Raw genomic sequence first — 57671 nt, 5'->3', positions numbered from 1 at the left:
TTTCCATTTCCTCTTGGATTTTGCGTTCCCTATAATCCTCACTAAACTTATCAACAAATACATATGCCATTAAAAAGTCTTTAAATACTCCTATTCCCCAGAAAAATAACGGGAATGCCACCCACCAAAATTCCGGTGTGAATAGCCAGTTAATGACTGCCAAAAATGCATTGACAACTATGTATGCCTGTAGATTTTTATAAAACTTTATTTTCCTTTCAACTCTTTCTTCTGCTCTTAAACGTAAACTGTCTGTCATTCTATTCACCCATCCTTGAAAGTTCTTTTTCTATCATATCCTCTCTGTAATCTCTGATTGAATAGGCTTTGAAAAACTTATCCAGAACATCAAGCCCCCAGAAAAACATCACAAGGAATAACAACCAAAAACTATTAAGGAATAATAGGCAAATGACTGCTATTATTACATTTACAATCAGATATTTATATAAATTTTCTTGAAATTCGATTTTCGCGTCAACTCTTTGTTCTGCCTTTTGTCTTAAATCCATTTTATCACCTATTCACCATTCGATAATATAACTTGGGTAAAATCTATATAAATGGCTATTTGGCGATGTTTCCAAGATGCAGAATATGCCTACTGAAGTGCAAAAAAAAGAAGTTAAAATTAGTAGCTATAATACAGCTACTAAATAATATAAAATTGCGGTTATTGCCGGAACTGTAAGGTTGTCAATTCCACCATAACTGAATGCTTCACATAATGTTGCAACGGCTGAAATCATTATGATATAGACAATATTGAATTCAGGCATTGTACATCCGATTGATGCGAAAACCATCCATACAAATACACTCATTACTGTTGTCACCACGAACATTGTAAGGGATCCTTCGAGAGATTTGGTTCCTCCGAATACTGTGTATTTGACTTTTCCGAACTTTTGACCGATGAGTGCTGCGAATCCGTCACCGTATACCATTGGAACAATCGCTAGCGCAACAATCCAGATGTAATATTTAGGGTCGTTGGCAGGCGCGATTGTTGCAAATATCGCAATCAATATTGTCCAAATCAATGCATAGAAGAACAATCCCAATGCATGTCCGGATTCTGTTACGCTGTTTTCTATCTTGATTGGTGAATATTCAGTTAAGAAGAATAGTCCTATTGTGATTGGTAGTGTTAAAAACCAGACCATGGTCCACGGATCTGCAAAAAATGGCATGGCAAATATCATGTTACCTACCATAATGTGTAAAAACTTACGTGAAACTTCAGGCCGTGTCTTTAAAACCATTTCTGCTATAACGAAAATGACTGCAACGTAAACATATACTATGATTAATGCAAGGATATCAGAGAATATCATTCGTCATCATACTCCCCATATTCGCATCCGGCATTTTCGATTTTCACATGGTCAATCAATGTTCCGTCTTTCTTGAACAGCTTGATTTCACCGTATCCGCTTCCACCGTTCCACAAGCGGTTGTGTCTCTTTTTACCGTCAGGAGCCTCATAGTTGAACAGCATCATCTCATCACGTTTGCAGTAAAGCACAAGCTCCATTCTGGAGTTCCTGTTGCTTGCATTTACATGCCATGTGTGAACGTCTTCACCCTCCTGGAAATCAAAGTCAATGTTAACCATGTTCCAGAATCTGGCGAAGTTGTATTCATACATTTTTCCTTCGTAGTAAAAACCTATTAACAGCTTACGTGGCAATTCGATACCGAATGCCTTTGGTCTTCCACCACCTGCTTCGAATGCGGAGTTGTTTAGCTTTTTACCAGAAATGAGGCTTGTAATATTACATGAGGAGATCCAAAGCCATGGTGAGGTGAAGTCTCCACCCCAGTTCTTGTCTGCATATCCGAATGATTTTTCAGGAATAACTTCATATTCTTCCCCATCCAGCCAGACGGTTCCGCTGTATTGGGTCTTGATTCCTTCGGCATGCCAGAACATTTCAAATGAATTCAATTTTCTGAATAGTGAGTTTGCACCGTAACCTACGTTAAATGTGATTTGCTTATCAATATCCAAATCCCACATCATGTCTCCAGCATCAGACATGTATTCCGGGTGATTTTTGGCATCCTCTTCAGACACTCTTGAAAATCCACTCATATGTGTTTCTGTTAGACTGCAATCCCCCACCTGAATATTCAATTCATCATCAGGACAATTGAAATATTTCATTGAGTAAAAATTGTGGATTTGTTTTGGGTCTTTACCATATGCTCCTGCCTTAATCATACAGTATGATGGTCTTTTTCCGGTCTTTTGGTTTTCAGGGTCCTGACCAAGAACAGGTTCGTCTTCAGCCAATGCCGGATTACATGTAAAGTATTCTATGAAAAATGGTCTCGCTTCACCAGTCTTTTTATTATAACCGGTGAAAGAATGCCACCACCAGTCATAACCTTTTTTAGCAAGAGGACCTTTAAGCATAAAATAATCTCTTTTCAAATCACTTTTATTCATATTTATCCTCCAAAAGTAAGATAATATGATATTTATTTAAAATCTTTTAAATAATTTATTATGAAAACAAGGAAAAATAAGAAAAATAAGATGAATTATCTTTTGGAATTCATTTCTTTTATATCTTCACGATAATAAAAACCGACAGATAATAATATCAACAGCAAAATGAATGAAATACCAGTTACTTTAAAGAATTCATCTTCATCAATTAAAATTTGTTTAACAACAGATTGTGAACCTGGATTTCCACTATCTCCGGAACTTGGTTGTGATGCTCCTGCCTGTGATACTGCATCTGAAACATCATAACTTTGTGAAACATCATTTACAGGATCATTTGCACTGTTTGAGGGATTTGCTTTCTGACTGTGAGTAGAGTTTCCATCAGAATCGCTACCTTGAGACAATTTTCCATTTCCGCCATTAGCATATCCACCTAATCCATCACCACCCTCAATATCTTCATATATTTGATAGTCTGGAATTGGAGGATAATCATATGTTGGAGCTTTTCCATTAATTGATTGTGAAGAAGACGTGATGTCAGCATTATACTCATTGTCTCTCCTGGAAGAATCCACAATAGCTTTGATAATATCCCCATTGTTTGCATCCACAGTGAATGTGGCTATTCCTCCACTAATGGTTAATGTTATACTTTTACCATTATTTGTCTTGTAGGATAAAGTTCTATCCGGAAGTAAACTAGCCAAATTACCGTTTGAGTCAAAGAATGCTGCTTGGAATTGATTTGGACCTGTTTGGGTCACGGTGAATTTTATTTTACTTGTTTTGATTTTAGGACATATTAATCCTGCATCACCATACCAATTATCGCCAACTTCTAATCTTTCACCATTTTCGTTATAATAAGTCTCTTTTGCTTCAATTTCACGATGCCCATTTCCCACAATAGCATTATAAGTAATATCCTGATTTTTTGGTTTAACATATTCATCATTGAATTTTATGCCCACATAACCATTAGATGATATTACATTTGATTGGATTTTATTGCTGCCAATAGAAGATATTGAAATACCACTTTCTGTATTGGATTCAATCGAATTGCCTTTAATGTTTATGTTATTTCCCGCTTTCGAAACATAAATACCATTTTCACCATTTTTTTCAATGGTGTTTTTGGTAATGTGGACTCCTGAAGGGCCTTCAGCATAATTTATGCCGTTTATCTTTTTAGCCAGATAAACTCCATTTTCCCTATTGTTTGAAATAGTGTTCCCATGAACATAAACATTGCTTGATTTGGCCATTTCAATACCATTTACACCATTATTGGATATTTTATTGCTAAAAATGTAGGCATATGTAGAATCCGCCAGGGATATTCCGCTTTTAGAGTTTCTGACAATGTCATTTTTAGTGACATTCAGATATTTGGTCCCTGTTGCAACAATACCGTTGCCCTTGCCTGATATGTCATTATTGTAGATTTTTACATAATCAGCATCCTGAACGGCAATTCCGTCACCACCACTTTGAATATTGAATCCTTTTATGGTAGTGAGTGAAGCTGTTTTACCCTTGATTGTAATTACAGGTCCGGAACTTGATTTCAAGACTGTATTCACATTACTTTGCAATGTCAATGACTTAGTAATTACCAAGTTGATACCGGAATAGCTTGATCCCTTAAACAATATAACATTGTTTGGCTTGGCATTGTCTATGATGCTTTGAATCTCTGAACTGCTTAATCCACCATCAACAACACGGATGTTGTTCATTTTAACAGTTGTGGTCAGGCTTGAAGCCTTATAGTTTGAGTTTCCAGCATATTTGGAAACTATCTTATAAGTTCCATCATTCAATCTGAGCTGGAGTGAGGCTATACCTGATGAGTCAGTGTTGTGAGTGTAAGTTTTCCCGTTTACTTTGAAAGTTACTTTAGCGTTTTTAAGGACATTATTATTCTCATCTGCTAATTTTACCTTGAAATAATCCCCAATGACATCAAATTCGGTGGCGCTCTCAACATCAAAATGAGTGCTAACACCAGAAGCCTGCAGTATGTCAGTATCATTAGCCGCTTCAAGGCTTTGAACTGAATCACTATCGATTTCAAGGACATCACTTGTAGAATTATCCAATTCCTGAGCGACACACACATTCATCGTTAGTAAAGTAAATGCAATCAATAACATTAATAGTATTTTTTTATCCATGTTTCACCTCCTTTATGCTCAATTTGTAAGAGATAATTATTGAAAATAATCCTCATAATATAATATATAATATTTAATAGTATATATATTGACATATTCTAATTAAAAAATTGAATATGTTAAATTAAGAAAAGAAACATTAGACTATAATTAAAATAATGAATTTAATAAAATTTAATTTTAAATGATGTATAAACTTATCATATCGATAAATTATAAAAAAATAATGGAAAAATAACAGATTAATAATCATCTTCATCGTCAGATCCATCATACCCGCAGTTAGGACAGCATGGCTCTCCAGCATCAATAAATGAACCACATCTAGGACAAATCATTGCTATTACCTCCTACAAATTAATCAAGATTAATCCAAACATACAGACAAATATTCCTAAAATCTGTTGCATTGAAACGTTTTCCCTGTATAGGAAATATCCGACAACCAAAAGCACACATGCAAGACCTATATTGGCCACGACGCTTGCAGTGCTTACGGCCCAGCCGGCACGATAGACAAACACGTATCCAACTTCAAGGCCTACAATAGCCAATGCCAAAACAACGGAAGTCCAATTGATTTTGGACAATCCCACACTTATGTTTGACGGTCCCAGTGAAAATACGAAGATTACAGCTGAGATAATTGCTGCAACCAGATAAGTGACCATCAAGGCCCCAAAGGGATTGACGTCTGCAGGCATTGATTTCATGCATATGTTATAGAAAGTATTTGAAAGAAGTACTATTAATATTGGCCAGATTAAATTCCACATAATATCAAAAAAAAGAAGGTTAGTGAAGTTGAACTTCACTATTTTGTACCGTATACCCTGTCTCCTGCATCTCCAAGGCCCGGTAGGATGTATGCGTTTTCGTTCAGTTCCCTGTCTACAGTCGCACAGAAGATTTGAACATCCGGATGGTCATCTTCAATGCGTTTAATACCTTGAGGAGCGGCTACAATACATAACAACTTAACTCTTGTTACTCCGTCTTGCTTAAGTCTTGAAATGGTTGCAGATGCACTTCCACCTGTTGCAAGCATAGGGTCAATCACTAAAACTTCCCTATCAGCGATTCCTTCAGGCATTTTATAGTAGTATTCGACAGGCTGGAATGTTTCCTCATCCCTATAAAGACCAATATGGCCTATTTTTGCATTTGGAATGACATTTAAGATCCCATCAACCATACCCATACCTGCCCTGAGGATTGGTACAACCGCATAATGGTCTTCGTTCAACATTCCAGTTTCCATTTTTTCTAAAGGTGTTTCAATTGTTGTTTCTTCAAGTTTAGCATCCCTCATAGCTTCATACATTACAAATATTGATATTTCAGTAACCAATTCTCTAAATACCTTAGTTCCAGTACCAACATCTCTTAACAGAGCAAGCTTATGAGTTATCAATGGATGATTTAGTACTTTCTCATTCATGTTTTTCCTCCGGTACAATAAGGTTCAATACCACACCTGTAATTGCTGCAAGAGACATACCTGAAATGGATATGGACAAGTCTCCGTATGCAAGGGATAATGCTGCACCACCCAAACCTAAAACAAGCATTGTTGCTGCAACAACAACGTTTTTGGTGTTGTTAAAGTCAACTTGGTTATGGATTAATATTTTAAGACCATTGACACAAATAAATCCGTATAACAATATGGAGATACCACCAAGAACCGGTTGAGGAATTGCAGTTAAAAGGGCGGTCAAATGTCCTGAAAATGCAAATACTATTGCAATTAATGCAGCAAGACCAATAACATAAGTGGATGCCACACGAGTCATTCCAACAACAGAAGTGTTTTCACCATAGGTTGTGTTCGCAGGACCTCCAAGGAATGCTGCTAAAAATGTTGCAAGACCGTCACCGAGAAGGGTTCTTTGAAGACCAGGATCTTCAATCAAATCACGGCCAATAATCTCACTCAATACCTTATGGTCCCCTACATGCTCTACCATTGTTACAAGGGCAATAGGGACAATTGTAAGGACCGCTGCAAAGTTTAAATCATAATGCATTATCGGCAAGTAGAATTTAGGAATTTCAATTACATGAGCGCTCCATACTGGAGCAAAGTCCACCATACCAAGCAATGCTGCGGCAATATAACCAAAGATAATGCCTATTAAAAATGGAATTACCTGCTGGATTCCTCTTCCACGAACCGCAACAAGGGCAGTCATTATGAATGCAACCATAGCAACGACCAGGTTTGTAAATGGAACCACAGTCAAGTCCAATCCGATTTCCTGAATAGCTGTTGGAGCAAGTGACAAACCGATTACCATAATCATCGGCCCGACAACAACCGGAGGCAATAGCTTATTAATCCATCCAGGACCAGACATGCGAATAATCAATGAGATAATCACATAAACAATACCTACAATCATCAATGCAGTAAATACACTTCCAGTACCTCCAATCGCATAACCTGCAACCATAGGAGCAATGAAAGCAAACGAACTTCCCAGATATACTGGGCTTCTATTACGGGTACAAACAAGATAAATCAGAGTACCTAAACCAGATGAAACCAATGCTACAGGGATTGATAAAATATCTGCACCTGCTGTGGTGTTTACAACGATAGGGACCAGAATTGTTGCCCCAAACATTGCACATACATGCTGAACAGCAAGCAAAAGCCACCTAAGAGGAGAAGGCTTGTCACCAGTGCCAAGTAGCATATTAGTATTTATTTCTACCATACATATCACAAAATTTCCTTCATTTTATCATAAATTGATTAATTACTTTAAAAATATTATTGAATATTTTATAATAAATTTAAAAATATCTAAAAATTATTAAATAATATTTTAAATAATCTATAACAATTTCTGATTAATATTATATTTCTGAATAAAAGTATAAAATATTTACTTTTTTCAAAATTTATTAGAAAAAATCAATATATGAATAAAAATTATAAAAAATTAAAGTATTTTCAAAATTATTAGAAAAAGATTAAAATATATATAAAAAATTATAGAAAATTCAAGTTTTTTTAAAAAATTTGTAGAAAAAAATTAAAAAAAGTGGGAAATGATTTCCCATTAAAATTTTTAAGCTTCTGCAGGTTTTCCTTTTTCAGCCCATTTTACAGTCATAGTTGTAAATGGTTGAGCGATTACAGTCCAAATCAAACTTAAAACCCAATGTGAGAAGATCATTATCAAGATTTCGATAGGTGAGTATACACCGACGAAAGCTAAACCAATGAATACGAAGTTATCGATTAATTGGCTTATACCAATGACTCCAAAGTTTAAAACGGAAGAGTAATCTCTTCCTCTGTTAACAATAGTGGTCATTCTTGCGTTTGCGAAGTTACCGATTAAGTAACTGATGTAAGATGCCACAAGGATTCTTGGGGTTTGGGTAAATACAAATGCTAAGCTTGAGTCTCCAGTAAAGAAGTCTGGGGAAGGCAAGAATAATATTAAGGTTGTCATGAACACAAACAATACGTCAACAGCAATACCCAATATAATGGTTCTTTGTGCTGTTCTCTCACCGTAAACATCTGCAATTACGTTAGTAAGGATATATACTAAAGGATATATTAACACTCCAGCAGGAGTTTCCATACCTAAAAATCCTATATTAATGATTTTAACAGTTATTAAGTTTGCTATGGTGAATGCCATACAGAAAAATGCAGTAATTATTACTCTTTTTTCAGTAAAGTCGAAATTCAAATCCATACAAGATTATATTAAGTTTTAAAGTATTTAAAGCTATTTATCCACGTTATTTGACTTTACTCAAGTAAGAATGAAAAAAAGATAAATGACAGTTTAATCATCAGATTCTGCCGATTTTTTGACTGGTGCTGTGCTTGTGCCAATTGGTGCCGAAACTGTGATAATAGCTGTTGACACTATTCTTGGTTGAATCTGACAAATCATAATTAAGCTTGACAATGAGGCTTTCATCCCATTTTGGAGAGAATTTTTTCTTCATGAAGCTAACAGAAACCCATTTGGTTGGAATGCCATCGTAAGTGCCGTAGGAATTGCTCACCAGGACCTTCTTGCCGTCACTGCTGATATCCAATATACTGACATAATGATAGTTTGCATGGAAAATCAGGGCTGCCCCTCCATTTTTAAGCTCATCCAATGCGTTCTTGAATGTGGACTTATAAAAATACTTGCAAATGAAGTTGTTCTTCTGCAAGGCGTTGATCATGTCGCCGCAGCTTGTGCCCTCCCCTCTCTTGGAGTCTGCAAGATGGGAAATGTGGCTTTCGCACATGTAATTTTTCAGGACCTGGGTGCACATGCTTGCAGAAGCGGGTCCGCAGGTATAACTTGTGGCCTGAACGTCACGAACCTCCGGATAGATATAAGATTTTCCCTTAAGTGAAACGGTGACCTTTCCCGGCCAGTAATCCTTCTTGTTCTTTTTAACAAGCTTTGTAATGATTTCCCTTTCAATCACGTTCCATTTCTCACGCTTGATGATGTGATTCAATTTCGGATGATTTTTGGTTTTGAAAAATGTGTATTTGGTCAATTTGCTGTTCAAAAACAGACAATGACTGTCCCTTTTTAAAACCTCTTTATACTGTGATTTTGTAAGGGTGTACTTTCCGTTTTCATCTCCCATGACATAGTTTCCAGGCATCAAGTCAACATCAGGAACTCCACCTTTCAGAGGAATGCTTTCCTTCAACGGATCCCTAACGTTTCCTTCAAAACATTTGAGGCCCCTTTTGGAATAATACTTGCCCACATTTGCCTTCACAACATAATGTCCTGCCTTAACTGCAGGTTTGATGACAACTATCCCTTCCGAATTGGCCTTTTTGGCTATTTTTTTGCCGCCGATTGTCAATGTGACCTTTTTGCTGACCGCCTTGCCTGCAACCTTCAAGTAAACCCTAATGTATCCGTTTGAAAGCAGTTTGGTGTTGGCAATATTGATTGACCTTGAGGAGGTCACATAAAACTTGAGATACTTGGATGACCCGACATATTGACTATCTGTCTTGAATTTGGCCTTTATTGGATATCTGGACTTCTGGGCATTTATCTTTATTTTGACAGTGCCGTACCTGTTTGTCTTTTTGTTATAGGTCTTTCCATTGTATTTGATGGTAATTTTTTTGCCTGAAACCCTATCCCCATGGATATCTGTCAGATGGAAATACAAATATTTTCCCCTGACAACGAAGTTTGCGGACTCGGTGATTCTTGTTTTCAGCTTGATGACCTTGATGTTGAATTTTTTAGAAATAGAATTATAATCCTCATCCCCATCAAAGGAGATTGTCAACTTATATTTTTTTGCATCCAGATTGATCTTTAATTTGGCAACACCCTGCGAATCGGTTGTGAGATAATAGCTCTTGCCGCCAATCTGTGCTGTCAGCTTTTTATGTTTTAAAACGCCGCCTGTAGCATTTTTCAGATGAACGAACAAGGTGTCCTTACTGTAAACTGTTTTTGATTCGACAGTTATCTTAGGTGTTGTCTTTTCGACGCTTGCGCTATCGTTTCCCGTTGCATTGCCTTCAGCCAAATCATCAGCGCTGCTGTCCACTTCACCAATGCTTGAAGTGTCGTTGCAATCCATTTCGATGCTTTCTGTTGAATTTAAGTCATTGGCTGAGACCGCTGCAATACTGATGAAAAAGAAAACAATTAAAACAATTAAAAATCTCTTATCAAAATGCATATATTCACCTAATCAATATAATTTTTGTTTAGGTTGATATAAATAATTAATGAAAAAGTAGTGAATTGTCTAAAATCCAAGGGATTTTAGTAGTAATGGGGTTAAATGAGTTTAAAGACAAAACATCCATTTTGTAGCTTTTAACTCATTTAATCGAAATTGTGAATAATTCTTAATGAATTTTTAGTCGTGTTTATGAATTGATTTATGTTGAATATTCACAAGGTTATCTTTTTGCTTTTCCTACTCTACGTGCAATTACCAGTTCTCCAACAGAAATTAAACCTGCGAAGAATTTTTCAAGACCACCAGTAGCCCATATCGCTTCTCCGAATGTTGAATTCATGATATTTGCTTCGTATTCCTCTGGTGAAATCTTTTTACCTGTGGTTTTCTTGGATACCAAAGCGGATGCTGCCATTAGCTCTTCCCAGGTTACTCCCTTGAGCTGATTTTGCATTGCCTTATACAGTTTTACGACCTTAATGTCATAAAGTTCAGACAATAGCTCCACGATATCGCATGCGCGAACCATACCTATTACCTGATTGTCGTCATTGACGACAGGCACGGTTACGAACTTGTTGTTTGCAGTTAAGATTACCGCTTTTCTTGCAGGATCATTTTCATGAACTGTTGAAACCTCTTCTGCACTGCTCATTACCTCAGAGATTTTATCGTTTCCATCTCTTAATCCTTTTGTTATATCGAAGGAAGTAATCCATCCTACTAATTGTTTATTTTCATTCACAACCGGACAAGTGAAACGTCTAACTTCTTCCATTGCTTTTGAAGCATCGACAACACTGTCATCACAGTTTAAATATACAAAACTTTTATCCATTAATTCTTTTGCTTTCATAAACAGACCCCATTTTTATTTCATATCTATTCTTTTTAGTGCTCCCACAGGACAATGATTAGTGCATTGAACGCATCTTATACATTTGTCATTGTCTAGAACAACTTTGCCATCAACTAATTCTATTGCACCAGTTGGGCAGTTTTCCTCACATAAAAAACAATTTACGCATGAATCGTAGTTTACATCAATGAACCTGGAATGATGAATAGGTCCGATGTATCTATCCAATTCAATCGCAAAGTTATTTAGTGAGATCTCTTTGCAAGCTCCACATCCAATACACATATTCTCGTTAATGTATGGATATAGCTCGTCATCGATCAATTCGATTCCGACATCCATATCCCGATTCTCAAAGAATTCCTTGAACTCAAGAGTGAATGCGTTTGTCGGACATAGAGTTGCACAATCATCCCAATTATTATCAACTGAATAGTCAATTGAAATACTATTCATACGAACTACTCTGTGAGGATAACGGATATTTGCCAGGTCATACTCGATGACGTCACGTTCATCCTCATCATTATAAATAACTGAATTACTGATTAATTTGATTGCTGAAACCGGACATGACTGTACACAGATTTCACATTTTACGCATTTGTCAGTAATCTTAGCTATTCTAAAAATATTAGCTGGTTCGATTGCATTAACTGGACATTCACCAACACAAGTATTACATCTTACACATCTAGGTGCCACAGCAATGATTTCCTCCTCTGCACTGAAATTGTCCAGTTCAAATTGGAAATCGTCACCGTCATCATCTAATTCAACAGATTTCAATAAAACTTCGCGTTCCAAGTTTTTCATCTGTTTTATAAAAGATACATTCATTTTAATACCAACTAAATAATTTTTTCATAAACTTAATTTCAGAAAAAATCCTCCAAATCCTTTAGAGACGGGAATTTTTCCATTCCGAATCCTTCAATAGCCTTACTGGCCACCCAATTACCGATTTGGCATGATTTTCCCAAATCGTAACCTTTCAAATAGGAATATAAGAATCCGCTGTTGAAGCTGTCTCCCGCTCCGGTGGTGTCCACAACATCACATTTGTAGGACTCGACCTCGCAAGTCTCATTGTTGTTCATTGCAAACACTCCTTTTGAGCCTTGCTTTATAACAACAGTTTCAATTCCCATGTCTAAAAATCCAATAGCCAGTTCCTTTAGGGAGGATTCATTATTATTACATAATAATCTTAATTCTGATTCATTGATTAACAGGATATCGGTTCTATCAAGTATAGGCTTTAACTCATCAAAACCCTTTTGGACATACAGCATTCCTGGATCGAAGCTTAATATGCATTCCTTGTTAAGCAAATCCAACAATTCAATTTGGGTGTTGAATGAATCACCAACAAATGATGTGTAATGCATTATCTTACACCTCATGATGTTTAACGGGTTTATTTCATCCAGTCTGATTTCATCGTTGACACCCGGGTCGATGTACAGGCACCTTTCGCCATTGGAATCCACAAATCCCAGGCATTTTCCGGTAGCGCCCGTTTCTGAGTAAATCAAATTATTAGTGTAAATTCCATTGATTGCCAAATTGTATTCAATCAAATCTCCATCATCATCCTCGGCAATCTTTCCAATTATTGAAGTGGAACATCCTAATCTTGACAAACCCACCATAGTATTTGCTGCAGAACCTCCTGGAGTATCGGTTTCACCCTTAATGAAGCTTTCCTCATCTTTTGAGGCTATGTTTTCCACAGAGTATAGCTTATCAACATTCAATGCTCCGAATCCTATGACCTCTGCATTTAAATCGTTGTCAAATATTTCCATTTTAAAACCTTACTTTAAGATATCTAATAAATTAATGTTTTTATCTCCAAGTTTACCTTCGAAATTACCTGCAGATATTTTTATAACACCATCAAACTCCAAAGCTGCATCAATTCCTGCTTTGACAGCATTGTTCATTGATTCCTCATCAATGGCATTTATCACAACTTCAGGAATGTAGTTAACTCCTTCCGGAACCTTGGATTCATCACCTAAGCGTTCCTTTAAAGAAGGACAGTAAACGTGATTTGTTGTCGGACCGATTTCAGGAAAATTTGTTTCAGGTTTTGAAGCTGCTGAACAGATATCGAATGGTGCTGTTGCACCTTCCACATTCATAATAGCTTCAATTATTGCTTCTCCCGCTTCAAGCACTGCTTCGGGAGTTTCACATAGGTACCAGAAGTTTCCTCCCATGGTTCCGTCATTTATCTTGAACTTTTCCTCAATGTGGAAATCAGGCACTGCAATCGGCACATTGATCATTTTTCTTCCATATTCCTCTACAATCCATTCGTACCCATCGCCGCAGTGACCTACAATGTCCATCATTTCAATATACTCGTCACTGTCTTTGTCTGACCAATCGAAGATACGTGTGAATGGCTTGACCAACACATCCTGCCTTAACCTGTAGGACAGTTCAAATGCGAATTTTTCAACATCGTCGCCACCTAGCCAGTATTGCACAATGGCTCCAAATCTTCCATCAGGTGTTTGTGATTCATCAAGGAATCCTTCCACACCCCCTTCAACCCTTCCGATGACTGCGCTTGGGGTTGAGGTTGAATCATATGCTGCCCTTTTTACAATCTTTTCTGTAGGGCCGGTGATTAATGCTCTTACATATTTTCCTTGAAATGCTTCAAAGAATGTGTCTTCTACTTTATCATAATCCATTTTTACACTATCCTAGTTCACCTATATCTTGACCACGAATATTGTTTCTCATTTCCTTGCTGACCTTTAATATTTCCTCATAGTTTTCATCTGTGATTATTTTAATCAATGGATATTCATCCTTGAAAATTGAGAAAAACTTGTTTTTGATATTTTCATCAATATTGTAGTCACCTAAAAGTTTTTCATAATCTTTTGAAATGTTGTAATCATCAATAAATTCCAATACTTTATCTTTATCGTTTTTGGCATAAACATCAGCTATTACCGCTGTTGTCACTGCACTTGGAGACACAATTGCGATTTCAGCCACTTTTAAAGGATATTCATTTCCATTGAATGATATGCTTACTCCATTGTTTTTTCGTGCGAAATCCAAAGGCTCCACATCAGTTATGCTGTCTCCTATGTAGAGTATCTCGTTGATGTCAATGCCGTCCCTTTCAATTATATCGTCAATGGCTAACTTTTTGCCTTGACCTCCGACCACTTCTATTTCCTTGATGTTTTCATATATTCCCATTTTGGTAATCTGGGCGAAGAATATATCATCGAAGAGTTCGTAGTCTGTAGGGTTTTCAAGTATTGTCCTTTTAAATTCAATTATTTTTTCAATCTCTTCACTTGAAAGAGTGAGCGCATCCATATCTACATTTGTATAAAATGTATTTTCAAATGGAACTTCCATATAATTGGATACAGCTTCAATATATTGGCCATAACTGGTACTTACAATATAAGTATTCATAGTTCCCTTCAAGTATTCCAACAGGAATTTTGAGTCGCTGACTGAGCAGATATGCTTTTGGGAAAACTCAACCAGATCACTGTTCCTAAGGTTTTCAACCACAAAGAAAGGCAAGATCAATTTCAACGTATTGCCTGCCTTATAGTTCTCCTTATGAACAACATCCGCCAGATAATCATCATACAAACTGAGAATCTTGAATAATTCGCCACCATCCTCAATGAAATTGGCTACTAACTCAAATGCATTGTCATTTAAGGTCAATGGACCTTCACAGTCTGTAATAAATGATTTTTCAAACATTTAACTCACCTGAAATTAACTATTCTTATTGCATCAAGCGGACAAATGGCCTCACATGTTCTGCAGTAGATACATTTTTCACTGTCAAACTCGATTCTGTCATCATCTGTCAATGTCAATGCGCCAACAGGACAGTTTTTGGTACAGATTGCACATGCCTGGCATTTCTCTGAAGAAAGTGAAAAGTCACCAAGCCTTTGCTGATGCAGGTATGACCTTGCATAGTACAGGTCACTATCCTTACTGTAGAAGTAATCGTCATAAGCTCCAATCGCATCAAACTGACAAGCTTCGACACATTTTCCGCAGAATACACAGTCATCATTAATTGTAATCGGATTTGGACCGTTTGTCTCAATTGCATTTACAGGACAGACGTTATAACATTCACCGCATGCTATACATTTCTTATCATAAACCTCAATGTTCCTGTCCATAAGATATGATCCGAAGAGTTTTGTGAACTTGTCTATTTCAATGCTGGAATCGAGACTTATCTTAAGCTCCCTTTCCATCATGTCGTTCACTTTGCACTCAATGAAGTTTTCGAAGCTTTGGTCATTGAATTCCAATGCAATTGACCTTCCTACCTTTTCAAGAACCTTATTCAAACTGATTAAATCAAGAGATAATCTTTTAACGTCGTGGTCTATGATGCTGGACACGATGTCGAATGACTTGATTTCACTGTACATCTTATAGGCCTTCTTACGTGAAGAGTACCTGATTGCGCCTGACGGACAGGAATGCATACATTCCTCACATCTTGCACAGTATCCCGGATTAATGTATGGCAGCTTATTTGTCCTTCCGACATTAATTGCTCCCATTGACGGACATACTCTTGTACAGGTCATACAGCCGATACAGTTTTTCTGATTAACGACGATTGCTTTTCCTCCCTTAACGGTCTTAGGAAGCAGCTCCCCGTATTTAATCGCATCGGTTGGACATACCCTGAAACAGTATCCGCATCTGACACAGGAATCCTTGTCGATTTGGCTGTGAGGCATCTCATTACCGTCAGCCACAATGTGAATGGAACCGTTTTTACATGCTTGAACACATGCTCCACAGGCCTTACATAATTTTGTGTTGATGTTTGGAACGTTTTCCTTTAAAGGAGGATCCATATTAACATCAAGGGATATTGCATCAAATGGACAAGCGTTACGACATAATACGCAACCGAAACATGTGGTTTTTAATTTTATGAGACCATCAGTTTCATCGATGTATATTGCGTCAATAGGACAGGATTCCAAACATGGTTTGTCCTTACATTCCGCACATTTGGTCTGATCAACTACGTAATCAACATCAACGTGTCTCAATGGTCTTGGTGTTTTAGTATAACTGTCAATCATAACACTCACTCCATAAACAAGTCATCATTCAGATTAGATGCCTTTACTGTAACATGAATGTTCTCACCGTCATCAAGTGAGAACTTGGAAATGAAGTATTTGATTACTGAAAACGGACATGTTTGGTAACAAATACTGCATCTTAAACATCTATCCTTATCTCTTACAATTGTATCCTCAGCTTCGTCAAATGAAATACATCCTGTTGGACAATCAGGAATACATAACTGGCATTTCTTACATTTATCCTTATCCCAGTCGATTATTCTGACTTTAAGCCTATTAACCGCATTGGTTATAATCTCCAATGCAATCTCCTCATCAGGAATGATTTTCAAGGCCTTATCCCATATATTTGACAACGGCACATCATATTGCAGCAAACCGTTTTTCTCCAAGGACCTCAAATCGTCCTCTTTGGAATTAATGTATTCCTCAAGATAATCCACACACAAAAGAATCAAATCCTTTTGGTCTTGCAAGTTATCGACAAACACTGCTTTCATTGCACCGTTGACTGGACATACATCAAGACAGTCCCCACATGAAATGCATGTGAGAGGGTCCACAACAACTTTCCCGTCCACTTCGCTTATCGCATCGACAGGACATTGTTTTAAACACTTTTTACATTTAATACATAAATAATCGTCAACAATATATTGTCTTTTTGACGGAATGATATTGAATTCCGGTAAAATCAAATGATTCAAACCACATTCCAATGTTTTCGGATCGGTTGGGCAAACCTCAGCACAGAAACCGCAACGGATACATGCTCCCAATTTAATTACAGGATATGTCATACCCGCACCTTCCTCTGTGTCCTCATCACGAACCAGCTTGATTGCATTCGGTGAAGGACAGGATACGGTACATGCGCCACATCCAATACAATACTCTTTATTGACTTTTGGGAAGTCCCTGAAACGTTCCGGTTTTTCGGAGATTTCAGGCTCTGATTTTGCATTTGCAAATGCATCAGCCCATGCCTTACGGGCAAAATCAAAAATATACCACATTAGAGATGACATCTTATATCACCTCATCCAATCTTTTATAAATGGTTTTTCCGGCTTCATTTGTGATAGCCACTCTTTCAGCACATGCCACACATGGATCGCATGACGCATAAGTGGAAACCGCATCTGCAACGGTTGGAACGTCACGAATCATATATCTTGCACATGAATCCATATTAGTGATACTTGGGGTTCTAATTGAAATGTTTTTGATTAAATTGCCGTTGGTTTCAATCATGTATGTGACTTCACCACGGGGAGCCTCGTTTTTACGCATTGCATATCCTGATTTGATGTCAGCAGGAGTACGAACTTCACCATCAGGTATATTCTCAATAGCTTGCCTGACTAAGCTGATGGATTCCGGAATCTCATCGAACCTTGTCATTGTTCTTGCGTAATTGTCTCCCTCTTTTCTTCTAATCACATTAAAATCGAAATAATCATCATAGGTGTAGTGGCCAACACGGTAATCTTCCTTAATATCAGAGGCCCTTCCGATAGGCCCTACGGCACGTCCTTTGATGGCTTCTTTCTTGGACATGTATCCTATACCCTTACATCTTAAGGCCAATGCAGGACCTTCCGCAAACAGTGCCCTTACTATTTCAAACCTGTCCTCAATCTTCTTGAGGTTTTCAAGAATAGGTTCGAAATGGCGCTCATCGGCGTCCATCCTCACACCGCCGACAACATTCCAACCCATATTGACTCTATTTCCAGTCAACAGTTCAATGGAGTCCATTGCATATTCCCTTAACTCCAAAACATGCATGAATAATGTTTCATGGTCCATTGACTTGAAGAAGGTGGAATTTGCAAGCAGGTGACTTTGAATCCTGTCCAATTCATTGGCAATTACCCTCAAGAATTGGGCTCTTGGAGGCACATCCACATCTGAAATCTTTTCAATGGTTTCGGCGAAGGTTTGTGTGTGTTCATATGAACATATACCACATACCCTTTCAGACAGATAGATTGCTTTCTGCCAGGTTTTTCCTTCCATTATCTTTTCAATTCCCCTATGAACATAACCATATTCAATTTCTGCCTTAACTACTCTTTCACCTTCAGTTTGAAGCTTCAATCTGATAGGTTCCTTTAAGGCCGGGTGAATTGGGCCAATAGGTACGATCATTTTTGCTCCCTCCCACGGTCAGCAATAGCTTGCGGTCCGACAGCCAAGATGGCTTCCAATATTTCATTGGGTCTTGGCGGACAGCCAGGAATCTCTGCTGCAACCGGGACGAAATTTGACGCAGGGGCATTGACATGACCTCCCTCTTGGGCAAACACGTCTCCGGATATCGGGCAGTTTCCAACCGCTACTGCTATTTTTGGTTCAGGAGCCTTATCATATATTCTTTTTAAGTTATCTTTCCATTGTTCGGTTACTGCACCGGTTAACAACAGAACATCAGCTTCACGAGGATTATTGTGAACATATATGCCGTATTGCTCTAGGTCGTATCTTGGAGATAACAGCGCAACGCATTCTACGTCACATCCGTTACATCCGCCACAATTTACGATACAGACGTGGATAGAGCTTTTCCTCACAACATCCTTAATAGCATCTAACATTGTACTCCCTCTTTAATTTAATATATAGCTTCTTTTTTCAATAATTCAAATAATTTTAATTGCCCTTCTTTCAAGGCTTCCTCATAGGATTTTCCATTCTTAATCTCTTCAATCAATTCCATTTTAAGATTTTTGGCATCCTCATCTGATATGACTTCAAAAGTGCCGTTGAACCAGCACAGCCTCAAATCCGCATTCAATTTCTGATATAGGCAGATGTCCTGAGCAGATTCAAATGTCGCATGCAATGTCTGAAGGGAGGACATATCGAACAGATGGAAGAACACATCCTCCAATTCCTCAACAGTACAATCGAATTCCTTGGAAAGTGGAATTATAACATCCCTCTGCACAGCAAAACTCTTTACTATTCTTCTTTGCATCAATTCTAATTTAGCATCATCATCCATTTCCATCACATCATACTGTCCATTTTAATAATACATAAGCGACAATAGCAACAATCAAACCTATTGCTGTCTCCTTTCTTCCATATCCTGGCCTTTCGCCCATTACAAACCCTGCAAGGAGAAAACCAATTGCAGAGAGAATGACATTACCTGAATTGAATCCCAAAAACCATCCCACTATTGAAACAATCATGAATGGAATATTGAGTTTTGTTACTGCAACAAAAGGCTCGCCATGCTTGGAATAGCTGTAAAGCAAACCAAGGATTGAACCCACAGTGAATGTAATTATGTAAATCATATAATCTAACATAATATCTCCTACATCGGTTTATAAAGCAATATGAATGAACAGATTATTGCTAAAAATGTTATTATGAAACATATTTTCTCTAAACTTTCTATCTTGTGTGAAAAATTGCCCCTTGAAAGCCATACGAAGATTGCCAGGACAATTCCAATAATCACGATTGGCGCAATGATAGTTGAGTGCAATGCTGTTGTGAGAATGCCCACAACAATGACTCCAATTGCAACTAATGCGGTCATATAGACAATCATATCTTCACTATTCATGCTACCACTCCTGTAAATATCATCAATACTGTTCCGAAGAAGCAGATTGCTCCTAAGGTAATTTGGGTCATGACTGAATGATTTGGACTTAAAAGCGGAGTTGTTGCGTTAATGAATCCTGTGACGAATGAAATCACAATCATTCCAATCAGATATCCTACGGCATTCAATGGGCCGAAGAATATTGTCAGGAACACCCAAAGCAGCACATACCATGCTATCGCTTCGGAAAACAACATGAAACCTCTCAGGAATCCAAAGTGCTCAGTTTCAAATCCGGAAATCAAAACCTTGTCCTTTGTAATCGCAAATGGAGAGTATGGGGATTTTGTAATGATTAACATAAAGAACATTAAGGCTGCTAACGGAATTGAATATATCAAAGGACCATGAACTGATTGATAAGTGATAATTTCTCCAATGTTCATTGTGCCGGTCACCAGATAAACGAATACTATAGCTGCAAACAACGGCAATTCAGTGGCCGCTGACAATACTGCCCTTACACAACTCAATTTACCGTACGGAGAACCGGAACTTGATCCGGAGTTGTGCTCAACAATCTTGTAGACTGCATAAACACCAAATAATATTAATAAGGAATCGTGAGCTACAGGACCTACAATAACACCAACAATCCAAATCAATGCCAGGATAAATACAATGCCTATATAAAATACCTTTGACACTGTTTTTGGAAATGCAGTTTCCTTGAAGAAGAATTTCAAAGAGTGTATTAACTGCTGTACAATCGGCGGTCCCGGACGTTTCTGTACACGTGCCATTACCTTCCTATGCAATCCCAGAAGAAGGCTTCCCCCTAGAAATGCAATAATAACCTGAATTAAGATTTCTGCCATTAAATTCATAATACCACTTTAATACCCGGTGAATGGCTCCTTCACTCTTTCTTCTACATCTTCAGGCTTTGCCTTGGCCATTGTCAACAGACCCAAGGATAAAACCCATGTTGGAATACCAAATATAGCTACAGCATAGACTATCCATGCCTCAAAGTTTATGACCAAACATGCAAGAATAGCTAATGTTGATAAAACCAATAAGATAATACATGTGATTTTTTGATTTACCATACTCTCACTACCACAATACCAATAATAATATTTCAACAGCTCTTACAATAATAAACAATGAACTTAAGTGAATAATAACAATATAAGGGGAACCTGCTGTCCTGAACATCTCCGCCTTACTTGCGAAGAATGGCGCTACACCACTTTCACCCAAAATTCCTAGCAACATCAATACTGCACCAAACACTACCATAGGGCTTGCAGGCATCTGGGACAATACCGCAAGTGACAATGTACCTGTGGATGCTAAAATAATGGCTGCCCCACCAAATAAAGGCAAACTACACATCATTGCAATCAAACCGTAATTGAAAGCTGAGTTTAAAACACTGGTTTGCCTTACCGCTGATACGATACCTATGTTTAAAATACCGACCAATGCCATGAACAATGTGAAGTTGAACAAATCTCCAGTGATCATAGCTCCGGCAGAGGCTATACCACAAATAACTGCCAGGAATCTCCTTTGTTTAAGTTCCTTTTCACCTACTTTAACTTCAGTATTATGTAAATAATGCATAGTAGCTTCCACCTGTGTTTCAGGTTTACTTAATCCAATCAATAATGTGAAACCAAGTAAAACCGCAAACAGGAACAGGTTAAACGGAGTTAAGTATAATACAATATCCCCAAGGGGAATTGTTCCAAGCAAATTTCCACCAAGTGTAACGAAATCCATATTATCTACTCCTTATCGATGTCCTCTCTCATAAGCAGGCCTATTAAACCTACTTTTGAAGCTACTTTTAATAATAATCCACATGCTGCCAAGAATAAACTCAATAACCAATATTGCGGTGTGACAAAGAACAATAGGAATCCGATAATCCATAAACACCATGCAATACCGGAAACTCCAGCAATACCGTCCAACATCAATACTGGAAGTCCTCTTGCTTTTTTAGATAATGCATACAATACGATTCCTCCACCAGCTACTGCTCCTCCAGTAAAACCAGTCAGGAAAATTCCATATCCCACCAGGACCAATGCAATGAAATTAGGTGCAGTGGTCATGATTTCCATGTCCAGAGAGAATGCCTGTGGGAAAATTGAAGAGGACACTGACAAGTTTCTTCTTGGGTCCTGTTCGATCTTACGCATTTCTCTTGTAATCAGTATCTCGGAAATAGCCAAGGTCTCGGCTAATTCCACTACCAAACCAGGTAAAATTAACGCTTCTGCAAGGTCGGTTCCAACTGCAGAAACCACAAATATCATTGCAAGACCTACAATGTCGGTTAATATTAGAATATGCAATTCTCGTCTATTAATTGCAATTGCCATTGTGCCTATGAAACCGACAATCAATCCCGCATAGATTGCAGGCAGATACATGCTAATAAACTCTTGAGGAACGTAAAGCATCAGTTATCCCTCCTCAATTGTTTTGATCTTGCTTTTGCATCATTTGCTTTGACTTCATTAGCTACCTGTGTAGATTCTGTAATGGCCTTTTTGAAGTCCTTTTTAATTTCTTTTTCATCATTTTTTCTATTCATTGTATAATTAATGGATAACCATGAAGCAATAATGAATGACATCATCAAAATACTGGATTCAAGTATTGTATCGAATCCCCTTGTATAATACAGTATTTCATCAATTAATCCACCAGGAGATGAATAAATGGATGTACCGAAGTACGGCGAAATTGATGATATCCATTGGGCCAATGGTGACATGTATGCAGTAATCATTCCTAAACTAGCTGCATTGTCAGGATATTGAGGGTTTATTTCCCCAGGTTCGACCAGGACTTCTCCGCCCCTGTCATAAGGTGCGATTGCAAGTCCTGCATCAACTTGCTCCTGCGGTGCAGGTCTAGGATATAACTGGTCAGGATTTAATGCCATCGGCACAATTAAACCAATTATCAATATGATTCCAAGGCTAAATGCAAATAAGCGTGGAATGTTTTTAGGCTCTGCTAGCTTATTCCATAAAACTCCAATCCTCATACATCAGCCCCCATTTCTTCTAAACGAATAATTGCTCTGAATAAGATTAAGCTAATAATAACGGTTGTTGCAAGCAATGTCAACAATGCCAAAACATGATTGTAGCACAATAACACAAGACAGACTCCGATTGAAGCAATCTCTGTATTGAATGTCCTTACAATAGGGTCATTGACTCCAGGACCCCAGGCGGTAGCCAAACTTCCAACAATGGCCAAGAAGATTCCAAAGTAGAAAAACAATGCAACATCAATCATTCCGCATCACCACTTGCGATTTTCTTTAATCTGATTTCCTTAATCTTGACAATAGATAAAATAAATACTAATGTTGACAGAGGACCCGCAAGAGCCGCAAACATTGCAACATCCAAATATTTGAATAATACAATAACTAAAACAAATCCTGCATCGAGTATTGAAAACATGATAACCTTATCCAAAGGTTTTTTCATGAATATTATTCCGAATGCTCCAATAATCATTAAAGCTATTGCAATAATTGATACGAAAAACTCCACTTCAAATCACTCCAAAAGTATTTCCTCATCTAGTCTTTTTAATGTATAGGCAATAGCATTTGCACTAATTGTTGAACAAATAAAGAATGCTGCTGCAACTATAAGAGCAAATGGAGTATTAATTACTAAAGCAATAATAGCAGAAACTCCAAAACCAATAACATTTAAATATAATAATCTTTCAGCTCTGTTTCGAGTTATTAAAGCTCTTAATGCTACAAATATGACTATGACTCCAATAATTTCAACATACATATAATCACTCTCTAGCATGCCTATTGAACTTTTTGGCAATTTTTCCTAAAACTATTGAAGCTTTGGCCTGATCTATTCCCATAATGGTCAATATGGCTATGACCATGCCGACAATGAACATTTCAGGTGTCAGGCCTATGAAAGATGTCACGAATATGATTGCTGTAGCAGTCAGGCTTCCAACAGTTCCGGCATATCCCGGATCAGCACATAACCTATTTCCGATGAATACGAAAAATGCTGCAATTATCCCTCCAGGAATTCCTAAAAGCAAGTATCCAATAGAAGCTAATAATGTACCAGCAGATGCGTCCGGAGAACATAAAACGTTTCCTTGGAAGAATCCACCAGCAATATCTCCCCCTCTTTTCTCAATGTCTTTACCTACAATACTGGCCCCTCTAACGCCAGGCTGCTCGGGAAGTCCGAAATATGTATCTACTATTACAAAATTCAACCAACAAAGAATTGCGGCAATTACTATTCCAATTACCTCATTCATCAATATCCTCTCCTGTATTTTCATCAAGAGGCTTTGGAAATACAAAATCAAATAAATATTTCACAAATAATGCAGATAAAACACCGACAACAACAGCTAAAACCAAACCGTTATACATGAATGTATAATCCAAAACTAAAAATAAAGACAGAATACCAATAGCTATTATTGGAGTAGGATATAGTGCACTTACATCAAAAGAATACCTATATGGTTTGCTAGGCAATAATGGGAGTTTTAAAACTAAAGCGACCGCAATGGCGCAAACAATAGCCACAATATAAGCTAACACAATGTCAAATGCGCCTATACTTATATTGCTATGTCCCAAATAGCTGCCGTAAGAAGCAAATAATAGGGTACTATCCATCAAATTAAACATATTATTAGACTCCTCTTATAATATAATTATTATATATAAAAATATATAAATATTGTTACTTAAAAATAATATATAATTGCTTTAATGTAAGCTTAATAATTAAATGGTGGCTTAATGAACAATAAAAACCTTTTGATAACTGGTGGAGCAGGATTTATAGGTTCTCACACTGTTAATGAACTAATAAACAAAAACAATATTGTAATAGTTGATAATTTCTCCACAGGAAATATTGACAATATTGACAATCCCGACCATGAAAACCTGAAAGTAATAAATGAGGATATCCGAAAGGTCAACTTCGATGAGGTCACCGAAAATATTGATTACATATTTCATTTTGCCGCAATGGCAAATGTGCAGTTAAGCATTGAAAAGCCTCTGGAATGCTATGAGATAAATCTTGACGCAACCGTCAGGCTTTTGAACGCAGCAATTAAGAACGATGTTAAAAAGGTCATCTTTGCATCTTCCTCTTCAGTATACGGAGACAATAAAAACCTGCCTCTGAAGGAAAGCGAAACTTTGATGCCCGCTTCCCCCTATGCAGCATCAAAGGCAGGCTGCGAACTTTACCTGAAGACATTCCATGAAGACTACGGGCTTGACTATGTCGCATTGAGATACTTTAACATATTCGGACCTAAGCAGGACAAGAATTCCCAATATGCCGCAGTTATACCAAACTTCATCTCAGCAATTCTTGAAGGGGAAACACCACTCATTTACGGAGATGGGGAACAGAGCAGGGATTTTGTCTACATTGGCGATGTTGTAAATGCAAACATCAGGGCCTGCGAATCAGATTTTAATGGAGTCATCAATGTCGCTTCAGGCGAGAAGCTGACAATAAACCAGCTATATGAGATTATCAGAAATTCCCTCGGAAGCGATGTTGAAGCGAAATACTGTCCTGGACGTTTAGGGGACATCAGGCATTCCCTGGCGAACGTTAGCAATATGGAAAAAATAGGATTGACAATCAATTCAGACAAGTTTGAAGAGAACTTAATGGAAACCGTTGATTGGTTTAAAAGCATTCTTTAATGGAGGATATTATGGATAAAAGCGTCATTGACTTCAATGTTCGATTGAGAACAATAAGAATAAGGGAATTGATTGTTGGAATAATATTGACATTCATCATCACTGGGGTCCTAACAGCAATATTCCCGGTTTTTGATGATGGCGAGCTATTCATGATTCTATTTATGCTAATTGTATTATTGCTCTTCATTTGGGCATTGCGAGGCACACGAGGTCTTGAAAAGAATTTTGATAATCTGTTTAAGGATGATGTTAAAAAGGAAATATTGTATGTTTTCCTTCTCAACATATTGTTTGCAGGCCTATTCGTGCTCCTGATTTCCGCATTAGACATCTTTATTGGATTCGGGGATCCTAATTGGGTTCCAATGTGGGATATAGATACCGCCAATATTGATTCAAGTGTCTGGATTCTTGATTCAATCACCGCAATTATTTTTGCACCCATTGTTGAAGAATTGGCATTCAGAGGCGTGCTGTTTAACAGATTAAAAATCCGAACAGGAATTGTTCCTGCAATGATTATCTCATCATTCATTTTTGCAATCGGCCATGAACCGGGCGGAATTACCAGCGCATTTCTATTTGGAGTCTGCATGTGCATCCTATATTTGAAAACTGACAATATCCTGATTCCAATGAGTGTCCATTTCATCAATAACGTGGTTGCGACAATTATGGAAATAACTAGTTTTGACATTTATATGACCCAATTGCCTTGGATTGTTCCTTCATTAATCATTACAATAATTGCAACTGTCCTGTTGGCCAAATATATAATTAAAGAAACACAAGCCATTAAAAAAATTTATAGTTAAAAAAAAAGTTAATGTTAGTGGAATCCACATCCACTACAGGTTTCGCATTTTTCCTCTTCTAAAGGATCATAATGTTTATCCTCTTGCAGAGTGGCTGAGATGAAGTATTGGTCAAATTCATCCTTGTTTTTAAGCACCGGTGAAACGCCTTTAAAATCACATTTGATGTCTCCGGTTCCACCAATGTCCACTAGAATTGGTTCACCTAATTTAAATCTTTTAAAGTAAGCTTCAACCTCGTCTTTTAAAGCTCCAGGAACTCTGAAATTAAAAGATAAAATGTTATTTTCCTTCATTTTTAGACCAACGTATTTTTGGTCGATTTCATAATTAAGGCCTAACTGTTTTTTGAAAACCACATTAGTACCAATCTCACTAGATGACATCTTATAATCTCCTCTTTATTAATAAATTAGAATTATTGTTTGAAGTATTTAAAACTTTCCTATATTGTCACAAAAATGTACAATCTAAAAAAATTTCGTTCAGCAAATTTATAACGAATTATAACGATTTTTAATAAGATTTAAATAACTTCAAAATCAAAATTTATAATATGTTATAATATTTAATTATAATATCAAAATCAATTAGAAAAATTAGGTGTAATAAATGAATGAATACAATAAAGATATTGGAGACAGAATTAGAGAACTGAGAGAACTATCAGATATTACTATTAAAGAGATTGCAGACGATTTGAACATTAATGAAGAAACATACATCCAATATGAGAACGCTGAAGTAGACATTCCAGCAAGTTTCTTATACGAACTTGCACACATTTTCAAAGTTGATTTAGGATTATTATTAACCGGTGAAGAAAGCAGAATGAGCATCTTTGACGTCACCCGTGCAAACAAGGGAGTTTCAGTGGACAGAAGAAAGGAATATACTCACGAAAACCTATGTTCTAATTTCATTCACAAAAAAGCCGAAACCTTCCTTGTAGTGGTTGACCCTGAGAAGAACCCTGTGCCTTCACTAAACTCACACCCTGGACAGGAATTCAACTATGTCCTGGAGGGTTCCTTAAAAATTTATATACACAACAACGAAATCGTGCTTAACGAAGGAGACTGCATCTTCTTTGATTCAGCACACAGACACGCAATGGTAGCGCTTAACGATAAACCCGCTAAATTCTTAGCAGTAATCATATAATATTTATCAGGAGTAATTTTAATGACATCAGTAATAGGAGATTTTGTAGAGAGAGTTGACTTTGACTCTTATGAAGACTTTTTTGAAAACTTTAAACTCACATACAATGACGATTACAACTTCGGGTTCGATGTTGTGGACAAGTACGCTGAAATCGACCCTGAAAAAATAGCATTAATCTGGACCAATGACCATGATGAAAACCATACCTTCACATTCAAGGAGATGAAAGAGTATTCAAACAAAGCTGCAAACTTATTTAAAAGCTTAGGAATTAAAAAAGGCGATTGTGTAATGCTCACACTCAAAAACAGATACGAATTCTGGTTCTGTATGGTTGCATTGCATAAGATCGGTGCAATACCAATTCCTGGAACACACATGTTAAAGCTTCATGATATTGATTTCAGGATAAAGGAAGCGAATGTGAAAATGGTCGTGTCAGTGGAAGAAGATACCTTGTTGCCTGACTATGAGGCGGCTGAAGAATCATTAGGAATCAGTTTGAAAAAATTGGCTATTGAAACCGACAGGGACGGTTGGATCAACTTCAATGAGGCAATCGAAAAGGAAAGCCCTGTTTTTGAAAGGCCAACCGGAGAAGACAAAACCTACGCTGAAGAGATATTCCTAATCTATTTCACATCCGGAACCAGCGGACTTCCGAAAATGGTATCACACAAGCATACCTACTCCTTAGGTCACATTCCAACCGCAAAATATTGGCATAATGTTGTGGAGGATGGAATTCACCACACCGCAGCGGATACAGGATGGGGTAAAGCGGTATGGGGAAACCTATACGGCCAATGGATTGCTGGAACCAGCGTATTCATCTATGATTATGACCGGTTCAACGGAATCAAACTGCTTGAGAAAATCATTGAAAATAAAGTGGATACATTCTGTGCCCCTCCAACAATTTACAGATTCATCATTAAAGAAAACATTGATGGATATGACCTTTCAAACTTAAAATACGTTACAACTGCAGGGGAACCGTTACCTCCTGAAGTTTCAGAAAGATTCTACGACATTTCAGGACTCAGAATTAAAGAGGGATTCGGACAAACTGAAACCACCTTATCCATCGGAACATTCATTTGGCTTGATGCAAAGGTTGGTTCAATCGGAAAGCCTTCCCCATTATTCGATTTGCATTTACTTGATGAAAACCACAACAAAGTTGAAATCGGAGATGAAGGAGAACTTTGTTTTAAAATGAATGATGGTCCTAATCCTGGATTATTTAAAGACTACGTGAATGATGAAGAAAAATACAAAAAACAAATCCATCATGGTTATTATCACTGCGGAGATACCGCATGGGTGGATGAAGACGGATATGTGCACTTTGTCGGAAGAAACGACGACATCATCAAATCTTCAGGTTACCGTATTGGACCGTACGAAGTGGAAAGTGCCGTACTGTCTCACGAAGCAGTTTCAAACTGTGCAATTACCGCTTATCCTGATGAAGTGAGAGGCCAAATCGTAAAGGCAACTATCATATTGCAACCTGGCTTCGAACCATCAGAACAACTTACTAAAGATATACAAAATCATGTTAAAAGAGTTACAGCTCCTTATAAATACCCTAGAATGATTGAATATACCGATGAAATACCGGAAACAATCAGTGGTAAGATAAGAAGAGTTGAAATCAGAGAAAACGATAATAAAAATTAGATGATATAAATGACAGAAGAGATATCTTATCCAGTTATAAATAAAGAGCTATGCAAAGGCTGTATGAGATGTATAGTCGGATGTCCTCAAAATGCAATATTACTATCAGATGACATGAACGATGCAGGATATCAATTTGCATATTATAGTGGAAACGGATGCACCGGATGCAAAGACTGTTACTTTACATGTCCGGAACCGTTAGCGTTAGAAGTACATCAATATAAAAAGATTGTAAACGATTCAGTTGCAAAAATGATTAAAGCAAAAGCAGCTGGTAAAGGGGGAAAATAAATGAGTAATCAAATGGTAAAAGGAAACACCGCAGTTGTCATCGGTGCAATGTATGCAGGTTGTGACTGTTTCTTCGGATACCCAATTACTCCTGCAAGTGAAATTCTACACGAAGCATCAAAATACTTCCCAATGGTTGGAAGAAACTTTGTTCAAGCTGAAAGTGAAGAGGCATCAATCAATATGGTTTATGGTGCATCAGGTACCGGCCACAGAGTAATGACCTCCTCATCAGGACCTGGTATTAGCTTAATGCAGGAAGGATTCACATTCCTTGCTGGTGCGGAATTGCCTGCCGTTATTGTTGATATCATGAGGGCAGGACCTGGACTTGGAAATATCGGACCTGAACAGGGGGACTACAATCAGATCGTCAAAGGTGGAGGCCACGGAAACTATAAGAACATAGTTTTAGCCCCAAACAGCGTTCAGGAAATGTGTGACCTGACCATGAAAGCCTTTGAACTTGCAGACAAATGGAGAAACCCTGTAGTTGTATTGGCTGACGGTACCCTCGGTCAGATGGCAGAACCTTTAGTGTTCCCTGAAGAGGCAATTGAACCGAAAAATGACAAGCCATGGGCAGTGAAAGGCTCAAAGGAAACCATGGACAATCTCATTACTTCAATCTTTAATGACTTTAACGATTTGGAAGACTTCAACTACAAACTTCAGGAAAAATATGCTAAAATCGATGCTGAGGAGGTCATAGTTGACGAATACCAAGTTGACGATGCCGACATTGTTTTAGTCTCATTCGGTATCAGTAGCCGTATTGCAAGATCAGCGGTTGACAAAAGCCGTGAAAAAGGCTTGAAAGTTGGACTTTTAAGACCAATCACATTAAATCCTTTCCCAGTTGACAGAATTAAGGAGCTATCCGATAAGGGAGTAAGTTTCATTTCAGTCGAAATGAGTAACGGACAGCTATTGGCTGACGTGCAGTTTGCAGCCCTTAGAAAAGAGGACACTCACCTTGTCAACAGGATGGGTGGTAATCTAATTGAACTGAAACAGATTCTTGCCAAGATTTATGAAATAGCCGGCGTTGAAGATGAAGACATAGACTTATCCAAAAGAAGTGAGGAGAAAGCCAGTCCAAATATAATTGACTAAAGGATGTGGAAAAATGAGTGAAAAAGAATTAAATGATAAAGATTATGAATTACAAATACGTAGAAATCCACAATCCCTTTTAGAAGAGTATCCTAGAAAAGGAACAAATATCCAATCTACTCACTACTGTGCAGGTTGTGGACATGGAATATTACATAAATTGATAGCTGAATGTATGGACGAGCTTGGAATACAGGAACGCTGCGTAATGATCTCCCCAGTTGGATGTTCAGTATACGCATATTTCTACTTCAACTGTGGAAACTTCCAGACCGCTCACGGAAGGGCACCTGCAGTGGCCACAGGTATTTCAAGAGCTGAAGACAATGCAATTGTAATGAGTTACCAAGGAGACGGGGACCTAGCTTCAATCGGTTTGAATGAAACATTACAGGCTGCCAACCGTGGAGAGAAGATGGCAGTGTTCTTCGTGAACAACACAGTTTACGGAATGACTGGTGGGCAAATGGCTCCAACCACTCTAATCGGTGAAAAAACCGTAACTTGCCAAACCGGAAGGGATCCTGACTATGCAGGACACCCAACCCACATGTGTGAATTGATCAACACATTGAAGGCACCTGTATTCATCGAAAGGGTATCCCTTGCAAACCCATTGAAAATCAGACTTGCAAAATACGCAATCAAACAGGCATTAACCATTCAAAAAGAGGGAAAAGGCTATTCATTTGTTGAAGTCCTATCACCTTGTCCTACAAACTTAAAACAGGACGTTGCAAGTGCACAGAAATTCATTGAAGAGCAGATGGAAAAGGAATTCCCTGTCAAAAACTTCAGAAATAACATGTACACCAAAGAGCCTGTTCAAAGACCTGCAAGTGACTTTTCAACCGAATCCCTGGATAAAATATTTAATGTTACAAGAAGCGAGGATTCAGGTTATGTCGATGACGAAATGGAACCTGTAAGCATCAAGGTTTCAGGATTTGGAGGTCAGGGAGTATTGAGTGCAGGACTTACAATCGCTCAAGCGGCCTGTGCTGAAGGAAAACACGTTTCATGGTATCCGAGCTACGGACCTGAACAAAGGGGAGGAAAATCCAACTGTTCCGTAGTAATATCCAATGAGACAATAGGTACTCCTGTCGTTGACGATATTGACATTCTTATTGCTTTAAACAAGCCTTCCCTAGAACAGTTCTCACAGGATGTGAAAGAAGGCGGAGTAATACTTTACGATTCTAAAATAGGTGAATTTGAAACCGATAGGGACGTGAAGGTCATTGCAATGCCATGTGTGGATATTGCTGAAGAACATGGAAACGCAAGAACCGCTAACACTGCCCTTTTAGGAGCATTAACAGAATTAGGCGATGTTTTAAAACGTGAATCCTACGAAAATGCGATTCGTGAAATGTTTGCATCAAAACCAAAAGTCATTGACGTGAACATTGAAGTTTTAAAAGCTGGAGCCGAATGGATTAAAAACAACTCATAGCGTGATTTGATGACTTATAAAGAAAATGCTAAAAATTATATGGAGAATTATGGTTTAGGTATAGGGGACAAGATCAAGGTCAACAAGGAGGACATCTCTTATACCGGTATTTTGCTTGATAGGCCAGAGGATGCAGATGACGGATATCTTGTAATCAAATTGTCAAGCGGTTACAACATCGGTGTAGCCATTGAGAACACAACCGCAGAACTCATTGAGAAAGGGGAAAAGCCAAAAATCGGATTTGGCGAAACCGAGATTCCTCATGATGATTCAAAGCAGAACATTTCAATAGTTTCAACCGGAGGTACAGTGTCATCCGTTATTGATTACAGAACAGGAGCCGTACACCCTGCATTTACCGCATCAGATTTGGTAAAGGCCAATCCTGAACTGTTGGATTATGCCAACTACAACGTTAAGGCACTATACAATATCCTAAGTGAAGACATGAAACCTGAATACTGGGTCAAGGCTGCCGAAGAGATAGCCAATGACATATCAGACGGCGCTGACGGCGTTGTTATAGCTCACGGTACCGATACCATGCACTACACATCCGCAGCATTGAGTTTCATGTTGAAAACACCTGTTCCGATTATCATTACCGGAGCTCAAAGAAGTTCAGACAGGCCTTCAAGTGACGCCAACATCAACCTTATCGATTCAGTGATTGCAGCAAAATCAGACTTGGCTGAAGTCTGCGTGTGCATGCATGGAAGTTTAAATGACGAGTACACCTACTTACATAAGGGTACAAAGGTCAGGAAAATGCACACATCAAGAAGGGACACCTTCAGAAGCATCAATGCACAGCCTATTGCTAAAATCCAAAACAGGAAGGTCAGCATAAACCCTGAATATAACTATACCAAACGCGGAGCCAATGAACTTGAATTGAATACCTCAATTGAGGAAAAGGTAGGATTCATTAAAAGTTTCCCTGGCATTTCCAAAGACTACATCGAATATCACATTGATAAAGGATATAAGGGCCTTGTCATTGAAGGAACCGGTCTCGGACATGTTCCAAATGACCTGATTGACTCATTCAAAAGGGCACAGGACGAAAATATCCCAGTTATAATGACCTCACAATGCCTTTACGGAAGAGTAAACATGAATGTCTACTCCACAGGACGTAACATACTGGATGTCGGAGTGATTTCCGGAATTGACATGACTCCTGAGACCACATATGTCAAGTTATGCTGGGCATTGGGTCAAAGTGACGATTACGCAGAAGTAAAAGAGATTATGCAAACAAACGTTGCAGGTGAATTTGGAGAAAAATCCACAATTAAGGATTTCTTGAATTAGGGTGATAGCATGGATTATGAGAAATTAGGATTAAAAATGGGAATTGAAATTCACCAACAATTGAACAGTGAGCATAAGTTATTCTGTCCATGTAAAACAGAGCTTGTTGACGATGAGTTTGATGAACTCATTCAAAGAAAACTGAGGCCAACCCAATCAGAGCTTGGTGAAATCGACCGTGCGGCATTGCAGGAATCCTTGAGGGGACTTAACTTCAAGTATGAAAACTTTGCAAAGCACACCTGCCTTGTTGAAAACGATGATGAACCACCTCACAGCCTAAACGAGGAAGCTCTAGACATTTGTATCACTATTGCATGCTTGATGAACATGCACATTGTTGATGAATTCCATACAATGCGTAAACAAGTTATTGATGGAAGTAACACCGGTGGTTTCCAAAGGACAGGTATGGTTGCAACCGACGGCTATCTTGACACACCATACGGAAGGGTTGTCATTGAAAGTTTAGGCCTTGAAGAGGACGCCGCAAGAAGAGTTGAAACCAAGGACGGATTTACCGAATTCAGATTGGACAGATTAGGTATACCATTAGCCGAAATCACAACAGACCCTTCAATGCACCATCCGGACCAGGTAAGGGAAGTTGCCTACATGCTTGGTCAAATCCTAAGAAGCACCAACGTTAAAAGAGGCCTTGGTACAATCAGACAGGACTTGAACATTTCCATTGCCGAAGGTGCACGTGTGGAAATCAAGGGTGTTCAGGACTTGGATTTAATGGCCGAAATCGTTAACCGTGAAGTCACAAGACAATTGGCACTGATTGACATTAAAAAAGAGCTCGAAGCTAGAAACGCTGAAGTGCTTGAAGAGATTCATGACCTGGATGAATTGCTTGAGGATACCGAGTCAAAAATCTTGAAATCTGCCGAAACCATCAAGGCGGTCGTGTTGAAAGGTTACGACGGATTGATCGGTCGTGAAGTTCAGCCGGGAAGAAGATTCGGTACTGAAATTGCAAGCTATGCCAAAAAACGTGGCGTTGCAGGCATTTTCCACTCAGATGAATTGCCTGCTTATGGAATCACACAGGATGAGGTTGATAAGGTCACCGAATTCCTAAACATTGGTGATGATGACGCATTCATTATTGTGGCTCATGACGAGGATATTGCAATATCCGCGCTTGAAGAGGTTAAAAGAAGAGCCAATTTAGGTCTTGAGGGCGTTGTTGAAGAAACCCGTAAGGCATTGGATGACGGCAACACTGAATACATGAGACCTCTTCCGACTGCAAACAGAATGTATCTTGAAACCGACATTCCATTATTCAAGATCACTTCAGACAGAATCGAACCGATAGCTAACAACTTGCCTGAATTGCCTGACGTCAAACAGGCCAGAATCATTGAAGAGTACAAGTTAAGTGAAGATTTGGCAACACAATTGGTTAAAAGGCAAGAGGCGGACATGTTTGAGGCCGTTTTAGCTGACGTTGATGTGGATGCAACCCCTGTAGCTTCACTTCTTGCATATGACCTTAGAGAAATCAAAAGGGAAGGGCATGATGTTAATGTCTTAACTTTAGATCATTTCAAAGGAATATTCACATTATTGGCTGACGGCAAAATAGCTAAGGACAGCGTTCGTAAACTGGCTGTTGAAACCATCAAGACACCTGATGTAGACATAGCTGAAATCGCTGAGAAAAACAATTTGACCATGATGAGCGAGGAAGATGTCCACAATATAATTTCTGAAATTGTTGCAAACAATGAGGGAATGGTTAAGGAACGTCAAATGGGCGCTATGGGTCCATTGATGGGAATGTGCATGAAGCAGCTCAAAGGAAAAGCGGACGGCGGACTTGTAAACAAAATCGTCCGTGAAGAAATTCAAAAATTAATCTAAGGATACTCTAAGGAGTATCTTATCTTACTCTTTTTTCTACAAATTTGAAGTTTACAGAAGATCAATAATAATTTAGGCATACCTAAAAAATAGAAAGCTTTATATACTATGCAGACAAAGTAATTAATAGAGTTGAAATTTAGGCATGCCTAAAATACTCCATATTATTAGTTAAATAATAATACTCTCTCCAAAATTAGTTTGTGTTAAATTAGATTTCTCACAATTTGCTAATTTGATACAAGTCGTTCGGAAAATTAAAAAAATCTGCCAATATATAATTTTCCTTAGAAAAAACACATGGTGTTTAAACTAGTCACTTAAACACCAATACTCTCTCTTTTTACATAACTTTCAATTTATATTTAAGTCCATCTACATGACATTATGAAATTAATTCCGTCGGCAACCAGTGCTGGAGCAGATTGAAATCATAAGCCGTATAACCAAGGTTTTGAAGAAGAAAATAGTGAATAAATGAAGTGCTCTTTGAGCATTTGTATGGCTATAGTTATGGTGAAAAAATAAAAAAGTTGTAGTGCAGAAGCACTACATTCAATTAAATTATTCCAAGTTTTTTGGCTGTTATTTCATCAACTTTACCAGTCACTTTCAAGTGTTTATCGTGTTGGAATTCCTTGACTGATCTTTCTGTGCAGCCGTGATAGATTCCATCGATTTTTAAATAATGCCCGTCATATGTGAGGTAATATCCATTGTTTTTCAATGCTTGTTGGATTTCCCTGACTGTTGCTTTGTCCTTGCTTCCCTTAGAAACAGTTTTGAAAGTAACTATGACTTTTATTTTAGCCTTTTTGGTTGCCTTGTTGTAGTATTTGTTTCCTTTGAATTTTATGACCGCAGTGTATTTGCCTTTTTTCTTTAGGTTTTTAATCTTGAAGACTGCTTTGCCTTTGCTGTTTGTAGTGGCTTTATATGTTTTGCCTTTGACTTTCAGGGTGACTTTGGCCTTCTTGATTGCCTTGCCAGTATTGTCCTTTAAGACAACAGTGTACTTTTTGGTTTTGACACTGGATTTGAATGTTTTCTTTTTGGCAGTCAGTTTAGGAGTTGCCTTCTTGACAGTAACCTTAATGTCTTTAGTTGACTTGTCATAGTTGGTATCGCCGTTAAATGTTACCTTAGCAGTGTAAGTTTTAGGAGCAAGTCCCTTGGTTGATACCTTGACCTGGCCGTTCTTGTCGGTGGTGTATGTTTTAGCACCGTTCAAGCTGACTGTTATCTTTTCACCCGCCAAAGGATTGCCATTGCTGTCAGTCAATGTGATAATCAAATCCTTGTTGATGTTGTAGGTTGTAGTTATTGCATTACCTGACAGTTCTGTTTTAATCTTGTTTACAGTTATTGTAGCATTGTTAACAGTTACATTATCCAATCCAACATAGGTTGCATTGACTTGATATTCACCGTAAGCGTCAAATGTATGTACTGCCCACCAGATACCGTTAGCACCATAAGTTGCATTAATCTGAGTTCCGTTTGGTAAGATAAATAGTAATTTACCTGGCATAGTCTCATTGAAGATATTAGATTTTGCAGTTATGTTTACGGTTTTATTTGTGGTTTCTGTTTCGGTTACGTTAACGTGGAATTTCATGTTTGTCAATATTGTTTCGGCTTGTGTGTAGTATGAATCCTCATCATGGCGGGCACTGATATAATAATTTCCACCAACACTTATATCCAAAACAATTGCACCGTTCTCATCTGTGACTTTAACCTCATTTAAAACAATGACATCATTAACAACTATTCCGATTGTTATGTTTTGACCGGCTTCCCTATTGGATCCGGATTTGGCGGAACTGATAGTTGTAATGCCGTTTGCACCCCAATAAGTCACATTGTTAAAGGTGACTTCAACATTATTTTCTGAATAGATTGCATTTAAAAGGTTATCCTGACCCATAAATGTAATGGTAATATTATTTTCGTTTTTAACTACATCTAAAGTTTCAACATTTGCTTTATTGTTTAAGAAACAAGAATTGGAAACATATGATGATCCAAACTTGCTGGAGTAAATTGCAGAACCTGTATTTGCTTTATTGCCGGTGAAATTACAATTTGTTACATTACCTCTACCTTCAAATTTAATAGCCCCACCAGATATAGCAGAGTTATTAATAAAATTACAATTTGCTACATTACTTCTACCTTCAAATTTAGTAGCCCCACCAGATATAGCAGAGTTATTAATAAAATTACAATTTGTTACATTAGCTGAATGAACCCAGAAAGCACCACCATTAGTATCAGCAGTGTTATTAATAAAATTACAATTTGTTACATTACCTGAAACCATGTTGAGAGCACCACCACCCTCAGTACCAGCAGTGTTATTAATAAAATTACAATTTGTTACATTAAATTTACCATAATAAACCCAAATTGCACCACCACCACCATCTGTGGAAGCAGTGTTCTTAGTAAAATTACAATTTTTAACAGTACTATCTCTATAAAAGAAAACAGCACCCCCAAATTTTGTTGCAGTGTTGTTAGTAAAATCACAATTTGTTACATAACCCTTAAAGCTCTCAGCGAAATAAATAGCACCACCAGATATAGCAGAGTTATTAATAAAATTACAATTTTTTACATTACCATTAGAATTCTCAACGAAATAAATAGCACCACCAGATATAGCAGAGTTATTAATAAAATTACAATTTGTCACATTACCAGTACTGTGGAAGTAAACTGCACCACCATTTACAGTAGCAGAGTTGTCAGTAAAATTACAATTTGACACAGTACCTGAACCACTGAATCTAATAGCACCACTTTCATAGTTTGCAGTGTTGTCAACAAAATTACAATTTGTCACAGTACCAGTATTCACGAAGAAAATTGCACCACCAGAACTGTAATCTCCAGTTACAGTGTTGTTAGTAAAATTACAATTTGTCACATTACCAGTACTATCAAAGAATATTGCTCCTCCATGACCACTAAATTTACCGTTTAGAAAAGTAACATTATTAATATTTACATTATCGCATATAACCAAAAGGATACGTGCCTGGCCTTTAGCATCAATTGTATGGCCATTACCATTTATTGTAACCTGCCTAGTTATCGCAATACCCTCTATAAAAGCGGAATCAGAAGCAGGATTATAAGCATAATTCTTATCTAATGTAATGGTGTCATTTGTGTTGCCATTTATTGTCTGGTTCAAATCCCAGAATGTTGTTCCGTCAGTTGTGACTGTTAATGTTGTTGTATAAGCCACATCACCTATTGTTGCAGTTACACTGCCAGTTCCAAGACTTGTTGGTGTGAATGTGACCTTTTCATCAAGACCAGTGACATTCTTATCGAGTTTGCCGTTAGAATTCAATGTCAAATCGACTTTAGCCAATGAAGTGTAATCGGTTATGTTTCCTGAAGTGCCGTTGTATAAATATAATTTGAAGATGATGTCTGCAGTTTCTGTAATTAAAATAGGATTAGGATTAACAGTGGCATTTAAAAACAGCCAATTGTCAGGAACTGCACCACTAATATATGCATTAGGGGATGTTTTGTAGTTTTCTGCTGTATTTCCAAACCAGTTACAGTCCAAACTAGCAGAAGAACCACTATACATATTAATAGCTCTTCCTTCAGAAGCAGTGTTATTTATGAAAACACAATCAGAAATATTGCCATTAGCACTGCTATACCAGTTGACAGCACCACCATTGATACCAGCAGAACAATTCACAAAACTACAACCAGAAACACTACCATTATCACTATGAGACCATTCGATAGCACCACCATCATGACCAGCAGAACAATTCACAAAACTACAACCAGAAACACTACCATAAGGACTGTCATACCAGCAGATAGCACCACCACTATCACCAGTAGAACAATTCACAAAACTACAACCAGAAACACTACCATTAGCACTTTCATACAATTGGATAGCACCACCGCTATTTTCATATTTAGCGTTTATGAATTTGATGTTTTTTATGGTCACATTATCTGCATAAACATCGAAAATTCTTGTTTTTTGTTTTGCATCGATTGTATGGCCTTGACCATCAATGACCAAATTGGATTTGTCAATATCAATTCCCCTATGCCTACTCCATGAGTCTTCACAGGAATAATTGTTTTCCAGATATACTGTATCTCCAGAAGATGCACCCTCAATCTTAGTCCTTAATGCTTCAAACGTTCCGTCATCAGTTGCACCTGTTTTTTCCTCATTATCCGTTTGTGTTACTTTTTGTTCTTCGATTGTCCCTAAATTGTCATCTGCACTTTCAATTCCATGTGATAATTCAATTTCTCCCGTATCCTCGTTGGCTGCCAGCGCATCATCCACATCTGCCGCACATACGCAGGAGACACTGAACAAGGCCAGAATCAGCAAAATAAAAATAAATATTCCCTTCTTCATAATTATCCCCCTCAAATTAATGGCTTTTGAATAAATTGTTGTAAACTGTTATTTTCAGTTTTAAAATATTCAAAATATGATTAAAAGTCTGTAAATATAAATATAAATAAATATCCATTATAAAGAAAATAATAATTTGAAAATGAAACTTGATAAAAAAAAAGAAAGAACATAGATGCTATTGCATCTACATCATATGATCAAACCCTAAATGAGCACAGCAGTTTTTATACAATTCCCTGTACTGTGAACTGCCCATATTCTTTGCTTTTGGCAATTTCAATTCATAGAATTCTTCATGAGAGCCAGGCACTCTTGAATTAAGATACCCAAAGAATATTGGAAAACAAGTATATTGTTAACGGCAAATCTATACGAATTAATGAAAAAAATAAAAAATGTGAAGTAACTGCCGAAGCGAGTTACTTGATTGTTATTTTAACTTTCTTGGTGACCTTGTTGTAGTTTTTATTGCCTTTGTATGTCACTGTCGCTTTGTATTTGCCCTTTTTGGTGAGCTTTTTGATTTTGAAGGTGGCTTTACCCTTATTGTTGGTTTTGACAGTGATTGCCTTTTTGCCCTTGACTTTCAGGGTGACCTTCACCTTCTTCATGGCCTTGCCCACATTGCTTTTAAGGGTTACAGTGTACTTCTTGACCTTTTTGGACTTTTTGAACTTCTTGTTTTTGGCTGCCAGTTTTGGTGTTGCCTTTTTGACAGTCACCTTAACATCTTTTGTTGATTTGAAGTAGTTGCCGTTTCCCTTGAAGGCTATTTTAGCGGTGTAGACTTTAGGAACCAGACTGCCGACAGCCACCTTAATCTGACCCTTGGCATCGGTGGAGTATGTCCTAGCACCGTTTAAATCAACTGTCACAGAAGCTCCCTTAATAGGATTTCCACGGCTGTCTTTTAAGGTAATCACAAGATTCTTATTCACATTATAGACTGCAGTTACCGCACCCGCAGACAGTGAGGTGCCATCCTTTTTAACGGTGACTGTTGCGTTGGCATCTGACCCGTTATAGTCGTCGTTTCCCATAAAGACTATTCGGGCAGAATATGTGTTTGCCGCAAGACCCTTGAGAGGCACTTTTATGGTACCGTTCGAATCGGTAAAGTCATAGATTTTCTCGCCATTGAAATCAACAAGCAGGATCTGATTGGCCAGAGGGTTTCCGCACACGTCCTTCAATGTGATTGCCAAATCACCACCCGTGTTATAGATTACGGTTATTGAATCTGCAACCAGCTCTGTTTTGAGTTTGCTGACCGTGATGTTGGCAGTCTTTCTTACGGAATTGTGGTCTTCATCAGGTACCGTCATCACTTCCAGAGTGTGTGTGCCTACATTCAGGCCCGAAATCATAATTGAAAATCCTGAAACGCCAACATCTTCACCGTCAATCCTTGCGGTGATGCCTGTGGCTCCTTCAGCCGTTACGCTAAGGTTGAGCGAATCCCCATATTCCATGACCACATTGTCGATAATCAAAGTCGAATCGGCCCTGGTGATGACAATGGTGGCATTGCCTACGCTCACGTTTTCAAGCGCCGCATAGGATGCGCTGACGTTATACGCACTGTAGTCATCGAATGTATATATAGCCCACCAGGTTCCGTTGCCGGCATATACTGCAGCGACTGAATTGCCGTTTGAGATGATGAATTGTGGCACTTCAGACATGACTTCACCGTAGATGTTGGATTTGGCGGTGAGGTTCACTGTCCTGTTGTTGGCCTCAATTGAGGTCACGTTGATGTAATGCTCGACGTTTGTCACTATCCTTTCGGCCTTGGTGTAGTATGAATTCTCATCGTGGCGGGCAATAATCACATAATTGCCTGCAATGCTTTGATAGAGGACGACTGTGCCTTCGGCATCTGTGATTTTTACATCATCCAAAATAATCCTGTCATCAACAATGATTGCAACAGTTATGTTCTGGCCTGCCTCCCTGTTGGACCTGGCCGGAGAGGAGGTGCCTGTGTTTGCAACGATTCCGTCTGCGCCCAGATAGGTCACATTGGTGAATCGGATATCAGCACTGGAATAAATCGCATTGAGAAGGTTGTCATTTCCTGTGAAGATAATCGTGATGTTGTCATCATTTTTGATTATGTCAATGGCTTGCGCATCCGCCGTGTTTTCTAGGAAAGTTGAATCATGAACAAAATTATTCTCTGGAGTGTACTCAAAATAGAGTGCAGAACCGTTGGATGCAATATTGCCTGTGAAATTGCAGTAATGGACAGCTGCTCCCCCTGAGAAATAGGCGGCTCCGCCCATCAATGCTGTGTTGCCGGCGAAACTGCAATTGGTAGGATTGGCATATGCATCAAAGCAGATTGCGCCCCCGTGATTGGAAGCGGTGTTTGCGGTGAAGTTACACTCTTCCAGATCGCCTGAGTCAAAAAAGACCGCACCGCCATTTTCGGAGGCATTGTTTTTCTCAAAATTACAACCCATAACCATGCCTGAAAGAACCCATAAAGCCCCTCCACTGCGGCCGGTGTTGCAGGCAAAACTGGAGTCTCCTACAGACCCCAAAGCGGCAAAGAAAACGGCACCGCCATCACCGACAGCAGTGTTACCTGTGAAATTACAACCCATAAGCAATCCGTCATAAATCCGGGCAGCGCCCCCAACACCGGAAGCGGAGTTGTCGGTGAAATTACAGTCCATAATAATTCCTTCATTGCCTGCGTAAACCGCACCCCCATCACCGGAAACATTGTTGGAGGCGAAACTACAGTTTATAGCGTAGCCGGAAGTCTTGAAGTAAACAGCACCGCCCTTTAAAGCGGAGTTGCTGGTAAAATTACAATTCTCTGCACTGCATTCATCAGAAGCGAAATAGACAGCACCGCCATCGCCGATAGCATTGTTGCCTGCAAAATCACAGCGTTTTGCAACACTGTCTGGACTGCTGAAGTAAACGGCACCGCCCATTGAAGCGGAGTTGTTGGTAAAGTTACAGTTCTCCACACTGCCAGAACTGTGGAAGTAAATTGCTCCACCCTCACTATCATCACCAGTTGCTTGGTTGTTAGTAAAATTACAATTTTCAACACTAGCCGAATAAATCACAATAGCGCCGCCCAAGTTAGATGCATTGTTGTTAGTGAAATTACAATTTGTTACATTACATTGATTCCATGAGTAAACTGCACCGCCACTATCGGTTGCAGTGTTACCGGCAAAATTACAATTTGACACATTACCTGTTTCATCGAAGCAAACTGCACCGCCAAAATTAGCAGTGTTGCTAGTAAAATTACAATTTGTTACATTACATTGATTCCGGGAGTAAACTGCACCACCATAATATGTTGCATTGTTGTTAGTGAAATTACAATTTTCCACCGTACCTGTCAGGTCAAAGTAAATAGCGCCGCCAACTGCTGGAACAACTAATATATCCCTTGATGTTGCCTTGTTGTCGGTGAAATTACAATTTTTCACAGTACCAGACTGGCCGAAAGAAAGTGCACCGCCAGCATAAGCAGAGTCATTGACAAAATTACAATCCGTTACAATGCCCTCACCGCTAAAATAAATGGCACCGCCGATACCGGCATAGTTTGCATTCTTAATGGTCATGTTCTTAATCGTTACGCCGGAAGTGTTTACCTTGAATGCCCGAATGGCTGATCCTGCCATGTCAATTACCGCACCGTTACCATCAATTACACCTGAAGTACTAATTTCAATGGTATCGCCGTCGCCATCAACATAATAGTAATTGCCTTTAACTAAGTTTATATCTCCACCAGTGCCAATTTGATTTCTTAAGTCAGTATAATTGTATTCACCGGCACCTAATTCCTTAACATCATTATCTTCTAAAATAAGTTCTTGATCATTGCTTTGTTCAACTGCTTGAATTTCATCACTTACAATTATATCATCGATTTGTGCTATTTCTATTGCAGCTGTATCTTCATTGGACGCCAGTGCATCATCTGCATCGGCTGCATATATGCAGGACACGCTGAACAAGGCCAGAATAAGCATAGTTAGAATTAATATTCCCTTCTTCATATTTTCCCCATACAAAATATTTTTTGAATAAATTGTTAGAAACTATTAATTTTTAGTCAATTCATTCAAGATATGCTTAAAAGTTTATTCACAAATATATTTATATATAACTATAATATTTTTTTAGCAAAACTCTTTCTACAAAATTATTGCATACATTTAGCACATGGCACTGTGAAATTAATTCAACCGGCAACAAAAGTGTGAGCAGAATGAAAAATTGATTACTTTGAAAACAGAAAATAGTGAAAATATGAAACTGCCCTTTAAGCATTCAGATAGCTGGATGTAATCTGAAAAAATAAAAAAAGAAAAGTAACCGCCGAAGCAATTACTTTTTAACTTTAACAGTTACTTTTTTAGTGAGTTTGCCATATTTTGCTTGGTATTTAACCTTTTTACCGACTTTAAGCTTTTTCAAGACTGATTTTTTAATGGTGACCTTTGCAATACCTTTCTTATTGGTTTTTGCCTTGTAGGTTTTACCTTTGAACTTGAAAGTGATTTTTTTGCCTTTGATTAAGGTTTTGCCTTTTGTCAGTTTTGCGGTTAGTACAAGCTTTTTGGCGGATTTTTTGACTTTAACCTTTTTCAGGGTTAGCTTCAAATAGTTAAATACACATTTTAAATGGGTTCCTCCATAAATGTCCCTACCCTCAGATGCCTTATTGGCTGTGAATGTACATTTCACCGCTTTGGCACAGTGTGTTGTATCGCTGGAAGATGTCCTGAATGCATAAATTGCTCCACCTTTGCTTGCGGTGTTCTTGGTGAAATCACATCCGGTTATTGAATTTGAGTAGTATTTTGGGACTCCAGACTTCAGATCATGGCACTTGAAGTAGACTGCACCACCATATGTGGAAACCTTGTTGCCTGTGAATGTTGAGCCTGAAATGAACAAATCCTTATTTGCAAATACTGCTCCACCTTTCAATCCTCCGGAATTTGAAGTGAATTTGGATGATTTGATATCAATGTTTCCATATGCGTAAACTGCTCCACCGCCTGTTCCTTTAGCAACATTATTTGTGAAAACGCAATTGCTTATCTTTTCTGTCGCATATTGAAGGGTGAAGTTGTTCCTTATATAATCCATGAAATTATGGATACCAACGTCCATTGTTTCATTGATTAAATAGGGCAGGGCCCCCCTTATTGATAATGTGAAGATGGCTCCTCCGTCACCGTCAGCAATGTTCGCATTGAATTTGGAATTTTTGTATTCAAAAAGACCGATGGATCCTATTGCTCCACCACAATACTTTGCATAGTTGTTTGAAAATTCACAATTGTCAACTACAGCATTACCGAAATTAAATATTGCTCCTCCATAAAGGTCAGTGTGACCATTCTTGAACTTGATGTTCTTCAATGTGACTGTGTATGGATTGATTACCTTTCCATTTATGAGAAAAATTCGGGATTTTGACAATCCGTCCAGGGTATGTCCGTTACCGTCAATGGTCAGGTTCTTGTCGACTACAATACCCCTGGTGCTGAATCCTTCATCATAGGCATAATCCTTATCCAATGTGATTGTTGAGTCCTTGGCGGAGTTGTCAATCAGTCTTTGCAGAGCGGTGAATGTTCCATCGTCTTCACTTAGCAAGTCTTCTTGTGCGGACTCAATTAGACCATCATCTGCCTGTTCGACGATTTGAGGTTCTTCTTCCGCCGTAATTGTATCGTTTATATCGCTTGCGCTGACACAAACAATGCCAAATAAAAATATTAGTATACATAACGTTAAAAAACTCTTTTTGAATTTCATAAATAAACCCTATTTCTTTTTTTACTTAAAGATTTTTTACTCATTAATTAAATAGATTTCTAATATTTGAAATAAATTACATTACATAAAGTTTAAAAGTTTAATCAACCATAAATTAATAATAGTTAAAAGTTTATCTAACAAATGATTGATTCAAAGAGGTATTAGATGGGTGAAAGAAACGTTAACAAAGTTCTTGAAATAATTAGAAATGATTTCAAATCCGCATTCTCAAATCCTATTGTAACTATTATCTTAGTCGGATTGATTATATTGCCTTCCCTTTATGCGCTCATAAATATCGACGCCTGTTGGGATCCGTATGGAAACACCGGCCAGGTGGAATTTGCAATTGCAAATCTCGATAAGGGAGCAACATTTGATGGCAATAAGATTAATGTCGGAAATGAACTAGTGAAAGACTTAAAGGACAATGATAAATTCAAGTGGACCTTTGTAACGGAAGATGAGCTTCGTGATGGAGTTTACAAAGGCGATTATTATGCAGGTATCATAATACCGAAAAACCTGAGTAAAAATATTATCTCCATAACAGGAGATAACCCGAAACAGGCAAAACTTGAATATATAGTGAATATGAAAGCAAATCCTGTAGGGGCAAAACTGACCGATTCAGGTTCAAACGCCGTTTATAATGCATTGAATGCAAAGATTGTTGAGATTATCAACCTTGCCGCCTACGGCAAACTTGGAGAACTGCAAGAGGGACTTGCCTCCGGTGCAGATCAGTTGGCCAGTGGTGGAAATCAGCTCGCTGCAGGTTCGGCACAGGTAGCGTCAGGAGCCGACCAGGTGTCCTCAGGAGCCGACCAGGTTAAAGACGGAGCAAGCCAGGTTAAGGATGGAGCAAGTCAGGTACAAAAAGGAGCAAAAGATGTAAATAACGGTGCAGATGCCGTGCAAAAAGGTTCAACTGCAGTCAAAGACGGTGCAAGTAAAGTTGAACAGGGTTCTGAAGAAATCCAAAGTGCCATTGACCCATCATTAATCCCTGACGGACCTGTCAAAGATTATGTCAACGGAAATGTGGAGCTTGCAAACGGTAGTGGAGAAGTTGCCAATGGAGCTGGCAAGTTGGCTGACGGTTCAGTGGACCTGGCCAAAGGTTCCTCAAAACTTGCCAATGGTTCCAGCAAGGTTGCAGGCGGTGCAAGTGACTTGGCTGATGGTTCCGTGCAACTGGCAGAAGGTTCCCTTGCTTTAGCAGCAGGTTCTCAATTGCTTTCAAATGCAGCTACACAAGCATTGTTTGCCGCATCAGGCGCTCTTGGTGCATCTGCAGACAGCCTTGCAGACATAACAGGAATCAACGAAACAATACTTGGAGACTACTTCTACGCTCCTGTCAAATTGGACAGACATGAAATCTTCCCAACACCTGATTACGGATCACAGGTTTCCCCATTCTATCTTGTATTGTCCATGTGGGTTGGTGCATTAATCACTTGTGCAATGCTAAAACCAGGTACCAGTACAGGAACCAAATACACCCCTCTTGAAATGTACTTTGGTAAATCCGTGCTATTCTTAATAATGGGTCTGCTCCAATCTTGCGTTACAATAATCGGAGCCCACATTTTAGGCATCTACATTGCCAATGAGGCGATGTTCATACTGTCATGCCTAACCGTATCGGGAGTGTTCATGATTCTCGTATACTCATTGGTTTCCGCATTAGGAAACGTTGGAAAAGCGGTTGCAATTGTTCTTTTGGTTTTACAGATATCCGGAACCGGAGGAATATATCCTGTGGAAATTATGTCCCCAATTTTCAACATATTGAATCCATATCTGCCAATGACCTATGCAATCACACTGATTCGTGAAGCGCAATTAGGATTAATCTGGTCCAACTTCATACCAGCCCTAATCATCCTTTTCGCTTTGGGTATTGTTACTGTCATTGTTTCAATAATTATCAAGGAAAAAGCAGACAAAGCAACCCACTACTTTGAGAACAAGTTGGAAGAAAGTGGATTATTCTAGAAGTTGTTTTTCAACTTCTACCTTTCTTATTTTTTTTAAAGATACCTTTATATACCATCCAAATCATTATTTTGAACTACCTCGACTTTGTAGAAGTCGAGGATTCCTAGATTTGTTTTTTTGTGCCACTTGTTTATTTGGCGTTTTCTAGGCTATTCCCGTAGTCCCACCGGTTCAAAATATTAATGGCGGCGTTAATGTCACGATCTAGTGTTTCACCGCAGTTTGGACATTTCCATTTTCGTGTTTTCACATCTAATTCATGGTTGATGTTTCCGCAAAAATGACATTTTTTACTGGTATATTTTGCATCTACAAATACTACACCTTCTGCTTGAGGTTTGTGCCTAGCGAATTTGTCTTGTAGTTTAGTTATGAATTTTGTGAGTGGAAACACCATGTTTTGCTCGCCACCAATCAATATTTTAATTTTTGAGTAATTTTTCTCAAATACTATGGTATCATATTTTTTGACCATTTCTGTTGAAAGTTTCTCTATGTAATCGTCAAGTTTATTGGATCGTTGATGATACCATTTTAATAGTCTGATTTTCTGTTTTTTCCATTTTTTGCTTCCATTTGTGCATTTGGCCATTATCCGGTTGATTAATTTGACCATTTGGTTTTCATGGTCAATGTCAAAGTATTCCTTTTCCTCATCGCTTGTGACCAGCCAGCCGTTTACATTTGAATTAATATCACAACCTACATTTTTACCTGTTAGTTCCCATTCTTCTTCAGCAAAATCAATGTTGAATGTTGCAAAGTAGTCTATTCCATCAAAGGAGATTGTTACATTGTTGAATTTTGTATTTTTGTCGTTTAGTATTTGGAAGTATTCTTGGCTTGTGTGGAATTTTACTTTGCCATATTTTCTTAGAATCATTTTATTTTTTTGGATGATTCTAATGTCTTGTCTTATTGTTTGTCTGAATGCTAGTTTACTTGTTTTCTTTTTGTGAAAATGGGGTTTATTGAAGTGTGATGGATTTTTAAAGAAATTATCAAATGATGTAGCCAAGTCTCTTATTTCCTGTTGGAGACTTGTTGATTCTACATCCTCCAAATAAGGAAATTCTCTCTTGGCTTCATTTAGTAGTTTATTTAAGAAAGTAAATGTTGGTCTTAGGTTGGAATCTTTACTGTGCATTTTATTGTATTTGTCAAGAACGACATTATGGGCCTTGCGACAGCAACCAAAATTCCTATGAAACATATCCTTCTGCTCCTGAGTAGGATAAATCTTAACCTTAATTCCCTTTTTAACATCCACCATAACAAAAAACACCACACTATTAACCCATCTTCACATAATAGTACAATTTATGCTCCATTAATATATAAAGATACCCAGAGAGCATTTGAAAAGTAATATCGCCCACAAAAATCAACTAAAAAACGTTTAAAAAACAACAAGAAACATTAAATAAACACCCGTGAAATACAAATGAAACTACAAATTTTCCATTGTAAGTGATACATATCAAAAAAAATACAAAAATAAATGCCCCCAAAAAAAACTGAAAGTACACTGAATTACAAATACCCATACAAAAAAAATATTAAAATCAATTATCATGACAAATGAAACCCAATAAATAACAATTCACAAAAATTATACCCAACTTGCAATTCATCCACGACTTAAAGAAAACGAGGTATTCTTGCATTATTATGATAAAACACACACCATCTAACAACCAATGAAAAAATATATGAATATACGAATTATATAAATAAAGTGAAAGAGGATTTGAAAAGTAATTTTCAAATATATATTTGAAAAAAATGACTCTGTGTCTTTTTTGTGAAATTCATCTCCGACCTAAAAGAGGTCGGAGTATTCTTTCACTAATTTGATAAATAACCAATTTAAAGAGGTATCATAAATGTCAATATATGATTTCGAAGTAAAAGACGGCGACGGAAACCCTGTTTCATTAAGCCAATACAAAGACAAAGTACTTTTAATCGTCAACTCAGCAACAAAATGTGGTTTTACCCCACAATACACAGAATTAAACGAAATATACTCAGAATTCAATGAAAAAGGTTTTGAAATCCTTGACTTCCCATGCAACCAGTTCGGAGGACAGGCTCCTGGAACAACCGAAGAAATCACAGAAGTCTGCAGAAGCAAATGGTTGGTCCCATACACAATCTTCGACAAGATTGATGTCAACGGTGAAAATGCAGATCCGCTATTCGAATTCCTTAAAAACGAACAGCCATTTACAGACATCAAGGGTAAAGGAGCCACTGCCTTGAAATTGATGTTGAAAGCAAAAGACAGACATTACAAGGACAGCAATGACATAAAATGGAATTTCACCAAGTTTCTAGTTGACAGACAGGGAAATGTGGTTCGCAGGTTCGAACCGACTGAAGACCTGGGCGATGTTAAAAAAGCAATAGAAGAATTATTATAATTCTTCATTTTTTTAGAGGTAATCCAATGGAGAAATATGACATTATCATCATAGGAGCGGGTCCCGGAGGCCTGACCGCAGGGATTTATGCAGGCCGCCAGGGAACAAGGAATCTGATAATCGACCGTGACCTTGCCGGAGGATTGGGTCGTGAAGTGCCTGAAATGGAAAACTATCCGGGATTCGATAACGTTTCAGGCCTTGAACTGATTGAAAAGATGAAAGCGCAGGCCATCAGGAACTGCGACCTGCATGAGATGGAAGAGGTCACTGAAATAATCAAAACCGATGATGATGAATATCATTTTACCGTTAAAACATCCAAAGATGAATACAAAACAAAAACAGTGATTCTTGCAACCGGCAGTTCACACAGACACCTGAATGCAAAAGGCGAAGAGGAATTTAAAGGAAAAGGCGTGAGCTACTGCGCAACCTGTGACGGGTTCTTCTTCCAGGGAAGGGACATAGTCATGGTTGGCGGAGGAAACAGCGCCCTTCAGGAGGCACTATACCTTAATAATCTGGGTGCAAACGTCACTTTAATCCATAGAAGAGACGAGTTCAGAGCCCAGAAACACCTTCAGGACCAGATAAAAGAAGCGGGCATAAGCACAATCCTAAATGCCACTGTCGAGGAGATAAAAGGTGAAATGCTTGTTGAATCAGTTGTTCTGAAAGACACCCAAACCGGAGAGCTATCCGAACACCCAACCAGTGGGGTTTTCATAAGCGTCGGCTATATCCCGCATACAGAACTGGCAAAACAATTAGGCGTCGAACTGGACGAATCAGGCCACATCATCATAGACACCGATCAGAAAACAAACGTTGATTATGTATATGCAATAGGTGATGTTTGCGTTGGTTTAAAACAGTGGGTTGTAGCATGTGGAGAAGGTGCAGTGGCTGCAACTTCAGCATACCACGATTTAAGTTAATTATAACGTTCAGATAAGAACATATAGATGAAGAATGCTATAATTAAAACTACAAATACCGGCAATAACCACATAAATATTTTCAATAACAATACCGCTACGAATATAGCGATTATAATAAATATCAAATCTTGAAGTTCCATGTAATTCAAATATATTACTTTTAATATATAAATTATTGGTACTTTTTCTACTTTTTTTTATGAAAGATTTCATTTATTTTCACATATATTACTAAACTATAATAAATAAAAAAACCAAAAATAATATCAGTATATTTTAATGGAGTATAAAATGACAATATTAGTAATTAACAACAAGGGACAATACAACCATAGAATTCAAAGAAGTTTGCAATACCTCAATATTCCATCCGAATTGGTTTCAAACACTCTTTCAATAGAAGAGATCGAATCAAAAAACCCAATTGGATTGATTTTGGGAGGAGGACCTTCCCTTGAAGGCGCAGGCAACAGTGAGGAATACATCAAACACTTTGACATTCCGATTTTAGGAATTTGTCTTGGACACCAGTTAATTGCTAAGGCATACGGTGGAGAAGTCACCACTTCAGACACCGAAAGTTATGCTCAGGTTAAAATCAATATTGACAATGATGAAGGTTTATTTGAGGGACTTGCTCCTGAAATGGATGTCTGGTCATCACACAAGGATGAAGTGAAGACAATCCCTGAAGAATTTGAGATTCTCGCAAGTTCCACTTTATGCGACGTGGAATCCTTCAAGCATAAAGATAATGAGGTTTATGGAATCCAATTCCATCCTGAAGTTCATCATACTCCGAAAGGTGAAATAATATTTAAAAACTTTTATAAGATCTGTCAAAAATAGGTGTTAATTATGATTGATAATGCAGATGACTTAAGAGATAAGGCAAATGAATTTAAAGATGGTTTGAAAAAACAATACGTCAACATTCCAATCGGTGATGAGGAATATGGATTTAGAATATCCGGTATTGGTGCCAAATCAGTTAAATTAGAAAAATTTGTTAAATTTGATGATATCTTTGAAGCCATTGAATCAGGAAATGACAACGGCTTGGAAGCTATGATTAAACAGATTATTGAAGATTACGAAGAGGAAGAAGAGGAATAAAATGTTAAGTCCAAAGGAATTTATTGAAGACGCAGTTCAAAAAGTAAAAGACCAAATCGGTGATGAAAAAGCAATTATCGCATTATCCGGTGGAGTGGACAGTTCAGTATGTTCTGTTCTTGTTCAACAGGCTATCGGAGATAACTTAACCGCAATTTTCGTTGACCACGGTCTTTTAAGAGAAGGTGAAGTGGAACAAGTAACCGACACTTTTAAAGACAGGCTAAACTTTAAATTTGTTGATGCTTCAGATGAATTTATGGATGCCCTTGCAGGTGTGGATGACCCTGAAGAAAAAAGAAAAATCATCGGAAAAACATTCATTGAAGTCTTTGAAAGAGAAGCAATCAAATACGAAGCAAAATACCTGGTTCAAGGAACAATTGCTCCTGATTGGATTGAAACCAAAGGCCAAATCAAATCCCACCACAACCTGGTTCTTCCAAGTGGAATGGAATTAGAATTATGCGAACCAATCCGTGACCTATACAAGGATGAAGTAAGGGAAATCGGAGACGAATTAGGATTGCCTGCAACAACCGTTTACAGACAACCTTTCCCAGGACCTGGTCTTGGAGTACGTGTGGTTGGTGCGCTTACAAGAGAAAACGTTGAAATATGCAGAAAAGCAAACAAGATTGTTTGTGATGAAGTTGAGGCTGCTGGAATCGATAAGGAAGTATGGCAATACTTCGCTGTCCTAACCGATACCAAAGTTACCGGTGTCAAAGGAGACCAAAGAGACTTCGGATACCTTGTAGTGGTTAGAATAGTCAATTCAATTGATGCAATGACCGCATCAGTGGCAGAACTTCCTTGGGAAGTCGTGCAAACCATTTCAAAAAGAATCACTTCTGAAATTTCTGAAGTTACACACGTTGCACTCTCAATTAGTGACAAACCACCAGCAACTATCGAATTCTGTTAAATGCTATTTTAATTAATAGTATTTTTCTTTTTACTTTTTTTAGATTAACCATGAAAACCACAAAAAACGCTTATCTCGCCAAACTGACAGAACAAATCCAGATGAAATCCGTTGAGGTTGGAAAAAACCTTGAGGGAACAACACCACCGTCAGTGTTCATTGGAAGATGGTCCTATCCCAAAGTGTATGCCGGACCGATGATGAGCTCTCAAATGGGAGACACATCAATCATGGATTCCCCCGAATCCTGGATTGGAGAAAACAAGACACAGGATGAAATCATCAATTACAGAATGAACCTCGTCAGGGGAAAACAGCTGATTAAGATTGATGATTTGGAAAATCCCTTTGTCGAAAAGCTCCAGGACATTTCACTTGCATCCAAATCAATAGACAGCGAAGCGACATTCAAGAAAAGGCCAAGAGGATCAATGTTAACAGAGGACAGCATGCCCCATGGTCCAAGCGCAACCATTGAGAAATTTGACATCGATGCAGTTAGATGGGACAGGCAGCTTGAAAAAACATTCTATGACACTGACCTTAAGGCCGTTGATGCAGTTGTGAACCTCCACAACAAGGACGTTCCATTCACTGCAATGCAAAAAGCGTTTTCAGTTGGAGCCATTGGAGTTAAAAGTAACCGTAAACTGGTTCCGACACGCTGGTCCATCACAGCATGCGACTCCACACTTGCCGATGAGTTTTTAAAAGAAGTGAGAAAATTTGAAATCCTTGACACATACAGGGTTTATGAATTCGGTGCATTGAACAATTACTATATAATTATCCTAACCCCAACAGAATGGCAATACGAATGGTATGAGGCATTCATCAAATTGATGAAAAATGAAGAGTTGATATTTTCAGATTATGAAACCAACGGCGGCAAAAAAGAGTATTCCATTGTTGGAGGATGCTATTATACTGCAAAAATGGCGGTTTTGGATCATCTATTGAAAATCAAAAAACAGTCAGGACTGCTGATTTTAAGGGAAGCCTATGACGGATACGTTCCATTGGGCGTGTTTAACGTGAGGGAAAACATCAAGGAGGCAATGATGCTGCCTTACCTTGAGTTCGAGACCCTTCAGGATGCCCTTAAATACAGCGGCACAAAATTAAGGATACCTATTAGCAGATATGTAAAACAGGGAACCTTGCTTAATGAAATGCTTCACACAAAGCAGACCACCCTGGACATGTACTTTAAAAGTGAGAATAATGTTTAGATTTAAAAGACCAAGCCGGAAAACATTGGACATTATGTCTGAAGTGGCAAAAGGAAATGTTGATAAGAACTTTGAGGAAAGCTGCATTGCCAAAATTAGGGACTTGACAACAAAGGAACATGTCAAGATGACATCAAGCGGCAACAACAGTATTTTTATTGCCCTTTCAGCAATCACTGGAGACATCATCATTCCGGATCAGGGCGGATGGCACGGATTCAAGCAGATTGCCAAGTTTTTAGACAGGAACATTGTCACCTTAAAAACAGACGCGGGGCTAATCAATACCGATTATCTGGATGAGCTTGAAATCAGTGAGGGTTCCGCATTGATATTCACAAGTTTTGCAGGATACACCGCCGAGCAGGACATCAGGTCAATTGTAAGCTACTGCAAAGACAACAGCATAACAACAATTGAGGATGCATCAGCAGGCATCGGTGACAGTGAAAACAGATTGGGATGCAGGTCCGACATAATTCTTGCATCAACAGGTTCGCCAAAAATCATCAATGTCGGAAGCGGAGGATTCATAGCGACCGATGACGATGATGTTTTCAAGCGAACATCACTGCCTCAAAAATTAAGCAAAACTACTGAAATTATATGTAGTGGTATAGATAATGAAATTGATAATGTTAGTAAAAACCTACAAGTTTCATTAAATGCAACAGAGCATGTAAAAAAACACATACCCAATACATTGCACGCAGATAAAAGGGGAATAAATGTAATTATCCCACATGAAAATTCAAAATCAATATGTTGGGACTTGAAGAAGACATTGACCACTGACAAAAGCGGAATTATAACAACCTGCCCCAACTATAACCGTGTAAAACAAAAAGCAATATGCATAGAAATCAAGAACCTTGACTATGCCTGCCTAGAAAAAGAAAACCTGGACATAATAATCGATGAGGTCAATAGTCTACTGTAAGTTTTGTAATCCTGTCTATGATTACCTCTTCAATGGACATGTTCTCGATTTCAACATCACCGATATTGTAGATTTCCATCAGTCTGGAACTGTCGGCTTCCAAAACACTGTCGTCACGAGTGAAGATGTCGGACAGTTCAACGGAATAATCATCACAATCAATTAAGACCGCACAAAGATTCATCTGACCTTCCTTTAGACCCAACAAATCAAAAGCCTTTGAGATTTGCCTTTGGGCAGAACACCTTAATACTATTTCCACACTGATGTCCTTTGCCAGATTTTCCCCACGCTCAAATGCCAAAAACGCCTGATTGACGCCGTGTATAATGTGATTGGAAGAAGCGATTGAATCCGCATTTAAAAGCTGAATGATCTCATCATCCCTTTTGATGGAATTGACCCTGTCAAGAGTGCTCCCAACGGAATCTATGCAAGCAGTGAACCCTAATATTTGAATGTTATCCAAATTCATATTAATCCCTTAACAACCTGTTAACACCTGCGATGTATGCCTTTACACTGGCATTGATAATGTCTGCTTCGGTACCTCTGGCGGAAACAACCTTATCTTCCTTTTGAAGTTTGATGATTACATCAATGAACGCATCGGTACCTCCTGTGATAGAGTCTACGTGATACTCGATTAGGTCAATGTCCTTGAATGCATCCACAGACTTAAGGGCATTGATTGCCGCATCCACCGGACCCAAACCAACGCCGGCGTTTAAAATCTCAACATCATCAACAGTGATTTTAACCGAAGCGGTAGGCATGACCTTATTTCCTGAAACGATTGTCAGCTCATCAAGTTTGATTCTGTCCTCATGGTTGATTTGCAAGACATTATCGGCAATTACCTGCAAGTCCACGTCAGTGACGGTCTTGCCCTTATCCGCCAACTCCTTGATGTCATCACAAATCTGCTTAAGTTGAATATCATCTACATTCAAGCCCAATTCCTTCAATCTGTTGTCAAGGCCATGTGTGCCCATATGCTTTCCAATGATGAACTTGCGTTTACGACCAACCAGTTCTGGGGTTATTGCCTCGTAAGTAGCGGAGTTCTTAATGACTCCATCAGAATGAATTCCTGATTCATGAGCAAAAGCATTCTCACCGACAATTGCCTTGTTAGGCTGAATATAAACACCTGTGGACCTTGCAACCAGCTTGGAAATATCATAAATCTGATCTATTTTGACATTGGTTGAGAATTGAGGAAGCAATCTGTTAATGCTGACAACACACTCTTCAAATGATGTGTTTCCCGCCCTTTCACCAATACCGTTGATTGTAGTGTGTATTTCACTTGCGCCACCCTTAAGGGCAGCTAATGTATTGGCAACCGCAAGGCCGAAATCATTATGGCAATGACAGGCTATCGGAACGGAGAAATCGTTGAGTTTGGAAAACAGATCCAGTGACGAATCCGGTGTGAGAATACCTACAGTATCGCAAACACAAATCCTGTCAGCGCCATGGTCTATGGCATTTGAATAGACCTTCCTCAAGAAATCGACATTGCTTCTGGAAGCGTCCTCGGCTGATAACTCCACGACCAAACCATGATCCTTACAATAGTCTACTGCATCATTAGACAAGTCTATAAGCTCATCACATGAAATGTTCAACTTATCATGAATATGCAATTCGGAAGTTGGAACAACAAGATTGACCCCATCCACATCACAATCAAGGCAATAATCAATGTCAACGGTTAACGGTCTTGAGAAACTTAAGATTTCAGCGCCAAAACCTTGTGAGGTAATCTCTTTAATGGACGCCCTTTCACCTTCAGAAGTAATTGCGGAACCTGCTTCAATATATTCCACACCAATCTCATCAAGTTTAGTAGCAATCCTTAATTTTTCTAAGGAAGTTAATGAAACGCCAGGAGTCTGTTCTCCATCTCTCAAAGTTGTATCCAAAACCTTAATATTCATAAAAATCACCAAAATAATGCAATAGGGCTCTTAAGTAATATAAAAAACAGTTAAAAAAAAATAGAAGTGAATAATTGTAATAGAGAAAGCTTGCAGCGAAATGAAATTCCCATAGAAAACCATAGTACACAAACAAAACACAAAAGGACTTCACTACTGGGATCGAAACGAGACCAGGTATAACCCCCATGCTATGACCGCAATACTTACCTATTACATATGAGTATGAAAAATAAATTATAATTAGTGCAACTTTCACCCTTACTGTTAACACCTAACCAAATTATTATTAGACTACATATTACTTGAATCAGTTCAATATATCTAGTCTACTAACAATTAAAATAATGCAAGCGAACAGTTGGAAGCAGCGGACTCAACAACTCGGAAAAAAAACCTCGAAGCTTACATCCCTACCCCATCAAACAAGTCTTCTACTCGCGTCCTAAGCAATCTA

Annotated in this window: 57 protein-coding genes and 2 rRNA genes (1 of these 59 running past the window's edge); 17 read left to right on the top strand and 42 right to left on the bottom strand. The window is 38.2% G+C overall.

What is annotated here, in order from left to right:
• From MBBTH_RS05830 to ehaA, 33 genes are all read right to left on the bottom strand, one after another.
• Nucleotides 1-259 carry the 5' portion of a 2TM domain-containing protein gene (locus tag MBBTH_RS05830; RefSeq protein WP_116592123.1) on the bottom strand. It extends 14 nt beyond the left edge of the window, so 259 of the gene's 273 nt are visible here — the first part of the coding sequence; the start codon lies at nt 257-259; the stop codon falls past the left edge of the window.
• 1 nt (nt 260) lies between these two features.
• Nucleotides 261-512: a 2TM domain-containing protein gene (locus tag MBBTH_RS05825; RefSeq protein ID WP_116592122.1), complete on the bottom strand. Its 252-nt coding sequence runs from the start codon at nt 510-512 to the stop codon at nt 261-263.
• Between the two features lie 126 nt (nt 513-638).
• On the bottom strand, nt 639-1337 hold the full coding sequence (locus tag MBBTH_RS05820; RefSeq protein ID WP_116592121.1) for a diacylglycerol/polyprenol kinase family protein: 699 nt from the start codon (nt 1335-1337) through the stop codon (nt 639-641).
• Nucleotides 1334-2422, bottom strand: a complete 1089-nt coding sequence (locus MBBTH_RS05815) for a tocopherol cyclase family protein (RefSeq protein ID WP_243409725.1) — start codon at nt 2420-2422, stop codon at nt 1334-1336. Before MBBTH_RS05815 ends, MBBTH_RS05820 begins: the two co-directional genes overlap by 4 nt.
• A 128-nt stretch (nt 2423-2550) precedes the next feature.
• Nucleotides 2551-4644: a right-handed parallel beta-helix repeat-containing protein gene (locus MBBTH_RS05810; RefSeq protein ID WP_116592119.1), complete on the bottom strand. Its 2094-nt coding sequence runs from the start codon at nt 4642-4644 to the stop codon at nt 2551-2553.
• A 242-nt stretch (nt 4645-4886) separates the two neighbouring features.
• Nucleotides 4887-4982 carry a zinc ribbon domain-containing protein gene (locus MBBTH_RS05805; RefSeq protein ID WP_116592118.1) on the bottom strand — a complete coding sequence of 32 codons (96 nt, stop codon included), beginning with the start codon at nt 4980-4982 and terminating at the stop codon, nt 4887-4889.
• A 12-nt stretch (nt 4983-4994) separates the two neighbouring features.
• Nucleotides 4995-5420 carry an EamA family transporter gene (locus MBBTH_RS05800; RefSeq protein ID WP_207773337.1) on the bottom strand — a complete coding sequence of 142 codons (426 nt, stop codon included), beginning with the start codon at nt 5418-5420 and terminating at the stop codon, nt 4995-4997.
• Between the two features lie 38 nt (nt 5421-5458).
• Nucleotides 5459-6085 (bottom strand): uracil phosphoribosyltransferase, encoded by a 627-nt coding sequence (gene upp, locus MBBTH_RS05795; protein ID WP_116592117.1) that lies wholly within the window; start codon nt 6083-6085, stop codon nt 5459-5461.
• Complete coding sequence (locus tag MBBTH_RS05790; RefSeq protein ID WP_116592116.1) at nt 6078-7367, bottom strand: uracil-xanthine permease family protein; 1290 nt, start codon at nt 7365-7367, stop codon at nt 6078-6080. The genes upp and MBBTH_RS05790 overlap by 8 nt, the downstream gene beginning before the upstream one ends.
• 357 nt (nt 7368-7724) lie before the next feature.
• Nucleotides 7725-8366 carry a queuosine precursor transporter gene (locus tag MBBTH_RS05785; protein WP_116592115.1) on the bottom strand — a complete coding sequence of 214 codons (642 nt, stop codon included), beginning with the start codon at nt 8364-8366 and terminating at the stop codon, nt 7725-7727.
• A gap of 100 nt (nt 8367-8466) precedes the next feature.
• Complete coding sequence (locus MBBTH_RS05780) at nt 8467-10344, bottom strand: cysteine peptidase family C39 domain-containing protein (protein ID WP_116592114.1); 1878 nt, start codon at nt 10342-10344, stop codon at nt 8467-8469.
• A 226-nt stretch (nt 10345-10570) separates the two neighbouring features.
• Nucleotides 10571-11206, bottom strand: a complete 636-nt coding sequence (locus MBBTH_RS05775; RefSeq protein ID WP_116592113.1) for a CBS domain-containing protein — start codon at nt 11204-11206, stop codon at nt 10571-10573.
• A 15-nt stretch (nt 11207-11221) separates the two neighbouring features.
• Nucleotides 11222-12049, bottom strand: coding sequence for a 4Fe-4S binding protein (locus MBBTH_RS05770; RefSeq protein WP_116592112.1), 828 nt, complete (start codon nt 12047-12049; stop codon nt 11222-11224).
• 38 nt (nt 12050-12087) lie between these two features.
• Nucleotides 12088-13020 (bottom strand): carbohydrate kinase family protein, encoded by a 933-nt coding sequence (locus tag MBBTH_RS05765; protein WP_116592111.1) that lies wholly within the window; start codon nt 13018-13020, stop codon nt 12088-12090.
• 9 nt (nt 13021-13029) lie between these two features.
• Nucleotides 13030-13920, bottom strand: coding sequence for a formylmethanofuran--tetrahydromethanopterin N-formyltransferase (locus tag MBBTH_RS05760; protein ID WP_116592110.1), 891 nt, complete (start codon nt 13918-13920; stop codon nt 13030-13032).
• Between the two features lie 7 nt (nt 13921-13927).
• A complete protein-coding gene (locus MBBTH_RS05755; protein ID WP_116592109.1) occupies nt 13928-14971 on the bottom strand; it encodes a hypothetical protein in 1044 nt (347 codons plus the stop codon).
• A gap of 5 nt (nt 14972-14976) precedes the next feature.
• Nucleotides 14977-16347 (bottom strand): 4Fe-4S binding protein, encoded by a 1371-nt coding sequence (locus tag MBBTH_RS05750; RefSeq protein ID WP_116592108.1) that lies wholly within the window; start codon nt 16345-16347, stop codon nt 14977-14979.
• A complete protein-coding gene (locus MBBTH_RS05745; protein ID WP_116592107.1) occupies nt 16344-17372 on the bottom strand; it encodes a 4Fe-4S binding protein in 1029 nt (342 codons plus the stop codon). The genes MBBTH_RS05750 and MBBTH_RS05745 overlap by 4 nt, the downstream gene beginning before the upstream one ends.
• Nucleotide 17373: 1 nt before the next feature.
• Complete coding sequence (locus MBBTH_RS05740; protein WP_116592106.1) at nt 17374-18498, bottom strand: hydrogenase large subunit; 1125 nt, start codon at nt 18496-18498, stop codon at nt 17374-17376.
• Nucleotides 18495-18944: an NADH-quinone oxidoreductase subunit B family protein gene (locus tag MBBTH_RS05735; RefSeq protein WP_116592105.1), complete on the bottom strand. Its 450-nt coding sequence runs from the start codon at nt 18942-18944 to the stop codon at nt 18495-18497. Before MBBTH_RS05735 ends, MBBTH_RS05740 begins: the two co-directional genes overlap by 4 nt.
• Before the next feature lie 17 nt (nt 18945-18961).
• Entirely contained in the window at nt 18962-19354 is a 393-nt protein-coding gene (locus MBBTH_RS05730) for a DUF1959 family protein (RefSeq protein WP_116592104.1), read from the bottom strand.
• 10 nt (nt 19355-19364) lie between these two features.
• A complete protein-coding gene (locus MBBTH_RS05725; protein ID WP_116592103.1) occupies nt 19365-19667 on the bottom strand; it encodes an energy-converting hydrogenase subunit EhaL family protein in 303 nt (100 codons plus the stop codon).
• An 8-nt stretch (nt 19668-19675) separates the two neighbouring features.
• Nucleotides 19676-19930 carry a hypothetical protein gene (locus MBBTH_RS05720; protein WP_116592102.1) on the bottom strand — a complete coding sequence of 85 codons (255 nt, stop codon included), beginning with the start codon at nt 19928-19930 and terminating at the stop codon, nt 19676-19678.
• Nucleotides 19927-20799: a respiratory chain complex I subunit 1 family protein gene (locus MBBTH_RS05715; RefSeq protein ID WP_116592101.1), complete on the bottom strand. Its 873-nt coding sequence runs from the start codon at nt 20797-20799 to the stop codon at nt 19927-19929. The genes MBBTH_RS05720 and MBBTH_RS05715 overlap by 4 nt, the downstream gene beginning before the upstream one ends.
• Nucleotides 20800-20808: 9 nt before the next feature.
• On the bottom strand, nt 20809-21024 hold the full coding sequence (locus MBBTH_RS05710) for a DUF788 domain-containing protein (protein ID WP_116592100.1): 216 nt from the start codon (nt 21022-21024) through the stop codon (nt 20809-20811).
• A 7-nt stretch (nt 21025-21031) separates the two neighbouring features.
• A complete protein-coding gene (locus MBBTH_RS05705) occupies nt 21032-21703 on the bottom strand; it encodes a hypothetical protein (RefSeq protein WP_116592099.1) in 672 nt (223 codons plus the stop codon).
• 5 nt (nt 21704-21708) lie between these two features.
• Nucleotides 21709-22392 (bottom strand): EhaG family protein, encoded by a 684-nt coding sequence (locus tag MBBTH_RS05700; RefSeq protein WP_394340198.1) that lies wholly within the window; start codon nt 22390-22392, stop codon nt 21709-21711.
• Entirely contained in the window at nt 22392-22985 is a 594-nt protein-coding gene (locus MBBTH_RS05695; protein ID WP_116592097.1) for an EhaF family protein, read from the bottom strand. The genes MBBTH_RS05700 and MBBTH_RS05695 overlap by 1 nt, the downstream gene beginning before the upstream one ends.
• On the bottom strand, nt 22982-23242 hold the full coding sequence (locus MBBTH_RS05690) for a DUF2107 family protein (protein ID WP_116592096.1): 261 nt from the start codon (nt 23240-23242) through the stop codon (nt 22982-22984). Before MBBTH_RS05690 ends, MBBTH_RS05695 begins: the two co-directional genes overlap by 4 nt.
• On the bottom strand, nt 23239-23505 hold the full coding sequence (locus MBBTH_RS05685; RefSeq protein WP_116592095.1) for a DUF2108 domain-containing protein: 267 nt from the start codon (nt 23503-23505) through the stop codon (nt 23239-23241). Before MBBTH_RS05685 ends, MBBTH_RS05690 begins: the two co-directional genes overlap by 4 nt.
• Nucleotides 23506-23511: 6 nt before the next feature.
• On the bottom strand, nt 23512-23760 hold the full coding sequence (locus MBBTH_RS05680) for a DUF2109 domain-containing protein (RefSeq protein ID WP_116592094.1): 249 nt from the start codon (nt 23758-23760) through the stop codon (nt 23512-23514).
• 4 nt (nt 23761-23764) lie between these two features.
• Nucleotides 23765-24262 (bottom strand): hypothetical protein, encoded by a 498-nt coding sequence (locus tag MBBTH_RS05675; protein WP_116592093.1) that lies wholly within the window; start codon nt 24260-24262, stop codon nt 23765-23767.
• On the bottom strand, nt 24255-24644 hold the full coding sequence (gene ehaA / locus MBBTH_RS05670) for an energy-converting NiFe hydrogenase A subunit EhaA (RefSeq protein ID WP_394340197.1): 390 nt from the start codon (nt 24642-24644) through the stop codon (nt 24255-24257). The genes MBBTH_RS05675 and ehaA overlap by 8 nt, the downstream gene beginning before the upstream one ends.
• 114 nt (nt 24645-24758) lie before the next feature.
• On the opposite strand from ehaA, the gene MBBTH_RS05665 reads away from it, so the two are divergent.
• Nucleotides 24759-25691: an NAD-dependent epimerase/dehydratase family protein gene (locus MBBTH_RS05665; protein ID WP_116592092.1), complete on the top strand. Its 933-nt coding sequence runs from the start codon at nt 24759-24761 to the stop codon at nt 25689-25691.
• Nucleotides 25692-25702: 11 nt separating this feature from the next.
• Nucleotides 25703-26509, top strand: coding sequence for a CPBP family intramembrane glutamic endopeptidase (locus tag MBBTH_RS05660; RefSeq protein ID WP_116592091.1), 807 nt, complete (start codon nt 25703-25705; stop codon nt 26507-26509).
• Between the two features lie 14 nt (nt 26510-26523).
• On the opposite strand, the gene MBBTH_RS05655 is transcribed toward MBBTH_RS05660, so the two are convergent.
• Complete coding sequence (locus MBBTH_RS05655) at nt 26524-26895, bottom strand: hypothetical protein (RefSeq protein ID WP_116592090.1); 372 nt, start codon at nt 26893-26895, stop codon at nt 26524-26526.
• Nucleotides 26896-27121: 226 nt separating this feature from the next.
• Here MBBTH_RS05655 and MBBTH_RS05650 point away from each other — a divergent pair, with 226 nt between their 5' ends.
• From MBBTH_RS05650 to gatE, 7 genes are read left to right on the top strand one after another with little or no spacing between them, the layout of a single operon-like run.
• On the top strand, nt 27122-27673 hold the full coding sequence (locus tag MBBTH_RS05650) for a helix-turn-helix domain-containing protein (RefSeq protein ID WP_116592089.1): 552 nt from the start codon (nt 27122-27124) through the stop codon (nt 27671-27673).
• 21 nt (nt 27674-27694) lie between these two features.
• Nucleotides 27695-29362, top strand: coding sequence for an AMP-binding protein (locus MBBTH_RS05645; RefSeq protein ID WP_116592088.1), 1668 nt, complete (start codon nt 27695-27697; stop codon nt 29360-29362).
• Between the two features lie 9 nt (nt 29363-29371).
• A complete protein-coding gene (locus tag MBBTH_RS05640) occupies nt 29372-29656 on the top strand; it encodes a 4Fe-4S dicluster domain-containing protein (protein ID WP_116592087.1) in 285 nt (94 codons plus the stop codon).
• Complete coding sequence (locus tag MBBTH_RS05635; protein ID WP_116592086.1) at nt 29657-30772, top strand: 3-methyl-2-oxobutanoate dehydrogenase subunit VorB; 1116 nt, start codon at nt 29657-29659, stop codon at nt 30770-30772.
• Between the two features lie 13 nt (nt 30773-30785).
• Nucleotides 30786-32231: a 2-oxoacid:acceptor oxidoreductase family protein gene (locus MBBTH_RS05630; protein WP_116592127.1), complete on the top strand. Its 1446-nt coding sequence runs from the start codon at nt 30786-30788 to the stop codon at nt 32229-32231.
• A gap of 9 nt (nt 32232-32240) precedes the next feature.
• Entirely contained in the window at nt 32241-33551 is a 1311-nt protein-coding gene (gatD, locus tag MBBTH_RS05625) for a Glu-tRNA(Gln) amidotransferase subunit GatD (protein ID WP_116592085.1), read from the top strand.
• Nucleotides 33552-33560: 9 nt separating this feature from the next.
• Nucleotides 33561-35426: a Glu-tRNA(Gln) amidotransferase subunit GatE gene (gene gatE / locus MBBTH_RS05620; RefSeq protein ID WP_116592084.1), complete on the top strand. Its 1866-nt coding sequence runs from the start codon at nt 33561-33563 to the stop codon at nt 35424-35426.
• A gap of 559 nt (nt 35427-35985) precedes the next feature.
• Here the strand turns inward: gatE and MBBTH_RS05615 are convergent.
• The 3 genes from MBBTH_RS05615 to MBBTH_RS05605 all read right to left on the bottom strand — a co-directional run bounded on the left by MBBTH_RS05615 (nt 35986) and on the right by MBBTH_RS05605 (nt 45672).
• On the bottom strand, nt 35986-39852 hold the full coding sequence (locus MBBTH_RS05615; protein ID WP_116592083.1) for a right-handed parallel beta-helix repeat-containing protein: 3867 nt from the start codon (nt 39850-39852) through the stop codon (nt 35986-35988).
• Nucleotides 39853-40274: 422 nt separating this feature from the next.
• The gene (locus MBBTH_RS05610; protein WP_116592082.1) at nt 40275-43898 is read right to left on the bottom strand and encodes a right-handed parallel beta-helix repeat-containing protein; all 3624 of its coding nucleotides are present in this window, start codon (nt 43896-43898) and stop codon (nt 40275-40277) included.
• A gap of 331 nt (nt 43899-44229) precedes the next feature.
• Nucleotides 44230-45672 (bottom strand): pectate lyase-like adhesive domain-containing protein, encoded by a 1443-nt coding sequence (locus MBBTH_RS05605; protein WP_116592081.1) that lies wholly within the window; start codon nt 45670-45672, stop codon nt 44230-44232.
• 168 nt (nt 45673-45840) lie between these two features.
• Between MBBTH_RS05605 and MBBTH_RS05600 the strand changes: the two genes are divergently transcribed.
• On the top strand, nt 45841-47679 hold the full coding sequence (locus MBBTH_RS05600; protein WP_116592080.1) for a YhgE/Pip domain-containing protein: 1839 nt from the start codon (nt 45841-45843) through the stop codon (nt 47677-47679).
• A 133-nt stretch (nt 47680-47812) separates the two neighbouring features.
• Here MBBTH_RS05600 and MBBTH_RS05595 read toward each other — a convergent pair whose 3' ends face one another.
• The gene (locus tag MBBTH_RS05595; protein ID WP_116592079.1) at nt 47813-48955 is read right to left on the bottom strand and encodes an RNA-guided endonuclease InsQ/TnpB family protein; all 1143 of its coding nucleotides are present in this window, start codon (nt 48953-48955) and stop codon (nt 47813-47815) included.
• Between the two features lie 613 nt (nt 48956-49568).
• On the opposite strand from MBBTH_RS05595, the gene MBBTH_RS05590 reads away from it, so the two are divergent.
• The 7 genes from MBBTH_RS05590 (at nt 49569) to MBBTH_RS05555 (ending at nt 55268) form a co-directional block, all read left to right on the top strand.
• Nucleotides 49569-50108, top strand: coding sequence for a glutathione peroxidase (locus MBBTH_RS05590; RefSeq protein WP_116592078.1), 540 nt, complete (start codon nt 49569-49571; stop codon nt 50106-50108).
• 26 nt (nt 50109-50134) lie between these two features.
• A complete protein-coding gene (trxB, locus tag MBBTH_RS05585; protein WP_116592077.1) occupies nt 50135-51049 on the top strand; it encodes a thioredoxin-disulfide reductase in 915 nt (304 codons plus the stop codon).
• A gap of 294 nt (nt 51050-51343) precedes the next feature.
• Nucleotides 51344-51901: a GMP synthase subunit A gene (locus tag MBBTH_RS05575; protein WP_116592075.1), complete on the top strand. Its 558-nt coding sequence runs from the start codon at nt 51344-51346 to the stop codon at nt 51899-51901.
• 9 nt (nt 51902-51910) lie between these two features.
• The gene (locus tag MBBTH_RS05570; protein ID WP_116592074.1) at nt 51911-52168 is read left to right on the top strand and encodes a hypothetical protein; all 258 of its coding nucleotides are present in this window, start codon (nt 51911-51913) and stop codon (nt 52166-52168) included.
• A gap of 1 nt (nt 52169) precedes the next feature.
• Nucleotides 52170-53096 (top strand): glutamine-hydrolyzing GMP synthase, encoded by a 927-nt coding sequence (guaA, locus tag MBBTH_RS05565; RefSeq protein WP_116592073.1) that lies wholly within the window; start codon nt 52170-52172, stop codon nt 53094-53096.
• 50 nt (nt 53097-53146) lie between these two features.
• Nucleotides 53147-54328, top strand: coding sequence for an Nre family DNA repair protein (locus MBBTH_RS05560; protein ID WP_116592072.1), 1182 nt, complete (start codon nt 53147-53149; stop codon nt 54326-54328).
• Entirely contained in the window at nt 54321-55268 is a 948-nt protein-coding gene (locus MBBTH_RS05555) for a DegT/DnrJ/EryC1/StrS family aminotransferase (protein WP_243409711.1), read from the top strand. Before MBBTH_RS05560 ends, MBBTH_RS05555 begins: the two co-directional genes overlap by 8 nt.
• On the opposite strand, the gene cgi121 is transcribed toward MBBTH_RS05555, so the two are convergent.
• The 4 genes from cgi121 to MBBTH_RS10990 form a co-directional block, all read right to left on the bottom strand.
• Nucleotides 55252-55743 carry a KEOPS complex subunit Cgi121 gene (gene cgi121 / locus MBBTH_RS05550; protein ID WP_116592071.1) on the bottom strand — a complete coding sequence of 164 codons (492 nt, stop codon included), beginning with the start codon at nt 55741-55743 and terminating at the stop codon, nt 55252-55254. The genes MBBTH_RS05555 and cgi121 overlap by 17 nt on opposite strands.
• A gap of 1 nt (nt 55744) precedes the next feature.
• Nucleotides 55745-57214: a 2-isopropylmalate synthase gene (locus MBBTH_RS05545; RefSeq protein ID WP_116592070.1), complete on the bottom strand. Its 1470-nt coding sequence runs from the start codon at nt 57212-57214 to the stop codon at nt 55745-55747.
• 87 nt (nt 57215-57301) lie between these two features.
• Nucleotides 57302-57419: ribosomal RNA gene (rrf, locus tag MBBTH_RS05540) — 5S ribosomal RNA — on the bottom strand.
• 136 nt (nt 57420-57555) lie between these two features.
• A 23S ribosomal RNA gene (locus MBBTH_RS10990) occupies nt 57556-57671 on the bottom strand; the annotation flags it as partial.

It is taken from the genome of Methanobrevibacter thaueri (genome assembly GCF_003111625.1).
Lineage (GTDB): Archaea > Methanobacteriota > Methanobacteria > Methanobacteriales > Methanobacteriaceae > Methanocatella > Methanocatella thaueri.
Note: the sequence above shows the minus strand (reverse complement) of the source record. Positions and strands in the feature narration are given on the sequence as shown.

Bases quoted from the DNA above. Each gene is read 5' to 3' on its own strand.
- MBBTH_RS05690 (WP_116592096.1), bottom strand. From the start codon at position 23,242: ATGATTGATGTTGCATTGTTTTTCTACTTTGGAATCTTCTTGGCCATT.
- MBBTH_RS05545 (WP_116592070.1), bottom strand. From the start codon at position 57,214: ATGAATATTAAGGTTTTGGATACAACTTTGAGAGATGGAGAACAGACT.
- MBBTH_RS05800 (WP_207773337.1), bottom strand. From the start codon at position 5,420: ATGTGGAATTTAATCTGGCCAATATTAATAGTACTTCTTTCAAATACT.
- MBBTH_RS05710 (WP_116592100.1), bottom strand. From the start codon at position 21,024: ATGGTAAATCAAAAAATCACATGTATTATCTTATTGGTTTTATCAACA.
- MBBTH_RS05775 (WP_116592113.1), bottom strand. From the start codon at position 11,206: ATGAAAGCAAAAGAATTAATGGATAAAAGTTTTGTATATTTAAACTGT.
- trxB (WP_116592077.1), top strand. From the start codon at position 50,135: ATGGAGAAATATGACATTATCATCATAGGAGCGGGTCCCGGAGGCCTG.
- MBBTH_RS05645 (WP_116592088.1), top strand. From the start codon at position 27,695: ATGACATCAGTAATAGGAGATTTTGTAGAGAGAGTTGACTTTGACTCT.
- upp (WP_116592117.1), bottom strand. From the start codon at position 6,085: ATGAATGAGAAAGTACTAAATCATCCATTGATAACTCATAAGCTTGCT.
- MBBTH_RS05730 (WP_116592104.1), bottom strand. From the start codon at position 19,354: ATGGATGATGATGCTAAATTAGAATTGATGCAAAGAAGAATAGTAAAG.
- MBBTH_RS05735 (WP_116592105.1), bottom strand. From the start codon at position 18,944: ATGTTAGATGCTATTAAGGATGTTGTGAGGAAAAGCTCTATCCACGTC.
- MBBTH_RS05665 (WP_116592092.1), top strand. From the start codon at position 24,759: ATGAACAATAAAAACCTTTTGATAACTGGTGGAGCAGGATTTATAGGT.
- MBBTH_RS05615 (WP_116592083.1), bottom strand. From the start codon at position 39,852: ATGAAGAAGGGAATATTTATTTTTATTTTGCTGATTCTGGCCTTGTTC.
- MBBTH_RS05700 (WP_394340198.1), bottom strand. From the start codon at position 22,392: ATGCTTTACGTTCCTCAAGAGTTTATTAGCATGTATCTGCCTGCAATC.
- MBBTH_RS05640 (WP_116592087.1), top strand. From the start codon at position 29,372: ATGACAGAAGAGATATCTTATCCAGTTATAAATAAAGAGCTATGCAAA.
- MBBTH_RS05600 (WP_116592080.1), top strand. From the start codon at position 45,841: ATGGGTGAAAGAAACGTTAACAAAGTTCTTGAAATAATTAGAAATGAT.
- MBBTH_RS05745 (WP_116592107.1), bottom strand. From the start codon at position 17,372: ATGTCATCTCTAATGTGGTATATTTTTGATTTTGCCCGTAAGGCATGG.
- MBBTH_RS05655 (WP_116592090.1), bottom strand. From the start codon at position 26,895: ATGTCATCTAGTGAGATTGGTACTAATGTGGTTTTCAAAAAACAGTTA.
- MBBTH_RS05815 (WP_243409725.1), bottom strand. From the start codon at position 2,422: ATGCTTAAAGGTCCTCTTGCTAAAAAAGGTTATGACTGGTGGTGGCAT.
- MBBTH_RS05695 (WP_116592097.1), bottom strand. From the start codon at position 22,985: ATGAGGATTGGAGTTTTATGGAATAAGCTAGCAGAGCCTAAAAACATT.
- MBBTH_RS05595 (WP_116592079.1), bottom strand. From the start codon at position 48,955: ATGGTGGATGTTAAAAAGGGAATTAAGGTTAAGATTTATCCTACTCAG.
- MBBTH_RS05770 (WP_116592112.1), bottom strand. From the start codon at position 12,049: ATGAATGTATCTTTTATAAAACAGATGAAAAACTTGGAACGCGAAGTT.
- MBBTH_RS05725 (WP_116592103.1), bottom strand. From the start codon at position 19,667: ATGTTAGATTATATGATTTACATAATTACATTCACTGTGGGTTCAATC.
- MBBTH_RS05570 (WP_116592074.1), top strand. From the start codon at position 51,911: ATGATTGATAATGCAGATGACTTAAGAGATAAGGCAAATGAATTTAAA.
- cgi121 (WP_116592071.1), bottom strand. From the start codon at position 55,743: ATGAATTTGGATAACATTCAAATATTAGGGTTCACTGCTTGCATAGAT.
- MBBTH_RS05705 (WP_116592099.1), bottom strand. From the start codon at position 21,703: ATGGATTTCGTTACACTTGGTGGAAATTTGCTTGGAACAATTCCCCTT.
- gatE (WP_116592084.1), top strand. From the start codon at position 33,561: ATGGATTATGAGAAATTAGGATTAAAAATGGGAATTGAAATTCACCAA.
- MBBTH_RS05610 (WP_116592082.1), bottom strand. From the start codon at position 43,898: ATGAAGAAGGGAATATTAATTCTAACTATGCTTATTCTGGCCTTGTTC.
- MBBTH_RS05650 (WP_116592089.1), top strand. From the start codon at position 27,122: ATGAATGAATACAATAAAGATATTGGAGACAGAATTAGAGAACTGAGA.
- MBBTH_RS05740 (WP_116592106.1), bottom strand. From the start codon at position 18,498: ATGATCGTACCTATTGGCCCAATTCACCCGGCCTTAAAGGAACCTATC.
- MBBTH_RS05635 (WP_116592086.1), top strand. From the start codon at position 29,657: ATGAGTAATCAAATGGTAAAAGGAAACACCGCAGTTGTCATCGGTGCA.
- MBBTH_RS05575 (WP_116592075.1), top strand. From the start codon at position 51,344: ATGACAATATTAGTAATTAACAACAAGGGACAATACAACCATAGAATT.
- MBBTH_RS05590 (WP_116592078.1), top strand. From the start codon at position 49,569: ATGTCAATATATGATTTCGAAGTAAAAGACGGCGACGGAAACCCTGTT.
- MBBTH_RS05805 (WP_116592118.1), bottom strand. From the start codon at position 4,982: ATGATTTGTCCTAGATGTGGTTCATTTATTGATGCTGGAGAGCCATGC.
- MBBTH_RS05780 (WP_116592114.1), bottom strand. From the start codon at position 10,344: ATGCATTTTGATAAGAGATTTTTAATTGTTTTAATTGTTTTCTTTTTC.
- MBBTH_RS05630 (WP_116592127.1), top strand. From the start codon at position 30,786: ATGAGTGAAAAAGAATTAAATGATAAAGATTATGAATTACAAATACGT.
- MBBTH_RS05790 (WP_116592116.1), bottom strand. From the start codon at position 7,367: ATGGTAGAAATAAATACTAATATGCTACTTGGCACTGGTGACAAGCCT.
- MBBTH_RS05715 (WP_116592101.1), bottom strand. From the start codon at position 20,799: ATGAATTTAATGGCAGAAATCTTAATTCAGGTTATTATTGCATTTCTA.
- MBBTH_RS05720 (WP_116592102.1), bottom strand. From the start codon at position 19,930: ATGAATAGTGAAGATATGATTGTCTATATGACCGCATTAGTTGCAATT.
- MBBTH_RS05765 (WP_116592111.1), bottom strand. From the start codon at position 13,020: ATGGAAATATTTGACAACGATTTAAATGCAGAGGTCATAGGATTCGGA.
- MBBTH_RS05675 (WP_116592093.1), bottom strand. From the start codon at position 24,262: ATGAATGAGGTAATTGGAATAGTAATTGCCGCAATTCTTTGTTGGTTG.
- MBBTH_RS05820 (WP_116592121.1), bottom strand. From the start codon at position 1,337: ATGATATTCTCTGATATCCTTGCATTAATCATAGTATATGTTTACGTT.
- MBBTH_RS05785 (WP_116592115.1), bottom strand. From the start codon at position 8,366: ATGGATTTGAATTTCGACTTTACTGAAAAAAGAGTAATAATTACTGCA.
- ehaA (WP_394340197.1), bottom strand. From the start codon at position 24,644: ATGTTTAATTTGATGGATAGTACCCTATTATTTGCTTCTTACGGCAGC.
- guaA (WP_116592073.1), top strand. From the start codon at position 52,170: ATGTTAAGTCCAAAGGAATTTATTGAAGACGCAGTTCAAAAAGTAAAA.
- MBBTH_RS05810 (WP_116592119.1), bottom strand. From the start codon at position 4,644: ATGGATAAAAAAATACTATTAATGTTATTGATTGCATTTACTTTACTA.
- MBBTH_RS05560 (WP_116592072.1), top strand. From the start codon at position 53,147: ATGAAAACCACAAAAAACGCTTATCTCGCCAAACTGACAGAACAAATC.
- MBBTH_RS05660 (WP_116592091.1), top strand. From the start codon at position 25,703: ATGGATAAAAGCGTCATTGACTTCAATGTTCGATTGAGAACAATAAGA.
- gatD (WP_116592085.1), top strand. From the start codon at position 32,241: ATGACTTATAAAGAAAATGCTAAAAATTATATGGAGAATTATGGTTTA.
- MBBTH_RS05825 (WP_116592122.1), bottom strand. From the start codon at position 512: ATGGATTTAAGACAAAAGGCAGAACAAAGAGTTGACGCGAAAATCGAA.
- MBBTH_RS05680 (WP_116592094.1), bottom strand. From the start codon at position 23,760: ATGTATGTTGAAATTATTGGAGTCATAGTCATATTTGTAGCATTAAGA.
- MBBTH_RS05605 (WP_116592081.1), bottom strand. From the start codon at position 45,672: ATGAAATTCAAAAAGAGTTTTTTAACGTTATGTATACTAATATTTTTA.
- MBBTH_RS05555 (WP_243409711.1), top strand. From the start codon at position 54,321: ATGTTTAGATTTAAAAGACCAAGCCGGAAAACATTGGACATTATGTCT.
- MBBTH_RS05755 (WP_116592109.1), bottom strand. From the start codon at position 14,971: ATGTTTGAAAAATCATTTATTACAGACTGTGAAGGTCCATTGACCTTA.
- MBBTH_RS05760 (WP_116592110.1), bottom strand. From the start codon at position 13,920: ATGGATTATGATAAAGTAGAAGACACATTCTTTGAAGCATTTCAAGGA.